The organism is Rhodothermus profundi (assembly GCF_900142415.1).
GTDB lineage: Bacteria > Bacteroidota > Rhodothermia > Rhodothermales > Rhodothermaceae > Rhodothermus > Rhodothermus profundi.
In genome coordinates, this window is record NZ_FRAU01000002.1 from 114,251 (window position 1) to 171,100 (window position 56,850).

The 56,850-nt window shown below is 60.2% G+C and carries 51 protein-coding genes and 1 riboswitch (2 of these 52 only partly in view); of the genes, 38 read left to right on the top strand and 13 right to left on the bottom strand.

Annotation, left to right across the window (positions count from 1 at the left end):
• Positions 1–170, top strand: partial view of a CBS domain-containing protein gene (locus BUA15_RS03985; RefSeq protein WP_072714683.1) — the 3' end only. The gene continues 493 nt to the left of window position 1, outside the view; 170 of the gene's 663 nt are visible here — the last part of the coding sequence; the start codon falls outside the window, past its left edge; its stop codon occupies positions 168–170.
• Positions 171–247: 77 nt separating this feature from the next.
• Here the strand turns inward: BUA15_RS03985 and BUA15_RS03990 are convergent, their stop codons facing one another.
• Positions 248–1,570: a metal-dependent hydrolase family protein gene (locus tag BUA15_RS03990; protein WP_178139378.1), complete on the bottom strand. Its 1,323-nt coding sequence runs from the start codon at positions 1,568–1,570 to the stop codon at positions 248–250.
• Between the two features lie 119 nt (positions 1,571–1,689).
• On the opposite strand from BUA15_RS03990, the gene BUA15_RS03995 reads away from it, so the two are divergent.
• The 6 genes from BUA15_RS03995 to BUA15_RS04020 all read left to right on the top strand — a co-directional run bounded on the left by BUA15_RS03995 (position 1,690) and on the right by BUA15_RS04020 (position 9,070).
• Entirely contained in the window at positions 1,690–2,163 is a 474-nt protein-coding gene (locus BUA15_RS03995; RefSeq protein ID WP_072714684.1) for a hypothetical protein, read from the top strand.
• 88 nt (positions 2,164–2,251) lie between these two features.
• Entirely contained in the window at positions 2,252–4,201 is a 1,950-nt protein-coding gene (gene gyrB / locus BUA15_RS04000; protein ID WP_072714685.1) for a DNA topoisomerase (ATP-hydrolyzing) subunit B, read from the top strand.
• A 17-nt stretch (positions 4,202–4,218) separates the two neighbouring features.
• On the top strand, positions 4,219–5,178 hold the full coding sequence (locus BUA15_RS04005; RefSeq protein WP_072714686.1) for a glycosyltransferase family 2 protein: 960 nt from the start codon (positions 4,219–4,221) through the stop codon (positions 5,176–5,178).
• Positions 5,179–5,183: 5 nt separating this feature from the next.
• Complete coding sequence (locus BUA15_RS04010; protein WP_072714687.1) at positions 5,184–6,341, top strand: glycosyltransferase; 1,158 nt, start codon at positions 5,184–5,186, stop codon at positions 6,339–6,341.
• Positions 6,311–7,135, top strand: a complete 825-nt coding sequence (locus tag BUA15_RS04015) for a class I SAM-dependent methyltransferase (RefSeq protein WP_072714688.1) — start codon at positions 6,311–6,313, stop codon at positions 7,133–7,135. The genes BUA15_RS04010 and BUA15_RS04015 overlap by 31 nt, the downstream gene beginning before the upstream one ends.
• Before the next feature lie 243 nt (positions 7,136–7,378).
• A complete protein-coding gene (locus BUA15_RS04020; RefSeq protein ID WP_072714689.1) occupies positions 7,379–9,070 on the top strand; it encodes a CTP synthase in 1,692 nt (563 codons plus the stop codon).
• On the opposite strand, the gene BUA15_RS04025 is transcribed toward BUA15_RS04020, so the two are convergent.
• Both BUA15_RS04025 and BUA15_RS04030 read right to left on the bottom strand, forming a co-directional pair.
• Positions 9,071–10,372, bottom strand: coding sequence for an NCS2 family permease (locus BUA15_RS04025; RefSeq protein ID WP_072714690.1), 1,302 nt, complete (start codon positions 10,370–10,372; stop codon positions 9,071–9,073).
• Positions 10,373–10,446: 74 nt separating this feature from the next.
• A complete protein-coding gene (locus BUA15_RS04030) occupies positions 10,447–11,094 on the bottom strand; it encodes a LexA family protein (protein ID WP_072714691.1) in 648 nt (215 codons plus the stop codon).
• A 281-nt stretch (positions 11,095–11,375) separates the two neighbouring features.
• Here BUA15_RS04030 and mraZ point away from each other — a divergent pair, with 281 nt between their 5' ends.
• From mraZ to ftsZ, 13 genes are all read left to right on the top strand, one after another.
• Positions 11,376–11,819: a division/cell wall cluster transcriptional repressor MraZ gene (gene mraZ, locus BUA15_RS04035; RefSeq protein WP_072714692.1), complete on the top strand. Its 444-nt coding sequence runs from the start codon at positions 11,376–11,378 to the stop codon at positions 11,817–11,819.
• Entirely contained in the window at positions 11,816–12,805 is a 990-nt protein-coding gene (gene rsmH / locus BUA15_RS04040; RefSeq protein WP_072714693.1) for a 16S rRNA (cytosine(1402)-N(4))-methyltransferase RsmH, read from the top strand. Before mraZ ends, rsmH begins: the two co-directional genes overlap by 4 nt.
• Positions 12,802–13,224 (top strand): hypothetical protein, encoded by a 423-nt coding sequence (locus tag BUA15_RS04045; protein WP_072714694.1) that lies wholly within the window; start codon positions 12,802–12,804, stop codon positions 13,222–13,224. The genes rsmH and BUA15_RS04045 overlap by 4 nt, the downstream gene beginning before the upstream one ends.
• A 17-nt stretch (positions 13,225–13,241) precedes the next feature.
• Positions 13,242–15,329: a peptidoglycan D,D-transpeptidase FtsI family protein gene (locus BUA15_RS04050; protein WP_245771913.1), complete on the top strand. Its 2,088-nt coding sequence runs from the start codon at positions 13,242–13,244 to the stop codon at positions 15,327–15,329.
• Positions 15,320–16,855, top strand: coding sequence for a UDP-N-acetylmuramoyl-L-alanyl-D-glutamate--2,6-diaminopimelate ligase (locus BUA15_RS04055; RefSeq protein ID WP_072714696.1), 1,536 nt, complete (start codon positions 15,320–15,322; stop codon positions 16,853–16,855). The genes BUA15_RS04050 and BUA15_RS04055 overlap by 10 nt, the downstream gene beginning before the upstream one ends.
• 2 nt (positions 16,856–16,857) lie before the next feature.
• The gene (mraY, locus tag BUA15_RS04060; RefSeq protein ID WP_072714697.1) at positions 16,858–18,003 is read left to right on the top strand and encodes a phospho-N-acetylmuramoyl-pentapeptide-transferase; all 1,146 of its coding nucleotides are present in this window, start codon (positions 16,858–16,860) and stop codon (positions 18,001–18,003) included.
• Between the two features lie 6 nt (positions 18,004–18,009).
• The gene (gene murD / locus BUA15_RS04065) at positions 18,010–19,374 is read left to right on the top strand and encodes a UDP-N-acetylmuramoyl-L-alanine--D-glutamate ligase (protein WP_072714698.1); all 1,365 of its coding nucleotides are present in this window, start codon (positions 18,010–18,012) and stop codon (positions 19,372–19,374) included.
• Between the two features lie 5 nt (positions 19,375–19,379).
• Positions 19,380–20,558 carry an FtsW/RodA/SpoVE family cell cycle protein gene (locus BUA15_RS04070; RefSeq protein ID WP_072714699.1) on the top strand — a complete coding sequence of 393 codons (1,179 nt, stop codon included), beginning with the start codon at positions 19,380–19,382 and terminating at the stop codon, positions 20,556–20,558.
• A 5-nt stretch (positions 20,559–20,563) separates the two neighbouring features.
• Entirely contained in the window at positions 20,564–21,763 is a 1,200-nt protein-coding gene (gene murG / locus BUA15_RS04075; protein WP_072714700.1) for an undecaprenyldiphospho-muramoylpentapeptide beta-N-acetylglucosaminyltransferase, read from the top strand.
• Positions 21,764–21,788: 25 nt separating this feature from the next.
• Complete coding sequence (gene murC, locus BUA15_RS04080; protein WP_072714902.1) at positions 21,789–23,195, top strand: UDP-N-acetylmuramate--L-alanine ligase; 1,407 nt, start codon at positions 21,789–21,791, stop codon at positions 23,193–23,195.
• Positions 23,182–24,003, top strand: coding sequence for a cell division protein FtsQ/DivIB (locus tag BUA15_RS04085; RefSeq protein WP_072714701.1), 822 nt, complete (start codon positions 23,182–23,184; stop codon positions 24,001–24,003). Before murC ends, BUA15_RS04085 begins: the two co-directional genes overlap by 14 nt.
• Positions 23,996–25,264: a cell division protein FtsA gene (gene ftsA / locus BUA15_RS04090; RefSeq protein WP_072714702.1), complete on the top strand. Its 1,269-nt coding sequence runs from the start codon at positions 23,996–23,998 to the stop codon at positions 25,262–25,264. The genes BUA15_RS04085 and ftsA overlap by 8 nt, the downstream gene beginning before the upstream one ends.
• An 80-nt stretch (positions 25,265–25,344) precedes the next feature.
• Positions 25,345–26,586 (top strand): cell division protein FtsZ, encoded by a 1,242-nt coding sequence (gene ftsZ, locus BUA15_RS04095; protein ID WP_072714703.1) that lies wholly within the window; start codon positions 25,345–25,347, stop codon positions 26,584–26,586.
• Positions 26,587–26,873: 287 nt separating this feature from the next.
• Here ftsZ and BUA15_RS04100 read toward each other — a convergent pair whose 3' ends face one another.
• A complete protein-coding gene (locus BUA15_RS04100) occupies positions 26,874–27,371 on the bottom strand; it encodes an outer membrane beta-barrel protein (protein WP_072714704.1) in 498 nt (165 codons plus the stop codon).
• A gap of 208 nt (positions 27,372–27,579) precedes the next feature.
• On the opposite strand from BUA15_RS04100, the gene BUA15_RS04105 reads away from it, so the two are divergent.
• Positions 27,580–29,187, top strand: a complete 1,608-nt coding sequence (locus BUA15_RS04105) for a hypothetical protein (RefSeq protein ID WP_143149561.1) — start codon at positions 27,580–27,582, stop codon at positions 29,185–29,187.
• Here the strand turns inward: BUA15_RS04105 and BUA15_RS04110 are convergent.
• The 3 genes from BUA15_RS04110 to BUA15_RS04120 form a co-directional block, all read right to left on the bottom strand.
• Entirely contained in the window at positions 29,101–30,153 is a 1,053-nt protein-coding gene (locus tag BUA15_RS04110; RefSeq protein ID WP_072714706.1) for a glycosyltransferase family protein, read from the bottom strand. The two genes, BUA15_RS04105 and BUA15_RS04110, sit on opposite strands and share 87 nt — an antisense overlap.
• An 82-nt stretch (positions 30,154–30,235) precedes the next feature.
• Positions 30,236–30,862, bottom strand: a complete 627-nt coding sequence (locus tag BUA15_RS04115; protein ID WP_072714707.1) for an MlaC/ttg2D family ABC transporter substrate-binding protein — start codon at positions 30,860–30,862, stop codon at positions 30,236–30,238.
• A 30-nt stretch (positions 30,863–30,892) separates the two neighbouring features.
• The gene (locus BUA15_RS04120) at positions 30,893–32,293 is read right to left on the bottom strand and encodes a TolC family protein (RefSeq protein ID WP_084660522.1); all 1,401 of its coding nucleotides are present in this window, start codon (positions 32,291–32,293) and stop codon (positions 30,893–30,895) included.
• Positions 32,294–32,402: 109 nt separating this feature from the next.
• Here BUA15_RS04120 and BUA15_RS04125 point away from each other — a divergent pair, with 109 nt between their 5' ends.
• A complete protein-coding gene (locus BUA15_RS04125) occupies positions 32,403–32,690 on the top strand; it encodes a DciA family protein (RefSeq protein WP_072714903.1) in 288 nt (95 codons plus the stop codon).
• A 4-nt stretch (positions 32,691–32,694) separates the two neighbouring features.
• Here the strand turns inward: BUA15_RS04125 and fabF are convergent, their stop codons facing one another.
• Complete coding sequence (fabF, locus tag BUA15_RS04130; protein ID WP_072714709.1) at positions 32,695–33,951, bottom strand: beta-ketoacyl-ACP synthase II; 1,257 nt, start codon at positions 33,949–33,951, stop codon at positions 32,695–32,697.
• A gap of 83 nt (positions 33,952–34,034) precedes the next feature.
• Positions 34,035–34,277, bottom strand: a complete 243-nt coding sequence (locus BUA15_RS04135) for an acyl carrier protein (protein WP_072714710.1) — start codon at positions 34,275–34,277, stop codon at positions 34,035–34,037.
• A 274-nt stretch (positions 34,278–34,551) separates the two neighbouring features.
• Here BUA15_RS04135 and metK point away from each other — a divergent pair, with 274 nt between their 5' ends.
• The 3 genes from metK (at position 34,552) to BUA15_RS04150 (ending at position 39,959) form a co-directional block, all read left to right on the top strand.
• A complete protein-coding gene (gene metK / locus BUA15_RS04140) occupies positions 34,552–35,718 on the top strand; it encodes a methionine adenosyltransferase (RefSeq protein WP_072714711.1) in 1,167 nt (388 codons plus the stop codon).
• An 86-nt stretch (positions 35,719–35,804) separates the two neighbouring features.
• Complete coding sequence (locus BUA15_RS04145) at positions 35,805–38,600, top strand: T9SS type A sorting domain-containing protein (RefSeq protein ID WP_072714712.1); 2,796 nt, start codon at positions 35,805–35,807, stop codon at positions 38,598–38,600.
• 81 nt (positions 38,601–38,681) lie between these two features.
• Entirely contained in the window at positions 38,682–39,959 is a 1,278-nt protein-coding gene (locus tag BUA15_RS04150) for an adenosylhomocysteinase (RefSeq protein ID WP_072714713.1), read from the top strand.
• Positions 39,960–40,025: 66 nt separating this feature from the next.
• On the opposite strand, the gene BUA15_RS04155 is transcribed toward BUA15_RS04150, so the two are convergent.
• Together BUA15_RS04155 and BUA15_RS04160 are read right to left on the bottom strand one after the other, a co-directional pair.
• The gene (locus BUA15_RS04155; protein ID WP_143149562.1) at positions 40,026–40,427 is read right to left on the bottom strand and encodes a hypothetical protein; all 402 of its coding nucleotides are present in this window, start codon (positions 40,425–40,427) and stop codon (positions 40,026–40,028) included.
• A 46-nt stretch (positions 40,428–40,473) separates the two neighbouring features.
• Positions 40,474–41,076: a pseudouridine synthase gene (locus BUA15_RS04160; protein ID WP_072714715.1), complete on the bottom strand. Its 603-nt coding sequence runs from the start codon at positions 41,074–41,076 to the stop codon at positions 40,474–40,476.
• Between the two features lie 128 nt (positions 41,077–41,204).
• Here BUA15_RS04160 and BUA15_RS04165 point away from each other — a divergent pair, with 128 nt between their 5' ends.
• From BUA15_RS04165 to BUA15_RS04180, 4 genes are read left to right on the top strand one after another with little or no spacing between them, the layout of a single operon-like run.
• A complete protein-coding gene (locus tag BUA15_RS04165) occupies positions 41,205–42,374 on the top strand; it encodes a S1C family serine protease (RefSeq protein ID WP_072714716.1) in 1,170 nt (389 codons plus the stop codon).
• The gene (locus BUA15_RS04170) at positions 42,374–43,411 is read left to right on the top strand and encodes an NHL repeat-containing protein (protein ID WP_072714717.1); all 1,038 of its coding nucleotides are present in this window, start codon (positions 42,374–42,376) and stop codon (positions 43,409–43,411) included. The genes BUA15_RS04165 and BUA15_RS04170 overlap by 1 nt, the downstream gene beginning before the upstream one ends.
• 43 nt (positions 43,412–43,454) lie before the next feature.
• A complete protein-coding gene (locus tag BUA15_RS04175) occupies positions 43,455–44,972 on the top strand; it encodes an AAA family ATPase (protein WP_072714718.1) in 1,518 nt (505 codons plus the stop codon).
• The gene (locus BUA15_RS04180) at positions 44,969–45,490 is read left to right on the top strand and encodes a GNAT family N-acetyltransferase (RefSeq protein ID WP_072714719.1); all 522 of its coding nucleotides are present in this window, start codon (positions 44,969–44,971) and stop codon (positions 45,488–45,490) included. Before BUA15_RS04175 ends, BUA15_RS04180 begins: the two co-directional genes overlap by 4 nt.
• Positions 45,491–45,492: 2 nt before the next feature.
• On the opposite strand, the gene BUA15_RS04185 is transcribed toward BUA15_RS04180, so the two are convergent.
• Positions 45,493–45,738, bottom strand: coding sequence for a hypothetical protein (locus BUA15_RS04185; RefSeq protein ID WP_072714720.1), 246 nt, complete (start codon positions 45,736–45,738; stop codon positions 45,493–45,495).
• 121 nt (positions 45,739–45,859) lie between these two features.
• Between BUA15_RS04185 and BUA15_RS04190 the strand changes: the two genes are divergently transcribed.
• Entirely contained in the window at positions 45,860–46,798 is a 939-nt protein-coding gene (locus BUA15_RS04190) for a branched-chain amino acid transaminase (RefSeq protein WP_072714721.1), read from the top strand.
• Between the two features lie 3 nt (positions 46,799–46,801).
• Positions 46,802–47,044: a DUF2905 domain-containing protein gene (locus tag BUA15_RS04195; protein ID WP_143149563.1), complete on the top strand. Its 243-nt coding sequence runs from the start codon at positions 46,802–46,804 to the stop codon at positions 47,042–47,044.
• Positions 47,045–47,560: 516 nt separating this feature from the next.
• Here the strand turns inward: BUA15_RS04195 and BUA15_RS04200 are convergent.
• On the bottom strand, positions 47,561–48,061 hold the full coding sequence (locus tag BUA15_RS04200) for a MarR family winged helix-turn-helix transcriptional regulator (RefSeq protein ID WP_072714722.1): 501 nt from the start codon (positions 48,059–48,061) through the stop codon (positions 47,561–47,563).
• A gap of 156 nt (positions 48,062–48,217) precedes the next feature.
• Positions 48,218–48,471, top strand: a riboswitch (cobalamin riboswitch).
• 27 nt (positions 48,472–48,498) lie between these two features.
• Here BUA15_RS04200 and BUA15_RS04205 point away from each other — a divergent pair.
• The 7 genes from BUA15_RS04205 to BUA15_RS04235 form a co-directional block, all read left to right on the top strand.
• Positions 48,499–50,502, top strand: coding sequence for a TonB-dependent receptor plug domain-containing protein (locus tag BUA15_RS04205; RefSeq protein WP_072714723.1), 2,004 nt, complete (start codon positions 48,499–48,501; stop codon positions 50,500–50,502).
• Positions 50,503–50,528: 26 nt separating this feature from the next.
• Positions 50,529–51,650 carry a hypothetical protein gene (locus BUA15_RS04210; RefSeq protein WP_072714724.1) on the top strand — a complete coding sequence of 374 codons (1,122 nt, stop codon included), beginning with the start codon at positions 50,529–50,531 and terminating at the stop codon, positions 51,648–51,650.
• Positions 51,650–51,859 carry a (2Fe-2S)-binding protein gene (locus tag BUA15_RS04215; RefSeq protein ID WP_072714725.1) on the top strand — a complete coding sequence of 70 codons (210 nt, stop codon included), beginning with the start codon at positions 51,650–51,652 and terminating at the stop codon, positions 51,857–51,859. Before BUA15_RS04210 ends, BUA15_RS04215 begins: the two co-directional genes overlap by 1 nt.
• A 59-nt stretch (positions 51,860–51,918) precedes the next feature.
• Entirely contained in the window at positions 51,919–52,659 is a 741-nt protein-coding gene (locus tag BUA15_RS04220; protein ID WP_072714726.1) for a PIG-L deacetylase family protein, read from the top strand.
• 72 nt (positions 52,660–52,731) lie between these two features.
• Positions 52,732–53,442 carry a response regulator gene (locus BUA15_RS04225; RefSeq protein ID WP_072714727.1) on the top strand — a complete coding sequence of 237 codons (711 nt, stop codon included), beginning with the start codon at positions 52,732–52,734 and terminating at the stop codon, positions 53,440–53,442.
• A 6-nt stretch (positions 53,443–53,448) separates the two neighbouring features.
• Positions 53,449–54,495, top strand: a complete 1,047-nt coding sequence (locus BUA15_RS04230; RefSeq protein ID WP_072714728.1) for a sensor histidine kinase — start codon at positions 53,449–53,451, stop codon at positions 54,493–54,495.
• 250 nt (positions 54,496–54,745) lie between these two features.
• Positions 54,746–56,850, top strand: partial view of a cation:proton antiporter domain-containing protein gene (locus tag BUA15_RS04235; RefSeq protein WP_072714729.1) — the 5' portion only. 199 nt of this gene lie beyond the right edge of the window; only the first 2,105 of its 2,304 coding nucleotides appear in the window; it begins with the start codon at positions 54,746–54,748; the stop codon falls past the right edge of the window.

Consider the following 56,850-nt stretch of genomic DNA (forward strand, 5'->3'; position numbering starts at 1 on the left):
CTGCGGAGCATCGCTTTCGCGTGACGCTGAAGCTGAACGTGCAGGATACCGCTCGCATCCGTCATGTGCTGGAGCATCGCGGATTCCATGTGACCGCTGCGTACAACGAAGAGGACGACGAAGAACTTCGCCAGCGCATCGAGGCCTTTATGCGCTACCTGGAAGTTTAAGCAGTCAGGTGAAGCTGCTTAATAAAGAAAAAGGGGCAGCCAGGCCCCTTTTTCCAATGCGAGATGGATGTTTCGTGCTACTGCACAGGCTGAGGGACGGGCTGTCCGTTCTGCTTATAGATGACGCCCGCTTTCATGACGAAGCTCACTTCTTGCAGCGCTGAAATGTCTTCCAGGGGATTGCGTTCGACGGCGATCAGGTCGGCCCACTTGCCTGGTTCGAGCGTTCCCAGGTTGTCAAGCTGGCCTAGCAGGTCTGCTGCATTGTAGGTAGCCGCCTTGATAGCCTCTATAGGCGGCATCCCGGCCTCTACCATGTAGACAAACTCCAGCGCATTGCGGCCGTGGCGAAAGACACCCGCATCGGTACCAAAGGCAATGGGAACGCCGGCCCGATAGGCGCGGGCAAACGTTTCCTGAATAACCGGGCCAATCCGTTTGGCTTTTTCGGCTACCACCGGCACATAATAGCCCGGGATTTTAGCCGAGTCTGCCACGCTTCGGCCGGCTGTGATGGTGGGGACCATGTAGACGCCATACTTTTTCATCATCTCCATGGTCTGATCGCTCATAAATGTGCCGTGCTCAATAGAGGCCACGCCTGCTCGAATGGCTCGCTGCATGCCTTCGTCGCCGTGCGCGTGCGCGGCCACCTTCAGCCCAAAATCACGCGCTACTTCAACAATGGCGCGGATCTCATCTTCAAAAAATTGCGGCGAAGAACCGTCGCGCGCGATAGAAAGCACGCCGCCCGTAGCCGTGATTTTGATGACGTCGGCCCCACGTTTGATGGCTAACCGGACGCCTCGGCGCGCGCTGGCCACGCCGTTGACGACCCCTTCGGCTTCGGTGGGAATGCCGAGAATGTCTTCGCGGAAGCCGTTGGTGGGATCGGCATGTCCGCCCATGATGGCCAGGCTCTTGCCCGCCACAAACATGCGTGGCCCAACGATCCAGCCCTGGTTGATCGCATCCCGAAGGGCCAGGTCGATTCCCTCATTGCCCCCTACGTCTCGGACCGTCGTAAAGCCCGCCATGAGTGTGCGTCGGGCATAGATGGTGGCCCGAAGGGCCTGTAAGGCGGGGGACATCCGAAACCGGTCTAAATAGCCGCCTTTTCGACTTTCCATCGACAGGTGCGTGTGCATGTCGATGAGGCCAGGCAGGCAGTACGCTTCGCGAAGATCAACCACCTGATCACCTGCCTGAGGGGACGCGAAGCCAGCCTGTACTGCTTCGATGCGATCGCCCCGCACAATAATGGTGCGCGTGCGCATTGGCTCCATAGAGACACCCGGGTCGATAACCGTACCACAGTGAATGAGCAAACGGCCGGTCGGACGCTGCGCCTGCGTGCTAACGGCCATTCCAAATACCAGCAGAAAGATGCTCCACCGCATGGCTGCATGCAGGTTGGTTAGGTAATGATTCCTCTCAGCATACAACATTTCAGTCATAGAAGGAACCCCTGGCCGCACTGCGCATTGGCTGCGCTGCATCCAGAGACGCGAGAGAAAGCATGGAGCAGGCGTCGGCAGGACGTCCAGGCCTGTTGGAGACGTTCTGGTTACTCACTGCGTTGCGTGCGGCTGTCAGAACGGCCGAATCCGTACGAGCCCGGCGGCAGGTGCTACCGCTTCGACAGCGCCTGAAGCGGGAGGTAGATCGGCTGCGGCAGTTGCTGGACCGCCTGCACCTGGCATTGCTCTATACCGACGTGGTGGGTGACCAGACGTTTGATGCCGCGTTGCTGCGCCGCCTTGACCTGCTGCTCACCGCCCGAGAAGTAGCAGAGGGGTGGCGCACCCTGCATCAGGAGTTGCTCAGTTGGTATCCTAACGTGTCTCCTGCGCTGGTAGAAGCTGTTCGGCGCGCCTGTCGGCGGTTTGATCGGCTGGATGCTGAGACGCCCGTGGTTCGCTGGCAGGCTACGCTGCAATTCGGAAATCGCGTGCTTCGGGCTGTTCGGCGCGCCCTGCGCCAGGCTTCTTGAGAACTTCGACAGGGACCGGGCGTACCACATCTGCTTGGTATTTGTCGAAAAAAACCGGTTTTTGCCGTTGTAAGGAGTGGCAACTTCTATGCGTACGCATCCGGCTGAAACTTCAGATTACGTCGCGTCCAATATTCAGATTCTGGAAGGGCTCGAAGCGGTTCGCAAGCGGCCCGCCATGTACATTGGTGATGTAGGCATTCGCGGCCTGCATCACCTGGTCTATGAGGTCGTGGACAATGCGATCGACGAGGCCATGGCGGGCTACTGTGATCGCATTGCGGTTACCATCAACGAGGATGGTTCGATTACGGTTGAAGATAATGGTCGGGGCATTCCCGTTGACGAGCACCCGACCGAGAAGCGGTCGGCGCTTGAGGTGGTAATGACTACGCTGCATGCCGGCGGCAAGTTTGACAAAAGCACTTACAAGGTATCGGGTGGCCTGCATGGCGTAGGCGTTTCCTGTGTGAATGCCCTGTCTCGCAAGCTGATCGCGACGGTGCGCCGCGACGGGTATGTCTGGCGCCAGACCTATGCCTGTGGTAAGCCTACTTCACCCGTCGAACGGGTGCGTCCGATGCAGGAGGGGGAGGAGACGGGCACCATCGTGCAGTTCTGGCCGGATCCGACCATTTTCAAAACTGTCGAGTTCCGGTTCGATACGCTGGCCGAGCGGTTGCGGGAACTGGCGTACCTGAACCGTGGCGTGCGCATTTCAATTGAGGACCGGCGCGAAGAGGACGAGTCGCTTCGGTATGAAGCGTACTATTTCGAAGGCGGATTGGTAGAATTTGTGCGCTACCTGGATGAGACGCGCACGCCAATCCATGAGGAGGTCATCTATATTGCTGGCGAAACGGATGAGGTCATCGTCGAGGTCGCCCTGCGCTACAATGACGGATATGCCGAGAACGTCCTCTCCTTTGTAAACAACATCAACACGCACGAAGGGGGCACCCACGTAGCCGGCTTTCGCACGGCCCTTACCCGTACGCTCAAGGCGTACGCCGAGAAGAATAACCTGCTGAAGCACTTCAAGGGAGAGCTGTCGGGCGAGGACTTTCGCGAGGGGCTGACCGCTGTTATCTCGGTCAAGGTACCGGAGCCGCAGTTTGAGGGCCAGACCAAGACGAAGCTGGGCAACTCAGAAGTTCAGGGCATCGTGGCGGGGATTGTGTCCGAGCATCTGAGTCGCTGGCTGGAAGATCATCCCCGCGAAGCCCGGCGCATTCTGGACAAGGTCATTCTGGCGGCGCAGGCCCGAATGGCCGCGCGCAAAGCGCGGGAGCTGGTGCAGCGTAAAAATGCTCTCAACGGGTCCAGTCTGCCAGGCAAGCTGGCCGACTGCGCCTCGCGCGATCCCTCAAAATGTGAACTGTTTCTGGTAGAAGGCGATTCGGCCGGTGGAAGTGCCAAGCAGGGACGCAACCGAGAATTTCAGGCTATTTTGCCGCTGCGTGGGAAAATTCTAAACGTTGAAAAGGCACGGCTCGACAAAATCCTGGAAAACGAGGAGATTCGGAATATTGTTACAGCGCTGGGGACCGGCCTGGCGACGACCGAAGAAGACTTCGATCTGAGCAAGCTCCGCTACCATCGCATCATTATTATGACGGATGCAGACGTGGACGGAGCGCATATTCGGACGCTGCTGCTGACGTTTTTCTACCGCCAGCTTCGTCCCCTGGTGGAAGGCGGCTACATCTATATCGCCCTGCCTCCTCTCTATCGCGTGAAGGTGGGCAAAACTGAACGTTACGCCTGGAGCGACGAGGAACTGCACCGGCTGGTGCAGGAATTGACCGATGGCCAGCCGCAACGCGCGGTTATCCAGCGCTACAAAGGACTTGGTGAAATGAATCCAGACCAGCTCTGGGAAACGACCATGAACCCGGAAACGCGCATCCTGCAGCAGGTAACCGTCGAGGATGCAGCGGCTGCTGACCGGATCTTTTCCATTCTGATGGGCGATGCGGTGGAGCCGCGCCGAAAGTTTATCGAACGAAATGCCCGTTACGCAACGCTCGATGTTTGAAGCGCCGGGCTGCTTCCATGAGGCCCGATCTCAGCATTGTGGTGCCGGTCTATGACGAGGCGGCTTCTCTTCCGGAGCTGGCCGAGGAAATTCGTGCGGTCTGCGAAGCGCACGGTTACCGTTTTGAGGTATGGTTCGTGGACGACGGTTCTCGAGACAATTCCTGGGAGGTGATCGAACGGATTCATGCCGAAGATCCGCGATTTGCAGGGGTGCGCCTGCGCCGCAACTATGGTAAAAGCGCAGCCCTGGCTGTAGGATTTGAGCGGGCGCAAGGGCGCTATGTGGTTACGCTTGACGCGGATCTGCAGGACGACCCTGCTGAGATTCCCGGGCTAATCGACTTGCTGGAATCGGGCTACGATCTGGTCAGCGGTTGGAAAAAAAAGCGGCAGGATCCTCCCGGTAAAACGATTCCAAGCCGCTTCTTTAATTTTGTCACGCGCAAACTTTCAGGCATCCCGCTCCACGACTTCAACTGTGGCTTGAAGGCTTATCGGCAGGAGGTGGTGAAAGCAGTGCGGCTCTATGGCGAACTCCATCGGTATATTCCGCTGCTGGCCTACTGGGAAGGATTCACGCGCATCACTGAAAAGCCCGTACGTCATCGGCCGCGCAAGTATGGACGCACAAAATTTGGACTGGAGCGCTTTATTCGAGGCTTCCTGGATCTGATTACGGTTCTGTTTCTGACGCGCTTCATGTCGCGTCCCATGCACTTTTTTGGCACGTTCGGCGTGCTGGCTTTTCTGGCCGGTTTTGTGATCAGTCTATGGCTTTCGCTGGAGAAACTTGTCTGGAACCAGCCGCTTACCAACCGGCCACTGCTGCTCCTGGGAGTGCTGATGATTCTGGTCGGCGTGCAGATGTTTACCACAGGATTGCTCGGCGAGCTGATCATCCGCGAGCGTATGGAGCGCCTGCCTGCCTACCAGGTGGTTGCGGAGTATCCGCCGGAAAGCGTGCGAACCGTCTGAGGATTATGGCCCGTCTGACGCTGGTTGGTCCGGTGGCTCCTTATCGAGGAGGGATCGCTCACTTTACGGAAGCGCTGGCGCAGGCGCTGCAGGCGCGGGGACATCAGGTCAGGGCGTTGAGCTTTCGTCGCCAGTATCCCCGGTGGCTTTTTCCGGGGCGCCAACAGACCGAGCCAGAACCCACCACCGCTTCCATGCCAGCCGCTTATGTGCTGGATCCGCTGCACCCATGGACCTGGCGGCAGGCTGTCCGTACGCTCCAGCAGCAGCAACCGGACCTGGTGGTGTTCCAGTACTGGCTGCCGTTTTTTGCGCCGGCCTATGGGGTGATAGCCAGATGGCTGCGCCGCAAAGGCATTCGCGCAGTCGCCCTGGTGCACAATGCGCTGCCCCATGAGCGGCACGTGCTGGATGCTGCGCTTAGCCGCTGGTTTCTGCGTCAATGCCGCGCGCGCATTGTGCTGTCGACAGCCGTCGCCCAACAACTGGCCGCCTTAGGCGTGCCGGCCGAGGTGCGGCTTGTGCATCCGATTGATCCCCGCTACGGTCCGGGGCGTCCCCGCAAGGAGGCGCGGCAACGACTCGGCTTGCCCGTTGAGGCTCCTGTGCTTCTGTTTTTTGGGTTTGTGCGTCGCTATAAAGGGCTGGACGTGCTCCTGGAGGCGATGCCGAGCATTCGGGCAGCGTTGCCCGATGTACAACTGATAGTAGCGGGTGAGTTTTATGAGCGTCCTGAGTACTACCAGGAGCGCATCCGCGCGCTGGGACTCACCTCGTGCGTGCACGTGCACGATCACTACATTCCGGAGTCATCCGTGGTCTGGTACTTTTCAGCAGCGGATCTGGTGGTGCAGCCCTATCTTGCCGCTACCCAGAGCGGCGTCGTACCCCTGGCGTTTCACTTTGAGCGACCGGTGGTGGTGACAGCAGTAGGAGGACTGCCCGAAGTAGTTCCCCATGAGATAGCCGGCTTTGTGGTGCCCCCGGACGACGTCAACGCCCTGGCCGAGGCAGTTGTGCGCTTTTTCCAGGAGGGATGGGCGGAACGATTGACGCAGGGCGTTCGACGCCTGCGGACGCGTTTTGGCTGGGATCCGCTGTGTGAGACGCTAGAACAGATGCTACCTGAAGGATGCGCTACGATCCGGTCAAAGATCGACTAGGACGATTCTTTGGGCGCCATCCGCTACTGCAGCGGCTGTTTTTCGCCCTGTTGCACCTGATTTTCCTGCGCAGTTGGTATGTGCGGCGGGCGCTGCGTCGAATTTTTGCGCGCTGGCCTACCGACCGACGCGTGCGGGTGCTCGATGCTGGGACTGGCTTTGGGCAGTACGCGTATTACGTGGCTCGTCGGTATCCGCAAGCCGAGGTGGTGGGGGTCGATCTTAAAACCGATTATCTGGAGCAGGCTCGGCGTTTTGTGGCCCGGACGCCTGTGGCTGACCGCGTGCGCTTCCTGCAAGACGACTTGACCCGGCTGCAGACCGAAGGCCCCTTTGACTTGATTCTGGCTGTAGATGTCTTGGAGCATATCGAAGATGATCTGGCTGTGCTGCGCAACTTTGCGCGCGTGCTACGACCCGGTGGTTACGTGATCATCAATACGCCTTCTGATCAGGGAGGCTCCGACGTGCACGCCCCTGGCCAGCAGAGCTTCATCGATGAGCATGTGCGTGAAGGATACAGCCGAGAACTGCTGGAAGCTCGGCTTGGTGAGGCAGGATTGGAGCCTGTCGAAAGTCACTACAGCTACGGTGCTGCAGGAGCACTGGCCTGGCGTCTGCTTATCAAATACCCGATGCTGGGGCTGCAACGAAGTACGCTGGTTTACCTGGTTCTCCCGGTATACTACCTGGTCGTGTTGCCTGTAGGACTGATGCTGAATGCACTGGACGTGGTAAAGCAGAATCGATCGGGCACCGGGCTGCTCGTGGTGGCCCGCAAGCCAGGCAGCTAACTCTTGTGCAAACCCTTCGGGCGCACGTTTTCAGGGCAAGCTCCCTTCCCCCGATCGCGGAGGCGTCCGGGCACTCGTTTGTTCTGGGTCAATACGCCAAAACGAAGAGCGTTTATCCTCGTCTTTGGTCGAGAATCCACAGCGGCGGTTGATCCCTTTGGCGCTTCAGGCGTATCTTGGAAGGGCCTGTCTGGAAGTGGTCGGGACCCCGCCGCAAACCATAAAGCAGCCCGCCGCAGACCGATGCCGAGCAAGTACATTTTTGTCACAGGAGGTGTTACGTCGTCGCTGGGAAAAGGAATTGTCTGTGCTTCCCTGGGGCGTCTGCTTGAAGCGCGCGGATTGCGCGTGACGATTCAGAAGCTGGACCCCTACATTAATGTCGATCCCGGCACGATGAACCCCTATGAACATGGGGAGGTGTACGTGACCGAGGACGGCGCCGAAACCGATCTGGACCTGGGCCACTACGAGCGCTTCCTGGGGCGGCCTACCAGTCAGGCCAATAATGTGACAACTGGCCGTATTTATCTGGAAGTCATAACGAAGGAGCGGGCCGGGGCTTATCTGGGGAAAACGGTGCAAGTCGTGCCCCACATTATCGACGAAATCAAGCGCTGGATGCTCAAGCTGGGCGAGACTGGCCAGTACGACGTGGTGATTACGGAGATCGGGGGGACGGTGGGCGATATCGAAAGCCAGCCCTATCTGGAAGCGATTCGTCAGCTTCGCTATGAACTCGGCCAGCCGAATACGCTCATCATTCACCTGACGCTGGTGCCCTATCTGGAGGCGGCCGGTGAGCTGAAGACCAAGCCGACGCAGCATTCGGTCAAGACGCTGCTCTCGCACGGGCTGCAGCCTGACGTGCTTGTCTGCCGTTCCGAGTATCCGCTGGATACGGATCTGCGGCGAAAGATTGCCCTGTTCTGTAACGTAGAACCTCGGGCCGTCATAGCGGCGCTAGATGCCGAGTCCATTTACGAAGTGCCCTTGCTGCTTCGGGAGGAAGGATTGGATGCAATCGTGATTGAGCGGCTCTTTGGAGCACAGGAGCGGGCGGCGTTGCACGAGCCGGATCTGGACGACTGGATAGACTTTCTGCGTCGGTTGAAAAGTCCAAAAGCGACCGTGCGGGTAGCGCTGGTAGGCAAATACGTGACGCATCAGGACGCCTACAAGTCGATCATGGAAAGTTTTGTGCTGGCCGGGGCTGAGCATGGCGTGCAGGTAGAGGTCAAGCAGGTACTCTCTGACGAGATCACGTCTGACAACGTGGCCGAACTGCTGGGCGACGTGTCGGGCATTCTGGTGGCGCCTGGCTTTGGCGAGCGGGGTATTGAAGGAAAAATTGAGGCGGTCCGCTATGCCCGTGAGCAGAACGTTCCGTTTTTTGGCATTTGCCTGGGCATGCAGTGCGCGGTGATCGAATTTGCCCGCAATGTATGTGGCTGGCGTGATGCGCACTCGACGGAGTTTGACCCGGACACGCCTCATCCGGTTATCGATTTGATGGCGGAGCAGAAAAAAATTACCGACAAGGGAGGTACCATGCGGCTGGGGGCCTACGACTGTCACCTGGTGGAAGGTTCTCGGGTGCGGGCTATCTACGGTACCTCGGATGTGCGCGAGCGGCATCGCCACCGCTACGAAGTCAACAACGTGCTGCGCTACAAGCTATTGGAGCACGGCATGCAGTTTACTGGATTGAACTTAGAGCGCGATCTGGTAGAAATCATTGAGTTGCCCGATCATCGATGGTTCATCGGTGTGCAGTTCCATCCTGAATACAAATCGACGGTGGGACGACCGCATCCGCTTTTTTCTGCGTTTGTGGCTGCCTGCGTTGAGTATGCCCGTGAGCGGGGGCAATTGCAGACGCCTCGGCCCCGGCGGCGCCAGAAAACGCTGCGGCTGGCTTCTGCTCGCATGTGATCAGGCGCCCAGCTCCAGGGCGTAGTAAAGACTCAACAAAATCGTCAGTACGTACAGAATCGGGTGCACGGCGCGCGGGCGACCGCGCAGCACTTGCAGCAGGACATACGCGATCAGGCCGAAGGCAATTCCGTTGGCAATAGAGTAGGTAAAGGGCATAAGGGTAATGGTTAGAAAGGCGGGAATTGCCTCCTCGTATTTGCGCCAGTTTAACGTGGTTAGCCCCTGCATCATCAGCACACCCACCAGAATCAGGGCCGGTGCAGTAGCCGCTGCCGGTATGGCGGTAAAGAGGGGCGCCAGGAAAAGCGAGAGCAGGAAAAGCACGGCGACCACCACGGCAGTCAGGCCGGTGCGGCCTCCTTCTTCAATGCCAGTGGCCGATTCGATGTAGGTGGTAACGGTGCTGGTGCCCAGCAGGGCGCCCAGCGTAGTGCCGACAGCGTCAGCCGTAAAGGCTTCGCGGGCCCGTGCCAGTTCACCGCGAGCATTGAGAAAGCCGCCCAGTCGCCCGATGCCCATCAGCGTGCCGGCCGTATCGAAGAAATCCACAAACAGAAAGGCCAGCACGACGCTCAGCAGTTTGGCATGGAGCAGCGTGCGGAAGTCAAACGCGGCGAGCGTTTCCCGGGGCAGAGCTGGAAACTGCACCCAGCGTTCTGGTAGCGGAGCCAGTCCTGTCAGCCAGGCCCCCAGCGTACCTGCCAGAATGCCCAGCAGCAGGGCCCCGGGGATACGGCGTACCAGCAGGAGGCTCATAAGAACCAGTGTGCCCAGCGCCAGCAGCGTAGCAGGGCGCGTCAGGGGGCCCAGCGTAACGAGCGTGGCAGGGCTATCGACAACCAGACCGGCGTTTTGAAAGCCAATAATGGCCAGAAATAAGCCAATTCCTCCGGAGGTGGCCACCTTCAGGGGATCCGGGATGGCCCGGAGAACGGCGCTGCGCACTCCGCTGATCGCCAGGACGAGGAACAGCACACCTTCGACGAAGACCGCCGCCAGGGCTACCGGATAGCTCACGCCCATTCCCTGCACGACACCGTAGGTGAAGTAGGCGTTTAGCCCCATGCCGGGTGCCAGGGCAAACGGATAGTTGGCCCAGAGTCCCATGACCAGCGTAGCGATTGCCGAGGCCAGCGCAGTCGCGCGCGCGACGTCGTCGGGAGGCATGCCGGCATCTGCCAGGATCTTGGGGTTGACCAGCAGGATGTAGGCCATGGTCAGAAAGGTGACGACGCCTGCGCGCACCTCGGTCAGCACCGAAGTGCCTCGTTCTGACAGGCGGAAGTACCGGTTCAGCACGGCAAAGCAAGCGCAGCGCGTCAGCGGCTGCTGGAATATGCGAACGGTTGTGGGGGACGGGCAAGTTGATGTGTTTAGAAAAGCCGTCGAAAAACGGCCCGAATGCGGCCGATGATGTAGCATCCTGGATCGTCAGGAGGAAAGACGGCTTCCAGGTATGTACGGTTGGCGGGTAGCAGGTGAATCCGGTTGTTGGCGAAGACGAAGCGACGCGCCAGCAGGAGTTCGCCCACGAGGCAGGCCACCAGCTCTCGATTGGACAGGGCGTCCCGGGGGACTTCTTCGATCAGGAGCAGGTCGCCTTTGAAGATGCCGTCGCCGCTCATGCCATCATCACCTGCTCGGCCGATCAAGCAGGCGTCGGGATCAAGGCCGCGGGGGAGGAAAAAGGGATCGACAGAAAGAAAGCCGGCCGGTCGGGCTCGGAGTCGTTCCGGTTCATGGCTGGCGGTGCGACTGATAACCGGGAGGGTTGGGGCTTCGTCGGTGAGGGCAAAGGGATCTTCGGTATCGAGCAGGTGGAGGCCGCGGGCGGCGCCTGGGTCGCGGCGCAGGTAACCTTTCTTCTCCAGCGCCTGGAGTAGCTTGAAGACGCCGTTTGTAGAGCGGATGCCCAGAGCTTCGCCGATCTCCTGAAGCGTTGGGGGTTTATGATGGCGGCGCTGGTAGGCGCGGATAAATTCGTACGCTTCGTTTTGTCGAGCGGTCAGCCGTCCTTTCATGGGAGCGTGCAGGGTAAACAGGCTCCTCTAAGATAATAAGGTGAAAATATTTTTACCATATTGTTATCATGGGTGAAAATATTTTCACCTCCATGGCTAAAACCGGCTTTTTGGGCTCCTGGACAGAGGTAAACAGGCTATCTCGTCCAGAAAAAATGCTTTTCTTTTGGCCGAATCTCTTGACTTTTTGAAAAAATACTGTACCTTGTGAAGGCGGTGGGGAAAAGTGGGGAATTTTCCCATGCCCCGTAGTAATTTGGGGAGCGCTCCGCACGAACTATATGGCGAGCTTCAAGGGACAGGCCGCATACTCCGTAGACGAGAAGGGGCGGGTAGCCATCCCGGCCAAAATGCGGGCTGTCCTGAAGCCAGAGGCGAAGGGGACCTTCACGGCCACGCGCGGCTTCGAGCGTTGCATTTTTCTCTACCCGCTTGACCGCTGGGAGGAGATCGAAATGCAGATGATGAAGCTCAATCTGTACCAGCGGGAAGCGCGCAACTTCGTGCGGCAGATTCTGCGCTGGGCCGAGGAGGTTACGTTAGACAAGCAAGGGCGTGTGGTGCTGCCCAAAGTTCTGATGGAGTTTGCAGGCATTACGGATCGGGCGCTCATCATCGGTGCGCTCGATCACATAGAGATCTGGAATCCGGCTACGTTCGAGCAGTTTGTGAACGAGCAACCCTTGGATTACGAGACGCTGGCTGAGAAAGTGATGGGGGTGTGAGTGCGCAGCAGAAACATCGGGGGGCAGAGGCGGCGAGACCCTACGGCTCGCCGTATCATGTGCCTGTTCTTTGTCAGGCTGTTGTCGAGGGGTTGGTGACAGACCCGGCGGGGTGCTACGTGGATGCTACGATAGGAGGGGGTGGGCACGCAGCCGCCTTGCTTAATGCGCTGGCACCCCAGGGCCGAGTTATCGGCATCGATCGAGACCCGGAGGCGCTGGAGGCTGTGCGTCATCGGCTGGGCGATGCGATTGCGGCAGGAAGGCTCCTGCTGGTGCAGGGCAACTTTGCAGACTTGGAGACCATCCTGAATCGGCTTGGAGTGGAGCAGATTGATGGGGTGCTGCTGGACCTGGGCGTCTCGTCGCACCAGCTCGACGAAGCCCTGCGGGGGTTCAGCTTCCAGGCTGCCGGGCCGCTGGACATGCGCATGGATCCGACAAGTCCCGGTCCGACGGCTGCGCAGCTTCTGGAGCGATGGAGTGCGCACGAGCTGGCGGAGGTGTTGCGCCGCTATGGCGAAGAGCGACGGGCCCACAAGCTGGCTCGGGCTATTTGCCAGGCGCGGCCAATCACGACGACTACGGAACTAGCCGAAGTGGTGCGGCGCGTGGTGCCCGCCCGGGAAGCGACCAAGACACTGGCGCGCGTCTTTCAGGCGCTGCGCATTGCCGTCAATGACGAGCTGCAGGCATTGGAGCGGGTGTTGGTGGCGGCTACGCGGCGCGTTCGGCCGGGCGGACGGCTGGTTGTGCTCAGTTACCATTCGCTGGAGGACCGGCGCGTAAAGCGCTTTTTGCGCTATGGCAACCTGGCCGGGGAGCCGGTGCGTGACTTCTACGGCCGCCTGCTGCGCCCCTGGCGGCCGCTGACCCGCCGGGCAATCCGACCCTCCGATGACGAAGTGGAAGCCAACCCGCGTGCCCGAAGCGCTCGCCTGCGCATTGCTGAACGCATCGCAGAGGCCGTCTCTGAAACGTCATGATTACGTCCCGTTTACGGAAAAACAACCGCAGCCGGCAGCCTGGGCCGAGACGCCGTCGGACGGCGCGCTCAGCCGTTCGCCTGCCTTCGTGGCGTGAGCTGGCGCGTCGCGAGGCTCTGGCTGCGGCAACCCACCGGTCCGAGAAGCCGCGCCTGTCGGTGCGGCGGTTGATGGTGTACGTGCTGGCAGCAGCCGCCCTGTTTACGGGCTACGTGTGGCACGTATATGCGACGCGCGAGGCGCTGCAAGAAGTTCAGCGGTTGCGGCGAGAGCATCTGCAACTCGTACTGGAATACAATCGGTTGCGGGGAGAGCTGGATCGGGCAACGAGTCCTGCGGTCGTTTACGAGCGTGCCCGGGCGCTGGGGCTGGAAGAGGGCTTTACCTACGGTCCGGTTGTAATTCGCGTGAAACCTTGAGCTAATGCGCACGCGCTGTGGAGCCCCGCGATCAAATGCTGACGCGCATGTACGTGGTGCTGGTGCTGGTGGCGCTCTGGCCGCTGGCAATTACGGGACGCATGTTCTGGATTTATCTGGGAGAAGGGACGGTCTTGCGGGCCGAAGGGCAACGGCAGGTGCGGGCGGTTGTAACGATTCCCGCCATGCGGGGCGAAATCCTGGATCGAGCGGGACGGGCGTTGGCTGTCAATACCGTGCGCTACGACCTGGCGCTCGATCCAGAAGTCGAAGGGTTTGCAGCCCGGGCTTCTGCGTTCTTTGAAAGACTGGCTCGTTTGACCGGCAAATCGGCTGCGTATTTCCGACGGCGGGTGGCCCGGCGTCAGAGTCCGCGCTACGTTGTGCTCTGGCGAGGCCTGACTGAAGCGCAAAAGACAACGATAGAACGCTGGAAGGTCCCCGGCGTCATCCTGGAGCCGCACTTCACGCGCTGGTATCCCTACGGGTCGTTGGCCGCGCATGTGCTGGGTTTTGTAGGGGCCGATGGGCATGGGCTGGCCGGGCTAGAACTGCAATACGATCGATACTTACAGGGACGGCCCGGGCGGCGTGTGGTGCAGCGCGACCGGCGTGGCGTGCTTAAGCCGATGGTAGGAGGCGAAGTCGTTGAGCCGGTGCATGGACAGACGCTGGTGCTGACGCTTGATCTGATCCGACAGACCATTCTGGAAGAGGAGTTGGCCCGTGGCGTAGCAGAAGCCGGTGCTCGCTGGGGTACTGCCATTGCTATGGATCCGCGGACGGGCGCCGTGCTGGCTATGGCCAACGTTCCCACTTATGATCCCAATCAGCCTACTGCCGCGCCGGAGGAAGCGCGCCGCAACCGGGCTATCACCGACCGCCTGGAGCCCGGGTCTACCTTCAAGCTTGTTGCGGCCATCGCGGCGCTGGAGCAGGGCGTTGTAGCGCTGGACGACACCATTGATACCGGAGATGGATGGGCGGTCTTCGCCGGGCGCACCATACGGGACGTGCACGCCTACGGACGTATCTCCTTCGCCGAAGTGCTGGTGCATTCCAGCAACGTAGGTATTGCCAGGGTGGCCACGCAGCTTACTCCCGGCATTCTCTATCAGTATGCTCGGAATCTAGGCTTCGGCCAGCCTACGTTGATTGATCTGCCCGGCGAGGTGAGCGGTACGCTCAAGCGGCCAGATCAGTGGAGCGGCACCACGCTTACCTCTATGAGTATGGGCTATGAAGTCGATGCCACCCCGCTTCAGATTCTGGCCGCCTACTGCGCATTGGCCAATGGAGGACTGCTGGTTCGACCCTACGTCGTGGCCGAACGCCGCGCAGTCACCGGCGAAGTGATCTGGCGGGCGCGGCCCGACTCTATCCGGCGTGCATTCCGACGCGAGACGGCCCGGCGGTTGCTTCCCGTCTTTGAACGGGTGGTCAATGAAGGGACGGGACAAGCGGCCCGAATTGAAGGGCTACCGGTAGCGGGCAAGACGGGCACCGCCTCGAAAGTAGTGAAGGGACGGTACCAGCCCGGGGCTTATCGGGCATCCTTTGTCGGTCTGTTCCCGGCGGATGATCCGCGCGTAGCATTGATCGTGGTGCTCGACGAGCCCCGGCGCAGTATCTATGGTGGACAGGTGGCAGCGCCTGTCTTTCGGAGGATTGCAGAACGCTGGATCGGCACCTTCCCCAAAATTGCAGAGCGCATAGCACCCCGCGAAGCGTTGCCCGAGCACGTCATGCGACCGTTGCCGTCGGTCAGCGGACAGCCGCTGGCGGTGGCGGCTGCGCGGCTCTGGGCGGAGGGACTGGAAGTGAGAACCATTGGGCCGGAAGCCGAGCAGGTGTTTGTGGCCACCCAGCGGCCAGCACCGAATGCTCTGGTAGGGCCGGGAACGACCGTGCGTTTGCAGACTGTGCGTTCGGATACGCTACCGCGCCGCATGCCCGACCTACGGGGATTGAGTGCCCGGCAGGCCCTCTACTGGTTGGCCACCTATCGCGTAGCGGTGCGCGTGAAAGGCCACGGGCAGGTAGTAGCGCAGTGGCCCAGACCAGGGACACCCTTACCCAAGGAGGTATATCTGCAATGCCAGTAGCCATCCCACGTGAACCGATACCGCTGACGCAGGTGCTTCAGCGCCTGGAACGGGCAGAACTGCTGCGGACGGTCGTCGGCTCAGCGGCCGAGCGGCAGCTTACGCATTTGACAGATAACAGTCAGGAGGCGCGAGCGGGCGGGTTGTTTGTGGCCGTTCGGGGAGAGCGCGTCGACAGCCATCAGTTCATTGATCAGGCTATAGCTCAGGGAGCTGTTGCCGTGGTCGGCGAAGCCATACCAGAAGCGTTTGCCGAGCGATTCCCCGACGCCGTCTTTATTCAGGTGTCAAACAGTCGGCGCGCGCTGGGCCTGCTGGCCACCATCTTCCACATGAATCCCGCCCGTCGCCTGCGGCTGATCGGTATTACTGGTACCAATGGCAAAACGACTACAGCGTTTCTGGTCTATCACATGCTGAATGAAATTGACGAAGAGACCGGACTGATCGGTACGATCAGCTATCGGTTTGGCCGGCACGAACTCCCTGCGCTGAATACCACGCCGGGCCCCATCGAGCTGAACCATCTGCTGCGGCGCATGACCGGCGTGCCCTGTAAGAACTGTGTCATGGAGGTCTCTTCCCATGCCCTGGCACAGGAGCGGGTGGCCGGACTGCCGTTCTCCATTGCTGTTTTTACCAACCTGACGCGCGATCACCTGGACTATCACGGCTCGTTCGAAGCTTACCTGAAAGCCAAAAAGAAGCTCTTTGATGGCCTGACGTTTCGCGCTACGGCGCTCTATAACATCGACGATCCTAGCGGACCGGCTGTTGTGGCCGACACGCAGGCATGCCGGATCAGCTATGGGCAGCGCGAGGAAGCCCAGTTGCGCATGCGCATCGTCGGCCACACTCTGGAGGGGCTCATGCTCAACATTGATGGTCGTTTCCAGCGCTTTCCACTGGTAGGGCGGTTCAACGCGTACAATCTCCTCGCTGCGTACGGGGTCGGGCGGGCGATGGGGCTGGATCCTGACCTGTTGCTGGAGGCGCTGGCGCACGTGCCCCAGATACCCGGCCGGTTTGAACGCTTCACCTTTGAGGATAACACCACCGTCATTGTGGACTATGCGCATACGCCTGATGCGCTGGAGAATGTGCTGCGCGCAATCCGGGAGGTCATGCCAGAAGGCGCGCGACTGTGGTGCATTTTCGGATGTGGGGGCGAGCGCGACCGGGGCAAGCGACCAATGATGGGGGCTGTTGCGGAACGACTGGCCGACTGCGTGATCGTGACGAGCGACAATCCTCGGGCAGAAGACCCCGAGCAGATTTTTGAAGATATTCGCCAGGGCATGCGGCATCCAGAAGCCGTGCTATGGGAGGTGGATCGGGCCCAGGCTATTGAGCAGGCGGCTAAGCTGTGTCGCCCGGGCGACGTGGTGCTGGTGGCCGGAAAAGGGCATGAAGCCTACCAGATCATCGGCACCGAGAAGATACCGTTTGATGATCGTCAACTAGTGCAGGAGTTCTTTGAGCATTACCACACGCCAGCGCGTCCGCCCTCGTTCAGGTTTCTGTAGCGATGCTTTACTACTTGCTCCAGTATCTCGAAGCCACCTACCAGCCGCCCGGTTTTCAGGTTTTTCAGTTTATCACGGTTCGGGCGGTGCTGGCTGCGCTGACCGCGCTAGCCCTTTCCCTTTTTGTAGGGCGTCGCATCATCCGATGGCTGCAGCGCAAGCAGCTAGGCGAGCATGTGCGGAACGACATGCCGGTCAGCCATGCGCACAAAGCCGGCACACCAACCATGGGCGGCCTGATCATTTTGCTGTCGCTGCTGACTTCTGTGCTGCTATGGGGAGCAATTGCTGAAGTGTACGTCTGGCTGGCCCTGCTGGCTACTGCCTGGATGGGTATGTTCGGGCTAGTTGACGACTACATCAAAACCATTCTACGGGACAAGCGAGGCCTGGCCCCTCGCATTAAGCTGATCGGTCAGGTCAGCCTTGGATTGATTGTGGGCGGCGTGCTTTATTTCCACCCCCAATTTTCAGAGATCCATACCATTACATATGTGCCCTTTCTTAAAGATCGCGTTTTCGACTACTACTTCTTTGGCAATAGATTGTCGGTGGACATCGGATGGGTCGTGTATCTGCCGGTGGCGGTTTTTGTGGTGACTGCTGTGTCCAACGCCGTCAATATTACTGACGGGCTGGATGGGCTGGCAGCAGGAACAACGGCGTTTGTAGCGGGAGGGTTGATGGTGTTTGCCTACATCTCGGGTAATGCGATCCTGGCCGACTTTCTCAATGATCTGTACCTGCCCGGTGCGGGCGAGCTGGCCGTATTTGCAGCCGCCATGGCGGCGGCCTGTCTGGGTTTTCTCTGGTTTAACGGCTATCCTGCCCAGGTTTTCATGGGTGACACAGGAGCGCTGGCACTGGGCGCGGCTGTAGGAACGCTGGCTTTGATGGTTAAAAAGGAGCTGCTCCTGCCATTGCTGGGCGCTGTCTATTTCATTGAGGCGCTCTCTGTGATTATCCAGACGACCTATTTCAAATACACGCGCTGGCGCACGGGCACCGGACGCCGCGTGTTTCGCGTGGCGCCGCTGCATCATCACTTTGAAGCAAGGGGGCTCCATGAATCGAAAATTGTCATTCGATTCTGGATCGTGACAGCCCTGACCGTATTGGCTACGCTGCTGACGTTGCGGATTCGGTGAGGTGCGATGCGTCCGGAGGAGTTGCGCAAAAAGCGAGTAACGGTGGTGGGCGGAGGCCGGAGCGGCCTGGCCGTCGCCCGGCTCCTGCGAAAGGCCGGAGCGCGGGTATTTCTGACCGAGCAAAAGCCTGCTGCCCCCGAATTAGCAACGACGCTCAAAGCACTGGGCGTGCGCTACGAATTTGGAGGACATACCGCTCGGGCGCTAGAGGCCGATTTGATGGTGGTCAGCCCGGGCGTCCCCTCGACAATTCCGCTGGTGCAGCAGGCGCTGCGGATAGGAATGCCGGTATACTCAGAGATTGAAGTAGCTGCGTGGTTCTGCCGGGCACCTATTGTGGCCGTCACAGGCACCAACGGCAAAACAACCACCACGAGCCTGATCGGCTACATCTTTCGACAGGCCGGCCGGCGAACTATTGTGGCCGGCAACATTGGCTACCCATTCTCGGACTACGTGCAGGACACAACGCCCGAGGATGTGGTGGTGCTGGAAGTCTCCAGCTTCCAGCTTGACCACGTAGCTACCTTCCGCCCGCGCGTCAGCGTGCTGCTCAATATTACGCCGGATCACCTGGACCGGTACAACTACAGCTTCAATGACTATGCGCAAAGCAAATTCCGCATCTTTGCCAACCAGCGAGATGCGGATGTGCTGGTATACAATCATGACGACGAGCTCATCCGCATGGCGGCCGAGCGAGCGCACCGCAAGCGGGGGCTTCGGGTGCTCGGCTTCAGCCAACGGAGAGCGTTGCCGGCGGGCGCCTTTGTGCGCGACGGCTATCTGATCCTTCGGATCGAACAGCAGGAGGAAGTCCTTATGCACGCGAATGAGCTGGCTCTACGCGGGCGACACAACCTGTACAACTCGCTGGCAGCGGCTGTAGCAGCCCGCGTGATGGAAGTGCGCAACGACGTGGTGCGCGAAAGCCTGGCAAGCTTTGAGGGCGTGCCGCACCGGCTGGAGTTCGTGCGCGAGTTGGACGGGGTGCGGTATGTCAACGACTCAAAGGCCACCAACGTGAACGCCGTCTGGTACGCCCTGGAGAGTTTCTCCTGCCCGATTGTACTGATCGCCGGCGGGCGGGATAAGGGGAACGACTACTCGGTGCTCAAGCCCCTGGTGGCCGAAAAAGTGCGCGCGTTGGTGGCCATCGGCGAAAGCGCTGACAAGTTGCTCCGCGAGCTAGGCGCGCTGGTGCCGATTGCGGTCAAAGCGCAGAGCATGGAAGAGGCGATTCAGCATGCGCGCGTGTTTGCTGAGCCGGGCGATGTAGTGCTGCTCAGTCCGGCCTGTGCGTCGTTCGACATGTTCGAGAACTACGAAGAACGCGGCGACACTTTCCGCCGCCTGGTGATGAGTCTGTGAACAACATGACGACGGCTCGAGCGACAACGCGGGGACATCGGCTGTCGCGTCGCTCTGTGACTGGCGGCGCCGATCGCTACGTGCAGCTTGTAGTGGTAGCGCTGATGGCCTTCGGCGTGGTGGCAGTTTACAGCGCTGTATCGTTTTTGGCCGAGACAAAGGCCGGAGGGGATCCGGAGCGGTTGCTGCTGCGCCATCTGGTGCGAGTGCTGCTGGCAGCGGGGGCTATTGCTGTGGTGTCGCGAATGGACTACCGGCAACTGGCACGTTGGAGCCTGCCGTTGCTGGTAGGAGCGCTGGGATTGTTGTTGCTGGTCCAGGTAGCTGGCGTGGCCTTTGGCGGGGCAACGCGCTGGCTGCGCATCGGTCCCCTGGCTTTCCAGCCGTCGGAGCTGGCCAGTGTCGCCTTGTTGCTGCATCTGTCGGTATTGCTGACGCGCAAGCAGTCATACATCGGCTCATTTGAGCGAGGCTTCCTGCCGCTGCTGTTCTGGATTCTGGTAACAGCCGTGTTGATTGGGATTGAAAATCTCTCGACCGCCGCGTTGCTGACCGGTAGCATGTTGCTGCTGTGCTTTGTAGGGCGGGTGCGGCTGGTGCATCTAACGGCTTCGGGTTTACTTGGATTGTTGCTGGCCACGTTGATGCTCCTGGTGTCGCCGCAACGGGCAGCCCGCGTAGAAGCATTCCTGGGAGCGAAGATCTTTCCGCACACTGAGGCGGAAGCTGTCTTTGATCCGCAGCAGGAAGGCTACCAGGCCCGGCAGGCGCGCATCGCTTTTGCCATGGGGGGACTGACCGGCGTTGGACCGGGCAAAAGCACGCAACGCGACTTTCTGCCGGCGCCCTACAATGACTTCATCTTTGCGATTGTAGCGGAAGAGTACGGTATCATCGGGGCCATGCTGTTACTGGCAGCACTGCTGGTGCTGCTGTTTCGGGGATATATGCGTATTGCCCGACACGCGCCCGATCCATTAGGCTTCTTCCTGGCCTTCGGGGCGACGACCCTGCTGGTAATGCAGGGCTTTGTGCATGCAGCGGTTACCTGTGGACTGTTGCCGGTGACGGGACTGCCGTTTCCATTTGTGTCGTACGGCGGCACGTCGCTGCTGACCAGCGGCATCCTTGTAGGACTGCTGCTGAGCGTTTCCCGACAGGCTCAGTTTTCCAAGAAAGAGTGATCCGGATGACTGAAGTGCTTTGGCGAGAACCAGAAGTGCCACGGGCTGTGCTGGCGGCCGCTGGGAAAGCGCCGCGCGTGCTGCTAACGGGTGGCGGCACCGGTGGCCACGTGTATCCGGCGATTGCTATTGCAGAAGCCATCCAGGCACAATGTCCAGAGGCGGTGATCGCGTTTGCAGGTACTCGGGAGCGGCTTGAGTGGCGCGCTGTGCCGGCAGCCGGTTTCTCAATCTATCCGATTACCGCTGCGGCCCTGCCGCGTCGGTGGTCGCTCCGCATGGCCCAGGTACCCTGGAAGCTGATGCGGGGCTTTGCAGAAAGCCTGCAGTTGGTTCGGTCTTTTGATCCGAACGTTGTTATAGGCACCGGTGGGTACGTTTCCGCCCCGGTGTTGCTGGCTGCCCGGTTGCTGGGGCGTCCTTTTGTGCTGCAGGAGCAAAACGCCTTCCCCGGGCTAACCAACCGATTGCTGGGGCGGTGGGCGGCTCGCGTCTACATTGCCTTTCCAGAGGCGCAGGACTATTTCCCGGAGGATCGATGCGTGCTCAGTGGTAACCCCGTACGAGCAGCACTTCGGCAAATAGCGCGTCCGGAAGCGCGTCACCGGTTCGGGCTGCCGGTAGCGTCTCAAGTGCTGTTCGTGTTCGGGGGCTCGCTGGGGAGCATGGTGCTCAATGAAGCACTGCTCCAGGTGCTCCCCACCCTACTGGATGAACCCCAACTGCATTTGCTCTGGCAAACCGGCCGAAAACATTACGAACACGTACGGCAGCGTCTGGAGACGTTAGCAAAGCCATTGCGGCATCGGATACGGCTGTTGCCCTATGTCGAGGATATGGCAGCAGCTTATGCGGCCGCCGACCTGGTGCTCTGCCGGGCCGGTGCGTTGACCTGCAGCGAACTCATGGTAACGGGAACGCCGGCGATTCTTGTGCCGGCCAGGCAAGTAGCAGCCGACCATCAGACGCATAATGCCGAAAGTATGGAGCGAGCGGGTGCAGCCCGGCACGTACCAGAGGCAGAGCTGCCGCAGCGCCTGGTGCGTGAGGTGTGGACGCTACTGGCCGATGCGGAGCGCCGGGCAGCAATGGCTCAGGCGGCGCGACGCATGGCGCGCCCGCAGGCCGCTGCGCAGATTGCGTCGGAGGTGCTGGAGCTGACCACCCACGGACGGGTGCAATCTGAAAAGAAGTGCTATGGTTAGTCGCGGAAGCTGGCGCCGTCCTCCTCTGTTCGGGCGAGTCCGCCATGTGCACATGGTAGGCATTGGCGGCATTGGAATGAGCTCCATAGCCGAGGTGCTCTTGCTGCGCGGTTTCCGCGTGACGGGATCTGACCTGAAACGCAGTGAGATTACGGAGCGGCTGGAACGGCTGGGCGCCGTCGTTTACGAGGGGCACTGCCCGGAGCATGTGGGCACTGCCGATGTGGTGGTTTATTCGTCGGCTGTGCGCCCCCAGGAAAACCCCGAAACGCTGGAAGCACTGCGTCGCCGCATTCCACTTATCCCGCGTGCCGAGATGCTGGGCGAACTGATGCGCATGAAGTTCGGCATCGGGGTGGCGGGGACGCACGGCAAGACGACCACGACGTCGATGGTGGGGCTGGTGGTCTCTGAAGGAGGATTTGATCCTACCATTATTGTAGGGGGCAAGGTGGCGGCGTTCGAGTCAAATGCAGTAGCCGGAGAGGGGGACATCATTGTCATTGAAGCGGACGAATATGACCGCACGTTTCTGCGCCTGACCCCAACGCTGGCTGTAGTAACCAGCATTGAACCAGAGCACCTGGATATTTACCAGGACCTGGACGACCTGAAGGCGGCTTTTCGCCAGTTTGCCAGCAGCATTCCTTTCTTCGGAGCAGCCATCCTGTGTCTGGACGATCCCAATGTGCAGGCGTTGGTCGGAGAACTGGATCGCCGGGTACGCACCTACGGACTGGCCCGACAGGCCGAGATTCGTGCCGAAAACGTTCAGTTTGAAGGGTTCGGGGCCCAGTTCGAGGTGCTGCTGCAAGGCAAACCGCTGGGTGTCGTTCAGCTTCAGGTGCCCGGAATGCACAACGTGCGCAATGCCCTGGCTGCTGTAGCGGTGGGGCTGGAGCTGGAGATCCCCTTTGAAAGCATCCAGAGGGGGCTGGCCCGTTTTACAGGCGTTCGCCGACGCTTTGAGCGACTGGGCGAAGTGCACGGCATCCTGGTCATTGATGACTACGCGCACCACCCAACAGAAATTCGCGTGACGCTGGAGGCGGCCACCATTGCCATGCCCGAACGACGGCTGGTTGCCGTCTTCCAGCCACACCTGTACAGCCGCACGCGGGACTTTCAGGAAGACTTTGCGCGATCGTTTGTAGACGCTGATGTGCTGGTGGTGACCGAAGTATATGGTGCCCGTGAGGAGCCTATTCCGGGGATTACGGGGGAACACATTGCGCGTCTGGCGCAGCGGTTTGGCCATCGCAACGTGCACTACGTCCCTGATCGTCGCAAAATTCCAGGCTATCTGCTGGAGCATGTGCTGCAACCGGGAGATGCCGTGCTGTTTATGGGCGCAGGAGACATCTGGCGGGCCGCCCGTGAGCTGCTGGACTATCTACAGTTAACCGAGGTGCTGCCGCATGCCTCGTCGTAGCACATACATTCCGCGTCGTAGGCAACGGCGGGTGCTGGTAGGACGCCGCCTGCTGGGTCGGCTGCTGGTTATAGGGCTGCCGACGGTGGCCCTGTGCAGCGCAGCCTGGCTTTGGCTGGAAAACGTGCGCCTGACGCGCATTGAGGTTGTGGGGGCTCGCCAGGCCGATCCGGAAAGCTTGCGACGCTTAGCGGCTGTTGATTCTGGAGCGGTGCTGTTTGATCTGGATCCCGCGTTGATTGCGGACCGGGTTGCCCGGCATCCCTGGGTGCGGACAGCGTCTGTGACGCGCTGGCCCACGGGCACCCTGCGCATTGCGGTAGAGGAGCGCATGCCGGTGGTGTTGCAGATGAGCAAAGACGGACGGCCGGTCGGGTATCTGGATGCGGAGGGGTATGGCCTGCCATTAGGTCAGGGGCCGGCCGCTGACGTGCCGCTGCTCTACGGCGTGCGCGTTCCAGCGCATCCAATGCGTCCGCTGGAGGACGAACCCGTGCGGATGCTGCTGTTTGCCCTGGCCTCCCTAAAGGAGCCAGAACGCGCTCTGATTTCGGAAATCGTGCGCCTGCCGAACGGCGAATTCTGGCTGTACACGACGCCCGCCGCCGGGCAGCGTAGCATTCCAGTGCGGCTGGGCACCGAAGATTTTCTGCAGCGGCTGCATCGGCTGGTGGCCTTCTGGCATCAGGCCGTGCTGACGCAACCGAACAAAACGTTTGCTCTGATTGATCTCCGTTTCGCGAATCAGATCGTGGTGCGTGAGCAGACGCACCCGTCAACCCAAAAATCTGCGTTGGGCCATGAATGAGCGCATTGTTGTGGGCGTAGACATCGGCACCACGAAGGTGTGTGCCGTCGTTGCTTCGGCCGACGAGATGAACCGGGTGAACATCCTGGGCGTCGGCGTGGCTGAATCGGATGGTCTAAACCGGGGGGTCGTCGTAAACATCGACAAAACGGTGGCCTCGCTGCAGGCAGCCCTTGAAGAAGCTGAGCGAGCAGCAGGCGTCCAGGTACGCCAGGTGATCGTAGGCATTGCGGGTGATCATATTCAGAGTTTTCAAAGTCGCGGAGTCATTACCATTTCGAATCGAGACGGAGAGATCACGCGGCGCGACGTTGAGCGGCTGCTGGAAGACACCACCCACGTGGCCCTGCCAGCCGATCGGGAGATCCTGCACGTCATTCCGCAGGAGTTCATCGTGGACGGGCAGGATGGCGTGGCCGATCCGGTGGGGATGAGCGGCGTGCGCCTGGAGGCCAATGTGCACATTATCACCGGACTGGTTTCAGCCGCTAAGAACGTGTACCGGTGCGTTGAAAAAGCAGGGTATGAAGTGGCCGATCTGGTGCTGGAACCGCTGGCCTCGTCATTTGCCGTCCTGCATCCAGACGAAAAGGAAATCGGGGTAGCGCTGATTGACATTGGAGGCGGAACGACAGACATCGCGGTTTTTGAGGACAATACGATTCGGCATACCGGGGTCATTGCTGTAGCCGGCAACAAGGTAACTGACGACCTCCGTAAGGGGCTAGGGATCATGCGCGACCAGGCCGAGCGGCTCAAGTGCCGCTTCGGGGTGGCCATGGTCGACCTGATCGAGGAGGATGAAGAGATCACCATTCCTGGGATTGGAGGCCGGCCCGAGAAGCGCATCAGCCGGAGCACGCTAGCGCAAATCATTCAGCCACGAATGGAAGAAATTCTGGAAATTGCGGCGATTGAGATCAAGCGAAGCGGATATGCGCGACATCTGGCTGCAGGGGTAGTGCTCACAGGGGGAGGGGCGCTCATCCCGGGCACGGCTGAGCTGGCGGCTGATGTGCTGGGCATGGAAGCCCGCATCGGGTCGCCCATGGGACTTTCCGGTGGGATGGTGGCCGAGGTAAGTGATCCCAAGTTTGCCACGGCCGTCGGGCTGGTGCTCTACGGACTCCGGCCTGAACTGATTGGCACGCCCGGGCTGAGCCAAGAAGTGCACGCTCGCAGCGCTGGCGAGTCGATTCCGGGCCAGATGCTGTTTCGCAAGATTGCCAGCCGTATGAAGGCCTGGTTCAATGAACTGTAGGCATAAAGCTGCGGTCGGGTAGGCTCGACCCGGCCCTCCAACCATAAACAGGCTGAACCACAACCAAAACGAGGGGAGTCATGGAACAGTCCATTAGTTCGCGTTTCGCCTTCGACGACTCCGCGCATCCGGAAGCAAAGATCTGTGTCGTCGGCATTGGCGGAGGTGGTGGCAATGCCATCAATAACATGCTGGAGCGAGGCATCCAGGGCGTCGATTTTATCGCCATCAACACGGATGCGCAGGCGCTGGCTGCCAACCGGGCCCCGGTTAAAATTCAGGTCGGGCGTAACCTGACCAAGGGATTAGGGGCCGGCGCGCGGCCTGCCATCGGAGCCCAGGCCGTCGAAGAGAGCCGGGAGGAAATTGAGCAGGCGCTGAAAGGCTATGATATGGTCTTTATTACGGCCGGGATGGGCGGAGGCACGGGGACCGGTGGAGCCCCTGTGGTAGCGGCTATCGCGCGGAAGCTGGGCATTCTGACAGTTGCTATCGTTACCAAACCGTTTGAGTGTGAAGGGCCCAAGCGCATGAAGGCCGCTCTTGATGGCATTGCCCTGCTCAAAGAGAATGTGGACACCCTCATTGTGATTCCAAACGAGCGCCTGCTTGACATCGCGGATGAAAACACCACGTTGCTTGAGGCTTTTGCCAAGGCGGATGAGGTGCTCTATAATGCCACGCGCGGCATCAGCGATCTGATTACGGTGCACGGCCTGATCAACCTGGACTTCGCCGATGTGAAGACAACCATGCAAAATGGCGGAACGGCCATTATGGGGTCGGCCGTGGCCTCGGGCGAAAACCGGGCGGAGAAGGCCGCCATTGCAGCAATTTCCAGTCCGCTTCTGGATGGTCTCTCCATTGCAGGGGCTCGGAACGTGCTGGTTAACATCACAGCGGGCCGGTCCCTGGGTATTCGGGAAGCCACCACAGCCGTCCGTATTATTCAGCAGGAAGCCGGGGAGGATGTTGAGGTCATCTTTGGTACGGTGATCGACGACAATATGGGAGATGATCTGCGCGTTACCGTCATCGCAACGGGATTTGATCGGGAGCAGCGGCCGGAAATACTGGGCCGTCGCCGGACGGTCCCGCTTGAGCCCGAAGAGCCGTACCTGAACTACAAAGGAGAGGAGAACCTGAAACGGCTGGATACACCGGCTTTCGAGCGGCGCACGCTTCCGGGCATGACGCCCGTAGAAGGAGAACGCCTGGGAAACATCCGCCGCCTGCACGCGGAGGATCTGCGGGAGCGGGGCGAGCGCATTCGCAAGGACAACCCGGATACGCCGGCTTTTTTACGGAAAATGCTGGACTGACACGGCCGCGCGACCGGGCGCCACGCTCACGACACCCGTGACATACAGATGACACCAGGCGTTAGCAAATTAGATGGTACAGGCCCCTTCTGGGGTGCATCCGGAGGGCTATGCTGCAGGGGAGGAGTGATGCCCTGCCCTGCAGGTGGGCCGACGAGCACGGTCCAGACGCTGCAGGTTACCCCGGCCTGCAGAGGTTGTGGTTCAGCGGGCGGCCAGTGCGGCTGCTAACAGCAAGGGCCGCGCCCGGTCGGGCGCGGCCCTTGCTGCTGAATCTGGTCAGGTTCTTATGGCCCAAATTTGAACAGCAAGCCGCCCGCAAGGGTCACAAGGTCTGCATCGCCTCCTACCGTTATCTGAGCCTGCACGAACGGACGAACCGGTCCAATTCCGAAACGAGCGCCGCCAATCAGATTCACAGCAGTGTCGGTGTCGCTCACGTTGAGCTCGCCTATGCTGACCGAGGTGCGCGCAATGCCCAGGCCACCACCCACATAGGGAGTGAACGCAACGCCTGGACCAAAGCTAAGCAACGCATGCAGGCCTAGCTGCCAGAATGTCATATTTTCTTCCGTAAAATAGTAATCAAAAGTTGCCTGGAAGTCGATAGGCAGCATCATGATTGCCAGGCGGGCATCTACGCCCAGAAAGGCTTCTTGAATATCATCTCCCACGTCATAACCAACGCGTGGACCAATTTCTAAAGTGACGGGAGAAGGCACCTGCGCCTGGGCAGAAGAATACCAGAACATCAGGAAGACAACAAGGATACCTGCGCGTTTCATGACCGTCTGAGTTTGGTTGGTGGATAGGTAACTTGAACCTACAAAAATCGTGTCGTTTATATCTTTTCTCGTAGGAAAAAGGTGAAAAGGCGATGAGAAACGCTGATCAATTATAAGATAAATCACTAAGTCCCAAAAAATAAAGCTAAAAACTTTTAGAAACGTGCTATTAACAAAAAGAAAACAAAGAAGATTATGGAGTTTGCTGGTGACCGGGTTGTTGCTGGGAGGCAGCTCTTCAGTGGCAGCCCAACAATGGGGGCTGGTGTGGCGTCCACCGGAAGATAGCTTGCAGGTCTTGCAGGCGTGGCAGCGCCTGCAGCAAACCGGGGTGCAGGCACTGCGGCTGGAATCCACGGACGTACCGACCTTTCTGCTGGAAGCAGCCGATACGTCAGGACTTGCGCTTTTCGTGGAGCTTCCAATGGTGGAGGTGCCCGCCCGTCAGCTTCGGCGTCGACTCCCAGAGATGCAGGCTGTGCTCCGCACATTGCTGCAGCAGGTAGCTGCTCATCCATCCGTGCGGGCCATCGGACTGGCCCGCCTGGTAGATACAGCCGATCCGAGCGCCTGCGTCTACTTTGAGGTGCTGCGGGCCGACGTGCAGCGGGTGCGGCCGGAGTTGCAGGTATATTATGAGACCCGCTTTATCGAAGCTGATCGGTGTGGGCAGACCGTGGACTTTGTGCTGGTGGATGCGCGCGATGTGAGCGATCCGCTTCGTCTGTTACAACGCTGGCAACAGGCACATCCAACGGTTCCGGTTGGAATAGGCCGGCTGGGCACCTGGGTTCGCAGCGATACGTTACGGGGACGGCGCGTGCCGCACGCGCCGGAATGGCAGGCCCGCTATCTTGAGCAGCACCTGAGACGGTTGCAGGGCACCTTTACCGGACCCGTGTTTGTATATCGCTGGCGTGACGTCAGGCGCACTTCTCCAGCGCTCCATCTGGACCGCCCCTTTGTAGAATCCTATGGGCTACACGACCTGCAGGGGCAAGCACGACCGGCCTTTGAGGTGGTGCGCGGGTTTTTTACCGGGACGCAGACGATTTTTGCCTTTCCGGCTGGAATACCGCCAGCCAGGCCCTGGCCGTGGGCGGTGCTGATGGGATGGGGGCCTATCGTGCTGCTCGTGCTGAGCTATCGCTTTTCGCCCCTGTTCCGTTTGCTAGGAATGCGATACTTTCGGGCGCACGGGTTCTACACGGAAGCTGTGCAGCATGGACGCGATCTTCCGGTAGGCGCGTTATGGGGGCTGGGGGTAGCCGGGGGGGGAGCACTGGGAGTAACGCTGGCCGTTGTGGTCCAAATGCTGCGAGAAAGTGCGGCTGTCGCCTGGGGAGTCCAGCTCCTTTCGCCGGAAGTTGGTAAGCTGATTGTTGTGGCTGTCCGAACCCCGGTCGGGCTGTCGCTATTTGTGCTGCTGGGAAGTATCGGTCTGCTGGGCCTCTGGGCACTGGGGCTTGCGCTGCTTAGCCGCTGGGGGTATCGCATAGGATTCATGCAGGCCTGGACGCTGGCACACATGCCCCGGTGGCCCTTGTTCGCGCTTATGATCGCTGCCCTGAGTCTGCGGCCAGCCGCCGAAGTAGGGCATAGCCTGCTGGCGCTATGGTTGTTTGTGGAAGGATGGGGAATGGTGCGGACGCTTCGGGATGTAGCACAGGTAGTAAAGGGGGCGGGTTGGATGTCTTTGTTGATAACCCTCCTGCATCCCGGCTGGTGGCTATTGCTGGTTGTGCTGGGTAGCCTGGGATGGGGACTCTACACGGGCCACACCATCTTTTTCTGGCACTTGCTTACCATCCCATAACGAAGCAGCGTCAGGCTCCTGAGTTAGAGCTCTCCAGATTCTCTCGGCGAACGCATGGAAAGGTTGTTTCTGATGAAGCCAGCCGAAATGTAACGCGAAGGGCGTTACGTCCATATAGTCGCCACGTCCGGGCAGTTGGGTGAAAATGCGCAGGAGGAGCCGACGCAGGAAAGGAGAGGGGATCCCGCGCAGCGAATATACAAAGCGGTCGGTGTAGTACCGGCAGATGACCTGCTTGAAATCGGGATCATGAACGGTTAAGTCGTCGATGTAGTCCAGTTGGGGGCTATTCTGGCCAGCAAACCAGGGGAAGACGGGCAGATTGAGCTGGCTCATAGCCATCGCCAGGCTCCATTCGCAGGATTCTTCGCTTCGGCCTTCATGGAGGCGGCTTCGAAAGTGCGTTTCGGAGCGCCGGGCCAGGAATTCCGAGGCCAGTTCGCAGACCGTACGGGTCAGTGCGGCGTCACGGGCGTAGATCATGCCGGCCTGCACGCGGGGCAGGTAAGTTAAGCCGAAGCGGCGCAGCGTGCGGCGGCGGCGGTCCAGCAGCACGTCGAGCACAACGCCAATACCTTTGGGACCGCCAAAAAAGAAGTCGGCGCGCTCCAGACCAGTTGCGGTGAACGGAAAGGCCGCCAACTGCTGCCAGAGTGGATCAGGATTGCGGCACCAGATCATATCGACGTCGACAAACAGGCACCGCTCGAAGGGCATAAACCGGTGCAGATGGTGTTTGAACCCGACAATGGACCGGTGGGCTTCAGGAAGGGGTGCAATTACCTGAAAGAGCCGGTCCAGCCCGTACCGTTCCAGCAGGGCCTGGTGCTCCGGAGGACAGAATAGGGCTACGGGTCGTGAGGTGTCGTGCCGTCGAAGGGTTACGACCGAAGCTACGGCATGGCGAACGTACCGTTCGGCGCCGTAGGTATGGAGCACGTATCCTTCGGGGTGGGAGCTGGCCATTACCGTATGGTTAAGACCTCGGGGTCTCAACCCAACGATACGAAAGGCTGCGGGTTTTCGGCAAAGTTTTGAAATTTTTGTGTCATGAAGTGCCGGAGCGGGCTAGCTTGGCCTGCTTTTTACGCAGGCTATTCATGAGCGCCTCAAAGCCACGCTTTCGGATGACGCTCTGAAAGGAGCGGGCGTATCCTTTGACCGTGCTTACTTCATCAATGATGATGTCATAGGCTTTCCACTGGCCGTCGCGTCGCGTGAACAGATAGACGACCTGGGTGGGCGTTTCTTTGTAGGTAACGGTGGTAGTTACCCGGGCGCTGTCGCCCTGCACTTCAACGTGGTCATAGCGGACGCGCGCGCGGTAAATATCCAGGTCTGAGAGCGATTGCTCGCGCACGATGTCGCTAAAGACCTCGACAAATTCCCGGCGCTGTTCAGGGGTCAGGGTGCTCCAGAAGGGTCCGAGTGCCAGCCGCCCCATTGTTTCAAAATCGACGACTCCATTGATCAGGTCTTTGAGTTGTTCGCGGCGTTCGGGAGTCAGGGGACCGGCATTGAGCAGCGCTTTAATCTGGCGGTCCCGTGCTTCCAGCAGTTGTTGCAGCGTCTGGGCTTCAGCGTTGGACTGCGCCTGCACGGGCAGGCTGCTCCCAAGCAGGAGCCCTGTCAGTAGGAAGAGGCAGGCGAGCAGATGGCGTTTCCGGAAGTTCATCGGTGCAGCAGAGGTTAGCTTAATCCGTTTTCACTCAACAAGCGTGCCGCGCCGCACGTTCAGATCGAGCACGCCGACGGCGCGTTGCAGCCGCAGCACGGCGCGATTATAGTTGTAGACGGCTTCGTAATACCGCGCCTGGAGTTCCAGGTTTTCGCGGACAGCTCGTACCAGGTTTTCGGTGTCCCCAAGATCAAGGTCAAAGTTGATCTGTTCGGTGCGAAGCCATTCTTTACTGATGGTTAGCGCGCGGTCGCGGGCTTCAAGTGCCGCCTGAGCGATTCGGACGTTGCGGTACGCTTCCTCCACTTCGAAGCGGACAAGCTGGCGAGCGGCCTCCAACTGGTGCGCTACTTCGTTGCGTTGGGCTCGGGCCTGGGCGACGCGGGCGCGCGTCTGGCCGAAGTTCAGGTTCAGGCGCAAGCCCAGGCCGGCGCGGAGGCTTTCGCCAAAATAGGGGTCACTGATGTAGGGATTGGGCTGGCGATAGCGACCGGCCGTATAGGTCCATCGGCCGAAGATGCCCAGAAACAATTTGGGATAATAGTCGGAGCGCGCCACCTCAACCAGCGCCTCGCGGGCAGCCAGACCGGCCCGGGCCTGCTGAATTTCGGGGCGGTAGGTCTCGGCTCGCTCCAGGTACGTTTCGAGGGCGTCCAGGGTAAAGGCAAGAGGAGCAAGTCCGCCTTCTGCTGGCTCAATTACGGTTCCTTCCGGGAGTAGAAGCTGGCGGGCCAGGGCTGAGCGAGCAATCTGATGCTGCTCTTCAGCTTCGACCACGCGCTGCAGGTACTCCTGTTCTGTGATGCGGAGTTGAAACAGATCGGCGTCGTCTACCGTGGGGTCGCCTTCCTGTAGCAAACGGTTTACTTCTGCCTTGGCGCGCTCCAGAATTTCGCCGGTTTCGCGAGCCAGGCGGAGCAGGGCTTCGGTGAGCTGAAGGCTAAAGTATAGCTCTCCAGTGCGCGCGGCAACTTCCAGCGCTTTCTGGCGAGTGCTGGCAGTAGCCACCTCAACGCCATAGCGGGCGGCTCGGACCTGGCCGCTGAGTTCGCCCCAGGTCCACAGGGGTTGGATAAGCTGCACTTCAAGCTGGTTCAGCGGGCGCACGTTGCGCCAGTCGTTGCGCACGTTCGGGTTCAGGTACAGGGCATCAGAAGGAAACGCATTATTTTCCGGAATTTTAAGCCCGGGACCAATAGCATGGGCCGTTTGCAGTTGAAACTGCGTGAGCAGGCGGCTGGCGCGGGCCTGCTCGTAACGAGCCTGGGCGAAGTGCTGGCGGGCTTCAATGGCCTGCAGGTCAGGACTGACCTCCAGCGCTCGTTGCAGGGTTTGAATCAGCGTCAAATGTAACGTGTCGGTTGGCTGCGCGTAGCCTCTACTGCCTCCGAAGAGACCTACGCCCAGAATCAGCAGCCAGGCACGCATGGACGCAAAAGACAACATAAGGCGACATCTCGCTTTTTTTGCCGGGTACGACTGGACAGAAAACCCGAGTGCTTCTACTTTACTACAAAAATTTTTCCCGCCCATGGCTATGGGATCCGAACCGCAGCCACTAGGCCAAATTTTAAAAGAGATCATCAGACGATGGGGGCTTCAGCCACGTGTCGATGCGATGCGTATTGTCGAAACATGGGCAGCACTGGCTGGCCCCCAGATTAACCGGGTGACAGACTCAGCATGGGTGCGTGATCGCAAGCTCTACGTGCGGCTGACCTCGGCGGCCTGGCGGCATACGTTGCATTTGCAACGGGCCCAGTGGTGTGCTCGCCTGAACGAAGCGCTGGGCGCCTCCTTGATTGACGACATTGTGTTCAAGTAGCTGGTTATGCTTCGTAGCGCCCAAAAGCTACGGCCGTGTTATGGCCGCCAAAGCCGAAGGCGTTGCTGATCGCTACGCGCACCGGACGCTGCTGAGGCTGGTTGAACGTGTAGTTCAAGTCGCACGCCGGATCTGGATGTTCAAAATTAATGGTCGGTGGAATCGTCTGGTGCACAATAGCCAGGATCGTCGCGATGGCTTCGACCGCACCGGCAGCGCCCAGTAAGTGGCCCGTCATACTCTTGGTTGAGGACAGGTTCATGCGGTAGGCATGCGGGCCGAAGACCCGCTTGATAGCTTTGGTTTCGGCTACATCGCCCAGTGGGGTGGACGTGCCGTGCATATTGATGTAGTCAACGTCTTCGGGGCGGAGGTTGGCATCGCGAAGCACGGCCTGCATGGCCAGGGCGGCACCTTCCCCTTCCGGATCGGGGGCCGTGATGTGGTGCGCGTCGGCTGACATGCCGATGCCCAGCACTTCGGCATAGATGCGTGCGCCGCGGGCTTGCGCGTGCTCCAGCGCTTCGAGCACCAGTGCGCCGGCTCCTTCGCCCATGACGAATCCGTCTCGGGTTGCATCAAATGGACGGCTGGCTCGAGCGGGATCCTCGTTGCGTGTGGAGAGCGCCTTCATGGCATTGAATCCACCCAGGGCCATCTCCGTGATGGGCGCCTCGCTGCCGCCGCAGAGCACGACGTCGGCCAGGCCGCGCTGAATGAGCAGAAAGGCATCGCCCAGGTTATGGTTAGCCGTGGCGCAGGCGGACACGACCGCATAGTTGGGGCCACGGAAGCCGTAGCGGATGGCCAGATGTCCGGCGGAGATGTCCGGAATAAGCATGGGAATAAACAGCGGTGAGATAAAACGCGCGCCTCGTTGCAGGTATTGCGTGGTTTGCTGTTGGAAGACCTGCATGCCACCGATTCCGCTGCCAAAGACCACGCCAATGCGGTCTTTTTCGGCGGAAGACAGCGTCTCCGGGCGCAGTCCTGCGTCTCGAAGCGCCTCGTCAGCAGCCGCCAGCGCATACTGCGCAAAGGGGTCCAGCCGGCGCGCTGTCTTGCGGTCCATGTAGTCCAGCGGATCGAACCCCTTCAGCTCGCAGGCAAAGTGCGTATCGAAAGGCGTGGGGTCAAAGCGCGTGATAGGAGCGGCCCCACTTTTTCCCTGAAGTAAGGCTTCCCAGAAGGCTGGGACGCCCAGTCCGATAGGCGTGAGTGCACCCAGACCCGTTACGACGACACGCCGTCGCTGTGCCATAGCCCTCTCTGGTTCGGATGGACACAGAAAAGCCCGGCGCAATCAGATAGGGAAGTGCAGCCGGGCTTGCGGCAAACCTTTCGTCAGGCGCCGATTTTTTCTTTCAGATACTTGATCGCGTCGCCCACCGTCACAATCTTTTCCGCCTCTTCATCCGGAATGGTAATGTCGAATTCTTTCTCAAACTCCATAATGAGTTCGACCGTGTCGAGCGAGTCGGCCCCGAGATCATTTGTAAAGGAAGCTTCCGGGGTGATGTCAGCTTCGTCGACGCCGAGTTTTTCCACAATGATGGCTTTGACCTTGGCTTCGATGTCGTTGGCCATAGTGCTACGCCTCCTTGGTTGATCCGCGGTTTCGTTTATGTGGACGAGCCGGTGCCCGTCGCTTGCCCGTTCGCGTTTAAATCACTCCAAAATACAACACCCCGCATTTTGGAGCAATGCAGGATTGCAATCGAAGCGCGCCAACGTGTAACCTTGGCAGGGGGTTCCTGGGAATTGTTCTTCACATAACGCGTTGAATCCCAGAAACTGGCCGTGCGTTAACGAGGCGTTTACACAGAAACCAACCGCTTCCCACGCAACCGCAGGAGCTTCGATGGCCTACCTGTTTACCTCCGAGTCGGTCTCCGAAGGGCATCCAGACAAGATTGCCGATCAGATTTCGGATGCCATCCTGGATGCCATGCTGGCGCAGGATCCACACAGCCGGGTGGCTGTGGAGACACTGGTCACAACGGGCCTGGTGGTGCTCTCGGGAGAAGTCTATACGCGGGCGCATGTTGACGTGCAGCAGCTTGCGCGCGACGTCATTCGGGAGATCGGCTACACGGATCCGCGGCTTCGGTTTGACGCCGACAGTTGTGGCGTGCTCTCCAGCATTCACGAGCAGAGTCCGGATATTCGTCAGGGCGTAGATGGCGTCCCTACAGGCGAGCAGGGGGCGGGCGACCAGGGAATGATGTTCGGATACGCCTGTCGCGAGACGCCGGAATTGATGCCGCTGCCCATTATGCTGGCGCACCGACTCGTGCGTGAGCTGGCGCGTATTCGCAAAGAAGAATCTCATCTGATGCCCTACCTGCGCCCGGATGCTAAAAGCCAGGTTACCGTGGAATATGAAGATGATCGGCGCACGCCCCGGCGCATTCATACGGTCGTTGTTTCGACGCAGCACACCGAAGACGTTTCGCAAGAACGCATTCGTGAGGATATTCGAGAAATCTTGCTGCCCCGCGTGCTTCCGTCTGAACTGGTAGATGACCGGCTCATTCTGCATGTGAATCCCACCGGCCGCTTTGTCATCGGCGGACCGCATGGGGACACGGGGCTGACCGGCCGCAAGATCATTGTGGACACCTACGGGGGCAAAGGGGCCCATGGGGGAGGCGCGTTCAGTGGCAAGGATCCCTCCAAGGTGGATCGTTCGGGCGCCTACGCCGCTCGCTATGTTGCCAAAAACATTGTGGGGGCCGGCCTTGCTGAAGAAGCGGAAGTGCAGATTGCCTACGCCATTGGGCTGGCCGAGCCTGTTTCCATTGACGTGAACACGTTCGGAACAGGGGTGGTCCCGGATGCGGTGCTGGTGGAAGCAGTACGCGCCGTTTTTGATCTGCGGCCTGCTTCAATTATTCGGGATCTGGACCTGTTGAAGCCGCGCTATCGCGCCACGGCTGCATATGGCCATTTCGGCCGACCGGAGTTTCCCTGGGAAGCGCTAAATCGCGTCGAAGATCTCAAACAGGCCGTGGCGCGTTACGCCTGAAGCTACAGACCCCGTGCACGGAGGGCTGCTGCAGGGCAGCCCTTTTTTTGTTACTTTCGCCCTGAACGAAGTGTATAAGCTTGCCCATGAATGGCCGGTATCGAACGGTTGGGCTGCTGGGATTCGTGGTGGTCGTCGGGGTTGCGGGTCTGCATGCGCAGCCTCGGCAAAATGTGCAGCAGGCACCGGCCACGCAGGCTACCCCGGAAGGGCGCAGAGATCCGGTTTCAGGACGCTGGCAGGCGCGCTATCATGTGCGCGTGCCTGTCGCCTGGCAGGGAAGTGCAGAGGCTACTGCGCGGGCCTATCTCCGCATGGAAGCGGTTCGCTTTGGCTGGCAACAACCTGACCGCACGCTGGCCCCAGACCAGGTGCGCATCACCCCGTTCGCAATGCACGTGCGCTTTCAGCAGACGCTGGCCGGCGTGCCGGTCTACGGACGCTATGTGCAGGTAAACCTGAATCGCCAGGGCCAGCCTACGATGGTGCTCAGCGGCTATGCGCCGCACCTGGAAGCCTATGCCGACCGCTTCGATCCGACGCCTCGCCTTACGGCGGCCGCAGCGCAGGCCGAGGCGCGCCGTCAGTTGGCCCAGCCTCGCGCGCCGACGAGCACCCCGGAGCTGGTCGTGTGGCCCTCCGACCCCCCGCGACTGGCCTGGCACCTGGTGCTCTGGCCCCAGGACCGACCCGACGAATGGGCGGTTGTGGTGGATGCGCAAAACGGCGCGTTGCTCCACGTGCAAAGCCAGGCAGTGCACGCCCACACTGTAAAACCTGCCTCCTCCGGGCAACCCGCGTGGTGGGAAATGGCAGCACCGCTGCCAGTGGGCCTGGTCCCAGGAGAGGGAATGGTTTTTGATCCCGACCCGCTGGCTACCGCGGGGGCCTCCTATGGAGGGGCTTACGCCGACAACAATGACGCCGACACGCCCGAGCTGAACGCCGAGCGCCGGATGGTTCCGCTCCCCGACATCACGCAGGACGCAGAGGGCCGCTACCGGCTCGAAGGACCCTACGTACGCATCACGGGGGATATCCCGGCTGTTGCGGATAGTCCTTACGATCCTCCGGCCGAAACGACACCCGACGCCTTCCAGTATCCCCGCTCCCATGATCACTTCGAGGCCGTTATGGCCTACTATCACATCGACCGCAGCCAGCGCTACGTGCAGCAGCTTGAGCTGGGAACAGCGCTGCGGGCGACTCCGATCTGGGTAAACCCCCATGGCTTTGGGAATCAGGACAACTCCCAGTACTATCCGTCCCAGAATGCCATCGTCTTTGGGGATGGCGGCGTGGACGATGCCGAGGATGCTACGGTAATCTGGCACGAGTACATGCATGCGCTGCTGGAAGATGCGGCTTCAGGTCTGCTGAGAACCAACGAAGGACGCGCCTTGCACGAAGGGTGGGCCGACTACTGGGCGGCTTCCTACGTGCGGGGGCTGGCCGAGGCTGGGCTGCTGCTCCGAACGGACTGGGACTTTGTCTTTCGCTGGGACAGCGGCGACGGCACGATCTGGCCAGGACGGCGCATCGCGTTTGCCGGACGTTATCCGGAAGACACCCACTGTGATGGTGAAGACACACCCCGTCAACCCTGCGATATTTACGAAGACGGGCTGCTCTGGGCCACTGTGCTCATGGAGATTCAGGACGTGCTGGGAAAAGCGGTTACAGACCGGCTGGCGTTGGCGGCAGCGTTGTACCTGATCCCGCCAGCTACATTTCGGGATGCCGCCCAGGCGCTGATCCAGGCGGATATGGACTATTATGACGGGGCGCACGTAGGGGTGCTACTTGACCGGTTGGGCGCGCGGGGGCTGGTTGATCCCGGTTCGATCCGGCTGGTCGTACGCCATGATCCGGCACAGGATGTGCGCGTCGAAACCGACCACCTGACGCTTCAGGTAGTGGCCATTGCACAGGGCGATACGGTGGTGCGGGTGCAGGCATTTTACGAGCAGGCCGGACAGTTCGTCCCTTCGGCTCTGTTCCAGGCCGTTGATGACACGCTCTTTGAAGGGCAAATTCCCTGGGATGGCGTGCCCGGGCGCATTCGATATTACCTGGAAGCAGAAACAGCCGGAGGCTGGGTGCTGCGCCAGCCGCTGCAGGCGCCTGCTCAAACCTATGAGGTCAAGGTAGGCCGGGTGCTGACCGCCGATGTGCTCCAGGTAGCGCGGGCCGGAGCTGGATGGCGGTGGGGAAATGCCGCCTGGGTTGTAGACGGCGGAAAGGCTGGCTTCACAAGCCTGGTGCTGCTGCCTGTGTCGCTGGCTGCAAACGCCGACCGGTTGCGGCTGCATCTCACGCACCGGTTTAACTTTGGCCTGACCTGCGAGGGGTATCTGGAAAGCTCGGCCGATGGAGGACGCACCTGGCAGGTGCTGTTGCCCGAAAGCGGGGGAACTCCAAAACGGCCCTTTGGTGCGGCCAGTCCACCGGAAGGAATGCGGCACACGTTCGATCTGTCAAAGGAGGCGGGTCGTCAGCTATGGCTGCGGTTTTCTTTTGGTTGTGCTGCAGCCGATCCAGATGCGTTCTGGACTATTCGACAACTGGAATTAGAGCAGGCTACGCGCGATGCCGAGCTGCATGCATCGTATGCCACGCAACTGCTGCCGCCTTTTCCCAATCCATTCCGCGAATTGCTCACGATTCCCTATACGCTGGACGCCACCCGCCGCGTGCGGCTAAGCGTCTATGATTTGCTGGGACGTGAGGTCGCGCGTCTGGTAGAAGCAACGCTTCCGGAAGGCAGCCACGTGGCGACTTTTCAACCAGACGGACTGGCCGCCGGGGTGTATCTGGTTCGTCTGGAAGTAGAAGACCGAGTGCAAACCCGCAAGGTACTTTTCCTGCCAGATCGTCCGTGAAGTTCCAGTAAATTGCGACCGAAACCTCTGATAAAACGTAAGAGGCGACCCTAAAACAAACCACGTGTCAGCATCGGAACAATGGATTACAAGGAAGGAGCCTATAAGGTACGGGATCTGAGCCTGGCGGAAGCCGGCCGCAAGCGCATTGCATGGGCCGAAAGCCGCATGCCCGTGCTCATGCATCTGCGCGCGCGCTACAGCAAGACGCAGCCGTTTAAGGGCTATAAGATTGCCGGCTGCCTGCACGTAACCAAAGAGACGGCAGTTCTGATCGAAACCTTCAAGGCCTGTGGTGCGGAGGTGGCCTGGAGCGGTTGCAATCCGCTTTCGACGCAGGACGATATTGCTGCGGCGTTGGCCGCTGCCGGCGTTGAAATTTACGCCTGGCATGGGCAGAGCGTTGAGGAATTCTACTGGAGCATTGAGCGTACGCTGGACAGGCCGCCGCATCTGACCCTTGACGACGGCGCAGACCTGATCTTTACGGTCCACCACAAACGCCCGGAGCTGGCCCAGCATATCATCGGCGGTTCGGAGGAGACAACCACCGGTGTCAAGCGGCTGCGGGCCATGGCAGCCGATGGGAAGCTGCTGTATCCGGTTTTTGCCGTTAACGATGCTGAGACGAAGTGGGACTTTGACAATATTTACGGCACCGGACAGTCCACCATCGATGGGATCCTGCGCGCCACCAGCGTCTTGCTGGCAGGCAAAAACTTTGTCGTGGCCGGCTACGGGCACTGCGGGCGGGGCGTCGCCATGCGGGCGCGTGGCATGGGCGCCAACGTCATTGTTACCGAAGTGAAGCCAACGGCTGCTCTGAAGGCTGTGCTGGATGGTTTTCGGGTAATGCCTATGGACGAAGCGGCTGAAATTGGCGACATCTTCGTGACTGCCACCGGTATGAAGGACGTGATCCGGGGGCGCCATTTTCGAAAAATGAAGGATGGAGCCATCGTATGTAACACCGGCCACTACGATGTGGAGCTAAACCTGAAGGAGCTGGCTGAGCTGGCGGTGCAGGTGCGCGAAGTGCGGCCCAACAACAAGGAATACCTGCTCGAAAATGGTCGGCGTATCTACGTGCTGGCCGACGGCCGCCTGGTTAACCTGGCCGCCGCAGAGGGCCATCCCTCGGAAGTAATGGACATGAGCTTTGCCAACCAGTTCATGGCGCACCTCATGCTTGTCGAAAAGCATAAAGCTGGTGAGAAACTCCCGCCGCAGGTGATTGATCTGCCCGAGGAGCTGGATCAGGAGATCGCCCGCATCAAGCTGGAAACGATGGGTATTCAAATTGACACCCTCACCGAAGAGCAGCAGGCTTACGCTACCGATTATACCGCCGGCACCTAGCTCAGAAAGGCTATCAGAAAGGCAATAAGTTATTCCGGGGCCATCCGGCAGGATGGCCCTTTTTTATCACGGCATGCGATGGAATCGATGGGAGAAGCAGTCTGCACACCGGTCGTTCAGCAGCAACGTGTCGGATGCAATAAACGTGATGCGCTGCTCGGGCATAAAGCGTCCGTCGGAGGGACGGTAGCGGATATACCATGCTTTGTTGCGCTGAAAGAGCTGGTAATAGCCCGTAAGGGGAGGCTGATCACTTCGATGCCAGATAAAGGTACGGTTTGCATGGAAAGTGAGTTGAACGGTATATCCGGCGTCTTCCGGGGTTAAACGTATCCCGGCTATTCCTCCGACGGACACTTCCCATTCCCAGGAGCCGATCAGGGCGGGCAGGGGCGTATCGGTGGGGCCTACCAGGTTGCAGCCGGCTACCAGTAAGACGCCCGCGAGTAACATGCCAGCGCGCCACATAGGAGGGAGGCGTTCGATGCTCAGGCTCATCAAGGAAAATGTTGTATCACCGGCCAGGTTTCCTCAAACGACAGAGACGGTAGAGGGCTGCTTCTTCGTCCGGCGTCAGTGGACGCCACTGGCCGGGCGCCAGTCCATCAAGGCGTAAAGGCCCCAGGGCGACGCGAACTAGCCGGAGCGTAGGGTGGCCTACGGCCGCCGTCATGCGGCGCACCTGCCGATTTTTTCCTTCCCGGATAGAAATTTCAAGCCAGCAGGTAGGAACGGTTTTTCGGTAGCGGATCGGGACGGGGCGCGGCGGCAGCGTCGGCGGCTCAATCCGGCGCACTCGGGCGGGACGGGTTCGATAGCCGCCCGCAATCACGACGCCTTCGGCCAGGCGTCGCAGGGCTTCGTCGTCAGGAATGCGCTCAACCTGAACCCAGTACGTACGCCAGTGTCCATAGCGTGGGTGTAGCAGCCGATATTTGAGTCGTCCGTCGCTGGTGAGCAGCAACAGACCCTCGCTGTCCATGTCCAGCCGTCCTACTGGATAGACATCGGGCACGTCAATGTAACGCTTCAGGGTTGGACGTCCAGCCGGGTCCGTAAACTGACTCAGCACCCCGTAGGGCTTCCAGAACAGAAGGTGTCGAATAGGCTTGCGCATGGCATTGTCGGGCCCGCTAAATTCTCCGGCACTTTAACGGCAGGATATGTTCCAGGTTGAACTCAGGGCAGGCTGACTCGTATCAGCCGCCTGGGTCCGACCAGATCCAACGTTCAGCTAAGCTTGCCATGCGACGCGTCCTGCCGCTTCTGGGGTTGTTGTTGCTGCCACTGGTGGGAGGGGGGTGCTCTCAAAACGCCCGCTCTGAAGAGCCTGCTCCGGACACGCCGGGGGTGATGGCGGACACCGTAGATCTGCAAACCCAACTCTACCGCTCCCGGGAAACAGCGATCACGCGGGCGGTGCGTGAAGTCTCGCCTGCCGTGGTGAGCATCAACGTGTTGGAAGTGCAGCGCATCCGCTACCGGGATCCATTCGCCGACTTTTTCAACGATCCAATCTGGGAGTTTTTCTTTGGCGGACCCCGCTCCCGTATCATTGAGCGCCAGATTCATGCCATTGGCTCGGGATTTATCATTTCGCCGGATGGCTACATTGTTACAAATGACCATGTGGTAGGAAACGCTACCAGAATTACCGTTTCTTTCCCTGACGGTCGGGCCATGGATGCCGAACTGGTGGGGACAGATCCGGTTACGGACATTGCGCTGTTAAAGGTAAACCCGGATCGGCCGCTGCCTTACCTGCGCTTCAGTCGAAGCAAGCCCATTGTGGGCGAATGGGTGATCGCGCTGGGCAATCCATACGGTCTGTTTGAGGCGGCGCCGCCTACGGTGACGGTCGGCGTGGTGAGCGCCGTTGGACGTAACCTGCCGCCTCAGAATGGCCGACTCTACCGCGATATGATCCAGACCGATGCAGCCATCAATCAGGGCAATTCGGGCGGACCGCTGGTGAATGCGCTGGGTGAAGTGATTGGAATGAATGCGGCTATCTACTCGGAGACGGGTGGCTCGGTAGGGATTGGCTTTGCCATTCCGGCGGATAAAATCCAGCGCATCGTTGCGGAGCTAAAGGCGAAGGGTTATGTGGACCGGTCCTACTACACGGGGCTGTACGTGCGGGATCTGACGCCTCGGATTGCGCAGGCGCTGGGCGTAGCAGATACCCGCGGTGTGTTCGTGACCGATGTGGACCCTGGCTCGCCCGCTGATGAAGCTGGCCTCCGACCGTATGATGTGATCGTGTCGTTTGGCGGCACCCCGGTCGCGAACAGTGACGAGCTGCGGGCCCGGTTGTTTGACTTTCGGCCGGGCGACCGCGTGCAGGTCGGCGTGCTGCGTGAAGGACGACGGCTTACGCTGGAAATGCGCATCGGACGGCAGGAGTCACGGTAATGAAGCCCACCCTTCTTCTGACTGGACTGGCGCTGTTGCTGGCGGGGTGTTTCCCGGGATCGTGCCGGCGCGAGGAGCCCCGCGCGCTGTTGCCTTCCGACTCGCTTTCGCGCCAGATAGCGGCTACGGTTCCCTTCGATACACTCCAACCGTACTGGACTGTCTCCGCCTCGGAAGCTCTTCCGCTCAAACGACCCCGCACGGTTCAGTTTGGTCCCGACGGTCTGCTGTACCTGAGCGATGCCGAGCGCCACTTGCTGGCCGTGCTTGACGCAGCCGGTACGTTGCGCGATACGCTGCAACCCTCTGGCGTGCGCTATCCCTATCTCGCGGGGTTTCGACACGATACGCTGGTGGTGCTGGCTCCCGAGGCCCGGCAGCTTGTGCTTGTGGCCCGACGGCAGGTGGTGCAGCGACTTCCTTTGCCCTCGTTGCTGCCCGACCGTGCATTGCTCTACGCAGCAGCCACGCCCCAGGGCTACTTTGTCAAGGCCGTGCGTGAAGGACAGGGCGGCATTCTGGTGCAGCTCGACCGCCAGGGACGCGTGCTGCGCCAGCAGCCCCTCCCTGAACCGTACTGGCGCTACGCCGGGTTTGTGCGCCCCTGGGGCGACACGTTGCTGAGCCTGGCTGGCTTTCGGCCGGTGATCGATCGCTGGTGGCCTGATGGACGACTCGATACGCTGGCGCTCGTAGGATTTGATTCGCCCATGCTGGCGCGAAGCCGCGCCTTCCTGGTTGGAGAGGTGCATGAAGCGCCGCTGCTCACCTCTTCGGCTGTGCCCGTTGACTCGCTGCTCTTTGTGCTGAACCTGCGGCCTGGCTGGGTGCAGATTGACGTATACGGCCTGCGCGACGGCCACCTGCGCCACCGGCTCGTCCCCCCAGCGCAGCCCCTGAATCGCCGGTTTTATCCACATGATCTGGCGGTGCGGTGCCAGCCCTCTTCATGTTTGCTGGTCGTAGTGCTAAACGATCCGGAACCCCGCATCGTGGCCTATCGCTGGCCCCCTCCGGGGAACAGCGCTCCATCGTGACCGTGCTACCTAACCTGACTGCTCGAACCGATCTTCTGAGGCCATGGGACGTGTGTTGACCGAGTTGAAGACGCTGGGTGACCTGAAGGAGGCAGGCTATCAGCCGCTTTCGGTCAAAGATGAACTGCGTAAAAACCTGATCGCCAAGTTGCGGCGTGGCGAAGAAATCTTTCCTGGCATTATTGGCTACGAACGCACGGTCATTCCGCAAATCCAGCATGCCATTTTAGGCCGGCACGACATGATTCTGCTCGGGCTGCGCGGACAGGCCAAAACGCGTCTCATCCGAATGCTTCCTGCGCTGCTCGACGAATACATCCCCATCATCAGGGGCAGCGAAGTCAACGACAACCCGTTTGCTCCCATTTCAAAATACGGCCGGGAAATCGTCGCCGACATGGGCGACGACACCCCCATCGAATGGTTGCATCGAAGCCAGCGGTATGCGGAAAAACTGGCCACGCCCGATACGACCATTGCCGACCTGATCGGCGACATCGACCCTATCAAGGCCGCTAACCGAAGGCTGACCTATGCCGACGAGGAAGTCATCCATTTTGGGCTTATCCCGCGCACAAACCGGGGCATTTTTGCCATCAACGAACTGCCCGACCTGCAGCCTCGCATCCAGGTAGGATTGCTCAACATCTTGGAAGAACAGGATATCCAGATTCGCGGCTTTAACATTCGTTTTCCCCTCGACATTCTTCTGGTCTTTACCGCCAATCCGGAAGACTATACGAACCGAGGCAACATCATTACGCCCTTGAAGGATCGCATCGATAGCCAGATCATTACGCACTATCCGAAAACAATTGAAATTGGCATTGCAATCACGCAGCAGGAGGCCTGGCAGAAGCGCGACGGACAGGTACGTGTCCATCTACCCTACTTTTTCCGGGAAATCATTGAGCAAATTGCTTTTGAGGCGCGCCAGAGCGAATACGTTGACCAGCGGTCGGGCGTTTCAGTACGTATGACGCGGGCTGCGCTTGAGTGCCTGATCTCGGCCGCCGAACGCCGGGCTCTGCTGAATGGTGAGGCAGAAACCACGGTGCGGATCAGTGATCTGCTTTTTGTGGAGCCGGCCATTACCGGAAAAATTGAGCTGGTATACGAAGGGGAGCAGGAAGGCGTGCAGAACGTCGCCCGCCTGCTGATTGGCCGTGCGGTCAAGGCTATTTTCCCACGGTATTTTCCGGACCCTGCGAATCGAAAGGAGGGACGAGCGGTCTATCAGCCGATCCTGGACTGGTTTGCTCGGGGCGGGCGGGTGGAGCTGACGCCGGAGCTGCCGTTTGACGAATATGTCCGTCGGTTGGACGCCGTGGAAGGGCTCTGCGGGCTGGTGCAGCGCTACACGCGGCCAGCCACTCCGGCTGAAACAGCGTCCATGATGGAGTTCGTACTGGAGGCGCTTCACCAGCATTCCCTGGTGGGCAAGGAGCTGATTGACCAGGAAACCCGCTACAGCGACATCATGGGAGCGATGCTCTCGTCGCTGGGCCGGGATGACGACGAAGAAGACGAAGATGATGAACTGCTCCGCGGCTACCGATGAGCACGCATGCCACAGAAACCACTTTTCGGATCCGGATGGCCGAGCCGGATGATGCGGAGACGCTTGTGCAGCTCATTTTAGAGCTGGCCGACTATGAGCGGCTTCGTCAGGAAGCGCGACCGAACCCGGAAGCGTTGCGTGCCCATTTGCACCCTGAGGCTTCGCCGCGCTGCGAAGCGCTGTTGGCCGAAGATTCAGCTACCGGCGAAGTGGTGGGCTTTGCGCTCTTCTTTGCGAACTATTCAACCTTTCTGACGCGCTGGGGCATTCATCTGGAGGATATTTACGTGCGTCCTGCCTATCGGGGGCGGGGCATTGGATTTGCGTTGCTCAAGCGCGTGGCCGAAATTGCCGTCGCCCGCGGCGCTCAACGGCTGGAATGGCAGGTGCTCGACTGGAATGAGCCGGCGCTCCGGTTCTACCACAGACTGGGCGCTCGCCCTATGCGACAATGGATCACCATGCGTTTGAGCGGTGAAGCGTTGGAACGGTTGGGGCGTAGGGAAGAAGCGCCATGAGCCTACGGGCAATCTTCGATCGGGACCAACCGACCATCGGGTGCGATGCGCTCGCACCGCTCCGGCGGTCGGGTGGGGAAACGCTCAATAGGGACGTCAGGGTCTCGGTCGCGGGGGACGTAGTGGGTATGATTACCGTGCGGGACTTCATAGTAAGGACGCCGGCCGAACAGGTCGAGCGCGTCAGCCACGGCCAACAACACGAATGCCAGCATAACCAGCCCGAGTATCAGGCGACCCCAGCGCATTGGTGCGTGTGGTGGATGATGCGTGTTTGAGGCTCCTATGGCGCAAAAGGCTGCAGGTTTCCAGATACTGCCATAAGTTTTCGCCAGAAGTATTCGAAGAACCAAGACCCGAACGATCACAATGGACAGACACCCGATCTGGTTTAATGGCAAGCTGGTGCCGTTTGAGGAGGCCAAGATTCATGTGCTCTCGCACGTGGTGCATTATGGATCGTCGGTCTTTGAAGGGATTCGCTGTTACCATACCGCTCGTGGACCGGCGGTTTTTCGGTTGCGGGAGCACCTGCGGCGGCTGATTGATTCGGCCCGGATTTACCGCATGGAGATTCCCTATACGCTGGAAGAACTGGAGGCCGCCGCGCTTGAGACCGTGCGCGCCAGTGGGTTGAAAGCCTGCTACATTCGTCCGGTGGCCTTCCGCGGCATGGGATCGCTGGGGGTCAATCCGTTGAAGGCACCGGTCGAAGTGTTTATTGCCGTCTGGGAATGGGGAGCCTACCTGGGAGATGAGGCACTGGAGCAGGGGGTCGATGTGCAGGTGAGCACCTGGAATCGCATGGCGCCTAACACGCTGCCGGCAATGGCCAAGGCAGGCGCCAACTATGCCAATGCAGGGCTGGTGAAGATGGAAGCCGTGCTCAACGGCTATAGCGAGGGCATTATGCTGTCGGTAGATGGCTATGTGGCGGAAGGAAGCGGAGAAAACCTGTTTCTGGTGCGAGACGGTGTCATCTATACGGCACCGCTGACGTTATCCATTCTGCCAGGCATTACGCGGGATGCCGTGATTACGCTGGCCCGGGATCTGGGGTATACGGTCATTGAGCAGCCGATTCCGCGCGAGGCGCTCTACATTGCCGATGAGCTTTTCTTCACGGGAACGGCTGCCGAGATCACGCCCATCCGGTCCGTTGACCGCTATACCATTGGACAGGGACGGCGGGGGCCGGTAACCGAAGCGCTGCAACGGGCGTTTTTTGAGATTGTCCGCGAGGGTAAAGACCCGTACGGCTGGTTAACGTTTGTCGAAGTGCCTCGGGAGGCAAGCGTGTCGTCCTGAGCGATGGCGCAGAGTCCGCTGACCGAACTGGGCCGCTGGTTGCTCCTGATCGGCGTGGTGCTGGTGGTGGTGGGAGGCGTATTGCTTTTACTTGGACGATTGCCGCAGCTCCCCCTGGGCCGCCTTCCAGGCGATTTTAGCTGGGAAAAGGGGAACGTGCGCATTTACTTCCCCCTGGGGACCATGCTGCTTCTTAGCCTTGTGCTCACGATCCTGCTGAACCTGCTGCTTCGGCTCTTTCGCTGAGTGCGACAGGGCTTTGCAGCCGACCGCCTGGGCGATGCGTCTGAAACGTGCAGATACGCTCAGAGCAGAAAGGGATCGTATTGAGCGGGCGTGAAGGGCGGCCCAGACAAGGCGTAGCGTTCTCCCTCGTGTCAAAACAAGGCGCCTTACCTGCCACTGACGCAACGGTTGTACGCTGGCTGAACAAAAGAGCAGCCTGCCATCGGGTGGAACGCTCTTCAGGTGCGTCTGGCCAGACAACCCCCTTGCCGGGTCTGCCCGGCCTTCCTCGATACCCGTAAGCCTATTCTGAACAGACGACGCAGATGGCTTCAACGGAGCGGCTGGTGACCCTGTTCGGTTTTGCTCTGGGCAAAGCAGAACGTGGCTCGGTGGAGATTACAGAGATCGAACGCCCGCACTCTCTTTCTGGCAACAGGAACCCCCAGGCAGTGCAGGGACACGTAATCTACCCACCTTCCTGTAGCCACAGCCTCCAATTCCTCTGACCTGTAAGCAGTGCAGCCCCAGCGCGACTTATGAGCCTGTTGCGCTTCTTGCTGTTTCTGCCTCTTTTTCTTCCTCGTCAACCCGCAGGCGGTCCAGCAATTCACTGAGCAGGCGTAATTCTTCCGCGGAAAGACGACTCATCAGGCGTTCCTGGGCTTCGTCTACTACGGGCTGCATGCGCGCCAGTAGCTCCAGGCCTTTTTCCGTAATGCCCACTTCGACGACGCGTTTGTCGTGCGTTGAGCGGCTGCGGGAGACCAGGCCAGCCCGTTCCAGCCGGTTAAGCAGCCGGGTGACATCGGGCATACGGTCGAGCATACGCCGTCCAATTTCTGTGCACGTCAATTTTCCCGGGTGGCTTCCCCGAAGGATGCGCAGCACGTTATACTGCGTGGGCGTGACCCCGAAAGGCGCCATGAGTGCGGTCAGCTCGTTTAGCACCCAGGAGCTGGTCACCAGAATGTTGAGCAGCGCTTCCTGTGCTGGCGAAACGAAGTGGCTCTGTTTGATGCGCTCGGCAAGCTTCATGGGAAAATGCGTAGTTTTGCGTAATGCTGCGTGTTGCTTAACCTACAAATTGCAGGGCCTGTGGGCAAGTCTTTGCTGCGTCCCAAAATGCTTCAACAGGGAGTTTCATTGAAAAGTTTGCGTGGCAGTTTGCCCGTGCATAAATTCGGACCGTGTTCTTCGACATGCGCCGCTGGTTCCGCCTCAGGCGGATGAAAAGGGAATCCAGTGGCCCGGTCGGCTGGCCGGGGAATCTGGAGCTGTACCCGCAACTGTGAGCCGTGGCAGCGGCCGGCAGGCGAAGAAGCTGGCGGTCACTGTCTGCTTCGGGCAGATGGGAAGGCCGTTGGTGGAGCCTGTGACGGGTCCGTTCCGTCGCGCTGACGGAACCCACGGTGAGCCAGGAGACCTGCCAGCGGCGTCAGGCCGAAGCCTCCGGGAACTGAGGTCCGCGCCTGATGCACCGCCTGTTCGACTTTTCCGACCGTGCGGTCGGCTTTTTCGTCGTTCTGGCTTGGCTGCGCTGGCCCGGACCTCGCATTGAGGTAACGGGCTTTTTTATGAACTTTCCTGCGGTTCTGCATGCGTTGCTGTTGCTGGGACTCGGGTGCGTGCTGGGTTCCCGGGCCCAGGATCGCGTAGATACTACCCTGACGCTTCCCTCCGTCCTCGTAGAGGAGCAACGCGTTGAGATTGCTGCAGCGACGGGGCAACGTCGGTGGCGGCTGGAAACGACCGATCTGGAGAGTGCAGAAGCCATTACGGTCGCGGAGCTCCTGGAGGCGCGAACCGGACTGTTTGTCAAACGCTACGGCAGCAGTGGACTGGCTACGTTTTCTCTGCGAGGTAGTAGCGCTACTCAGACCCTCCTGCTGATCGATGGGCACCGCGTGGCCGATCCCCAGTCTGGCCTGATTGATCTGACGCTGCTGCCCACGGCGTTGCTGGAGTCGGTGGAGGTAGTGCACGGGCCGGCAGCGGCGGCGTACGGCTCAGGGGCTATCGGGGGCGTGGTGCGATTGCACACCCTGCGACCGTCGGCGCAGCTGGGGGGGCGCGGAACGTTGCGTCTGGGCGCTTATGGCGAGCGCAGCATAGGCACTGTCGTTCACGGCGGAGCAGGAAAGGTCGCCCTGCTGGGAGCTGTGGAGCGCAGCCGCACAGGCGGCGCCTACCCGTATCCCAATCCGTTCCCCCCACCCCGCATGCGTCGTCGGGAAGGGGCCGACCGGCAGATGACCACGGTGTTTGGCAAAGTGCGCTTCGAGGGAAGCTGGCGGCTTGAAGGAACGCTGTGGCTGACAACGGCCCGGCGAAGCCTGCCTAGCCCGGGCAATGCGCCGCCGGTTGATGCGCGCCAGACCGACCGCCAGCAGCGCCTGTTGCTTCGGGCCGAACGACCTCTTTCCTCTGGACGGCTCTCGCTACGAGGCAGCTATCAGCGTACATGGCTGGCATACATCAACCGTTTTGCCCGTGAATCCGACACCACGCGCACGCGCGGGGTGGCCCTGGCGGTAGCGCTGGACCAGGTGCTGAACGCAAGCTGGGCGTTGCGCGTGCAGGCCGAGGCTCAGTGGGAACAGGCGGCACTGCGCGGCCGCGTTGATCAGCGCTTGGCGGCCCTGGCGGCGCATCTAACCGGGCGGCGGGGGCGGCTGGGGCTTGATCCGGCCCTGCGGCTGGATCTGTATGCGACAGCCGGACGCTCTTTCCTCGCGCTCAGCCCGCAGCTCGGACTGAACCTGACGCTTCGGGCCAATCAGCTCTATCTGAAAGGGTTCATTGGCCGCGCTTTCCGGGCGCCCACCCTGGGAGAACGGTTCTACCGCCCCGGAGGCAACCCCGATCTTCGCCCCGAGCAGGGATGGACGACGGAGTTTGGGCTGTACGCTCGCGTGCGTCTGATGGAGCTGGAGCTGACGGCCTTCCAGACCATGCTGACCAATCAAATCGTCTGGTATCCCGGCCTGGTGGCGCCGGGGTTGCAACTCTGGCGGCCGGTTAACGTGGGGCGCGTGCGCACGCGTGGTCTGGAAGCTTCGCTTCGGACTCGCCTGTCGCTTACGCCGCATGTTCATCTCCAGGGAGGACTTTTCTATACCCTCACCCGGGCAGAAGACCGTTCTCATCCCGGCACGCGGGCTTATGGACGTCAGCTCCGGTACGTTCCGCTGCATCAGCTTAAAGCCTTTCTGGACGGACAGCTTGGCCCGATCTGGCTGGGGATCCAGGTGCGCCGCACGGGCCAGCGCTATCTCACTACCGACGAAACGCAGGCGCTGACGCCTTTTACCGTGCTCGATGCGCGGCTGGGCGTTCAGCAGCGAGTGGCGTCCGTCCGGTTGGCCCTTAGCCTGACTGTTGAAAACCTGACCGACACGGCCTACGAGGTCGTGCGCTTCTATCCAATGCCGCCGCGTCACCTGCGCGTGCAGCTTCGTCTGGATCTACTTCCGTAAACCCTCAAACCTGAACAGAACGAACGATGCGACGCTGGCTCCTACTAACAATGCTTTCGCTGCTCGTATGGAGCGGCTGCGACCTGTTAGGGTCCGACGAAGAAGATGCCGACCGGCTGGTTACAGTCGGGGTCGTTGTAGGCAATGGAGGTAACTTCAGCGACCAGAACGGGTCGCTCACTTTCTACAATCCGGTTACGGGCCAGACTTCAACGCTGGCGCTGAACGCCTTTGTGCAGAGTCTGACGCTGCATAAAGGGCGGGTGTACGTTGCGCTGAACACGTTCAGCGTCGGGCAGGTTGCCGTGGTGGATGTGGCCGCTCAGCAGCTTGCCGGGCGCATTGAAGGGCTGCCTATCCCGCGTTATGTGGCTTTTGCCAGCGACCAGAAGGCCTACGTGACCAACATGGTGTTTGGTGGGAATGGTCTTGTGTTTGCAGTCGATCCGTCCAACCGGACCATCGTGGCAGATTCGATCGAAGTCGGGCCGTTTCCGGAGGGAATTGTCGTCCATGAGGGGCGTGTGTACGTGGCCAACTATGGCTCGCTGGGTGCTGGACGGACCATCTCGGTGCTTGACGCGGCAACTGACCGGGTGATCGGGACGCTTGAACCCGGGTGCGACGGCCCCAAAGCGGTGTTTGTGGACGACGAGGACGAGCTGGTGGTTGTCTGCCAGGGCAAGACCGTTTATAACGAAGATTATAGTGCCGTCATTGAGCGAACCAACGGCCAGGTGGTCTTTATGAATCCACAGACCGGGGCGGTCGTCGCCCGGCTGACGTTCGAGGTGCAGCTGGGTTCGGTAAACGGCACCCAGGTGGCCTACTATGCGCCGACGGCGGAGGAGCTGTACGTGATCAGTGGCAGCAATCGGCAGATCTTCCGCATCGACACCGACGCCAACGCCCTAGCGGCCACGTTTACGCTGCCGGAAGTGAGCGATCTGGCCGGCCTGTCGGCCATCGCCTACGACGCCGCGCAGCGGCGCATTTACGTGGCCCGACTGGCCGCCGGACCAAACGGCGCACCCGACTACACAGCCGCCGGAGCGGTGATCATTCTGGACCGCGACGGCCGGCAGCTGGGCCGCTTTACGGTCGGTCCGGCTCCCTCGCACATTGAACTGGTGCAGGAAACCCGCTGATGCGCATCGACCGCTGCTATTGCTTCCAGCGGACTTTTGCAGAGCTGCTATCCGTAGCGGCGCAGACAGGAGCCGGCAGCGTTGAGGACCTGCAGCGCCACGTGCGCTTTGGCCTCCGCTGCCGGCTCTGCCTGCCCTACGTACGCCGCATGCTTCAGACCGGCCAGACGGTTTTCTCCGAAATAATACGCGAAGACTCAGCTTCATAATCTGTTGCAACAAATTTTGTTAAAACTCAGTTAGGCATTCAAAGGCTTGTTGCTTTCTGGTGGCCACGCTGCTGTACATCTTTCCCCATCCGGACGACGAGTGTTTTGGGCCGGCGCCGGCGATTGCCCGGCAGCGGCGTGAGGGGCATGCCGTGCATCTGCTAACCTTGACGCGTGGCGAGGCTACCCGTCAGCGGCATCACCATGGCTATACCAAGGCCGAGATGGGTCAGGTCCGCTTTGAAGAGATGCAGTGTGTGGCGGAGGTGCTCGGGCTTTCCAGCCTGGAAGTGCTGGATTTTCCGGATGGTGGGTTGGCCGAGCTGGATCCCCGGATGCTAGAGGAGGTGGTGGCGCAGGCCATTGAGCGTCATCGGCCAGAGGTGGTGGTGACCTATCCAGTGCATGGCATCAGTGGGCATCCTGATCATCTGGTGACGCATGCAGCGGTCAAGCGCGTGTTCTGCGCGCTTCGTGAGCGTCTGCCCTTCCTGCGGCGGCTGGCTTTTTTCACGTTGCCGGAGGGACTGATAGAAAAGCCGCCCCATCTGCGCACTTCGCCGCGCGCGCAGATTGACGCCTGCGTTTCGTTTGCGCCAGAGGATCTGGAGAAGGCAGCGGCTGCACTGGCCTGTTACCGGACCTATCAACAAGTGATTGAACAGAACCGGCCGCTGGCATCTGTTACGGAGGGCGTGTGCTTCGAGCTGTTTCAGGAAGCCTTCGATCCGCCGCTGGAAGATCTGACGGCGCAGTTGCCCGTCCTTGAAAATACGGCACATAATGCTCCGATAATATAAACCGGGCAGGAAACGTGTATCTTGCAGCATATGCTGCAACCTGGATCCTGCCCAGCAACCCCTTCAGACGCCATGTCGCCTACCGCCTTTAACGAGCGGCCGCCGCGCGTTCTGATTGTTGACGATGAGGAGGATATTCTGACGCTGCTGGCGTACAATTTTCAGCGGGAAGGGTTTGAAGTCGTGCTGGCCCGGGATGGAGAGGAAGCATTAGCAAAAGCCGCTCAGGTGCAGCCGGACGTTATCATTCTGGACATTATGATGCCCAATCTGGACGGGATAGAAGTATGCCGCCGCATTCGGCGGGATGCCCGGTTGCGCACGACACCGGTTCTGATGCTTACGGCGCGGACGGAAGAAGAGGATCAGATCCAGGGGCTGGATGTTGGCGCCGACATGTATGTGGGAAAGCCCGTGTCCGTTCCGGTGCTGTTGAGCCAGACGCGAGCGCTTTTGCGGGGTGCTCGTCGCTACGAGCGGCCGCCGGATCTGCTGCGCATTCATGATTTAGAGATAGATCGAGACCGCTACCTGGTTTATCGTCTTACGCCGAACGGACGCGAAGCGCTTCGTTTGCCGCGCAAGGAATTTGAGCTGCTTTACTTTCTGGCCGCACATCCTGGCAAAGTATTCACGCGTCAGCAGTTGCTGGACGAGGTGTGGGGACGCGACGTCTATGTGGTGGATCGAACCGTAGACGTACACATCCGCAAAATTCGGGAAAAGCTGGGCAGCCACTATATTGAAACGGTTAAGGGCGTGGGCTACAAGTTTCGTGAATAGTGCATTATGCCCGGGCAACCGCTTCGTGGTTTTCGTCCGGGGCGGCTGGCATGGAAGCTGGCCGTCTACAGCGTGCTGCTAGCGCTGCTACCGACGGTAGGGATAGGGCTGCACGTCGATTCGCCCGGGGTGCGGCTGGGACTGTTGCTGCTGGTTTTCGGGGCAAGTGTGCTGGTGGTGGCTGCGCATCTGCTGACCCCTCGGTTGGCGCAAGCCCGCGCGCTACTCCGGCAGCTTCAGCAGCGTTCCTTTGAAGGGCTGGACCGGCCGCCTGCACCTCAGGGGGACGAGCTAAGCCGCCTTGTCTGGCAGATCTATCGCACGGGGCGCGTGCTCGAACAGGAGATCGAAGAACTTAGACGCATGGAAAGCTACCGCCGCGAGTTCCTGGGCAACGTCTCGCACGAGCTCAAGACGCCCATTTTTTCAATCCGCGGATTTGCTGAGACGCTGCTTGAAGCAGATCCTGGCGATGAGGCTACGCGCCGCGCCTTTCTGGAAAAAATCCTGCGCAATGCCGATCGGTTGGCTAATCTGGTGCGCGATCTCTCTGAGATTGCTCGATTGGAGACGGGTGCGTTGCAGATGGAGCCGGCCGCCTTCGATCTGCCGGTGCTGGTGCGTGACGTGCTTGAATCGATGGAGCCGCTGGCCGTTACCCGCCAGGTATCCCTGCGGTGTAGCATGCCCGCCGACGTGCCTCCTGTGCTGGGCGATCGGGAGCGGTTGCGGCAGGTGCTGGTCAACCTGGTGGACAATGCCATCAAGTACAACCGCCCGGGCGGTTTTGTGGAAGTGCGGCTGCAACCGCAGAATGATTGCGTGCGCATTGCCGTGGTGGACAATGGAATCGGCATTGCGCCGCAGCATATTCCCCGGCTGACCGAGCGTTTTTATCGCGTGGACCGTTCGCGTTCGCGAGAGCAGGGGGGGACCGGGCTGGGACTGGCTATTGTGAAGCACATCCTGAACGCCCATCGAACGCAGCTGGAAATCGAAAGCACACCCGGCCAGGGGGCTACGTTTGCCTTTTGTCTGCCGGTTGCGCGGTAAAGGCTTGCCTTTTATGGAGCGGCTTCGTATCGTCTAAAAAGGCCTTTGCAGCATGCTTTATCGGAAGGCATATCGTTTTCGTCCTCCCTCGGCACTGCCGGCGCGGCGCTGCCTGGTGCGGCGATGGCTTGGTCGCTGCAAGCCGCAAGAATGACCGCCTTTCGTTGAACGTCGGCAGGTAGTTGCTAGACTCCGTGCTTTGGAAAAGCCTTCCAGAACAGGGGTATTCCATCACGAATAAACGCTGCCTATGGAACTCTCGCTACTGAATTTGCTCCTGGTGCTGGTGGCCGCGTGGCTGGGGGGATTGCTGGCTACGCGGTTGGGGTACCCGTCGGTGCTGGGGGAATTGCTGGCGGGCATGCTGCTGGGGCCACCGCTGCTGGGCGTCCTGCATGGAAGCGAGGCGCTGGCTGTGGTGGGGGAGCTGGGCGTTCTGCTTATGCTCCTCTACATCGGGATGGAAATCGATCCCCAGGAGCTGGGGCGCGCTTCTAAAGGGGGGGTGTTGGCCGCGCTGGGCGGTTTTATTACACCCTTTGTTGCCTGTTATTTGCTGATTTACAGCGTAACGGGCAGCGCCTATGCGGCGATGTTTGTGGGGGTTGCTGCCGGGGTAACCTCGCTGGCCACCAAGTCGCGCATCCTGGTTGATCTGCAACTGCTGGACACGCGGATTGCGCATGTGATGATGGCCGGGGCGTTGATAACCGACACCCTGTCGCTGTTGATTTTTGCCGGCGTGATTGGTGTAGCGCAGTTTGGCAGCGTGTCGATGGTCCAGCTAAGCGTTGTAGGCCTGAAAGCGCTGGCGTTTTTCTCGGTGGCGGCGCTGGCGGGACTGAAGCTTATCCCTCGTTTTGGAGCCTGGCTGCAACGCTATGCGCCGGGGCGAACGGTTAGCTTCCTGCTGATTGTGGTGTTGGCCTTGCTTTACGCTGAGGGAGCTGAGCTAGCGGGACTGCATGGTATTCTGGGGGCTTTTCTGGCGGGTCTGTTTCTGCGCGAGCGCACGCTGGGCCGGACGCTCTCCAGGGATCTGATGGATCTTGTGCGGGACGTGTCGCTGGGGTTTCTGGCGCCGGTCTTTTTTGTGATGGCTGGCTTTGAGGTCACCTTTGAAGTGTTCTGGGAGCATCCCGTATTGCTGGCCAGTGTCATTGTGCTGGCCACGCTGGCTAAGATTATAGGGACGGCTCTCTTTTATTTGCCCACCGGGTATGGATGGCGTGAAGGGCTGGTGCTGGGGGCCGGCATGAACGGTCGGGGCGCGGTTGAGATAATCATTGCCCAGATTGGCCTTTCGCTGGGCATCATCGACACCACGATCTTTTCTATTCTGGTCTTTATGGCCATCTTTACAACGGCTACCGTTCCGGTTTTGCTCAAGCTGGGCGTGGACTGGCTCAAGCGTCGGGGTGAGCTGGTGCGCTCCGACCATGAGCGGCGGGGGGTGCTGATCATTGGGGCGGGAACGACGGCACGGGCGCTGGGACGGGTGCTGGCGCGCTCGCAACCGGTATGGGTCGTCGATCGCAATCCACAGCTCTGCGCGTTGGCAGAAAAGGATGGGCTGCAAGCGCGCTGTGGAGATGCGCTGGATGAGCAGGTGCTCAGTGAAGCCCAGGCCGCCCATGTCCGCACCTTCATTGCGATGACAGGGAATGCCGAGGTGAACGCGCTGGCGGCACAACTAGCGCGCACGGTTTTCTACGTGCCCGAAATCCATGTGCTTTTCAGCGGAGGGGATGAGGCCGAGCATCAGAGCTTGCTGACGCATCTGCACGCCACGACCCTGTTTGCCGGGTCTGTTTCGCTGGCTGCGTGGGACTATCGAATTGAGCAGGAGCGTATTGTGCGCAGCAAGGTGCGTGTGGAGCAGGCTGGGTCGGCTGCGCGATTTTTCCGAGCGTTGCAGGGGCCGCGCCCGACGCTTCCGCTGGCTGTGCTCCGAGAAGATCAGTATTGGGCTGTGCATAGTGGACTTACGCTGCAGCCTGGCGACGAGGTCATTGTGCTTCAGGCGGTCGATGTGGTGGCGGTTCCGCGTGACCGCTTCGATCGGCTGGTAGCGGAGGCGTCTGTGCTGGATCTGGCTCGTCAGCTTTCGCTTGAAGAGTTCTTCCGGAAGGCGTCGGAGGCGCTGGCGGCTCGCCTGGAGCTTGATGCGGAAACCCTGCAGCAGCGCTTTCTGGATCGGGAAGCGCTCAGCAGTACGGTTGTGTTTCCGGGCGTTGCCATTCCCCATGTGATTGTTGAAGGGCAGGGTCGCTTTGAACTGCTGGTGGCCCGTTGCCGGGAAGGCTTGCAGTTTCCCGGTCAGCCCGAGCGCGTTCATGCTGTGTTTGTGCTGGC

What these genes read in the sequence shown, in the direction of transcription:
- BUA15_RS04150 (WP_072714713.1), top strand. Translation starts at nt 38,682, where the DNA reads ATGGATTACAAGGAAGGAGCCTATAAGGTACGGGATCTGAGCCTGGCG.
- BUA15_RS04175 (WP_072714718.1), top strand. Translation starts at nt 43,455, where the DNA reads ATGGGACGTGTGTTGACCGAGTTGAAGACGCTGGGTGACCTGAAGGAG.
- mraZ (WP_072714692.1), top strand. Translation starts at nt 11,376, where the DNA reads ATGGCGAGCTTCAAGGGACAGGCCGCATACTCCGTAGACGAGAAGGGG.
- BUA15_RS04210 (WP_072714724.1), top strand. Translation starts at nt 50,529, where the DNA reads ATGCGACGCTGGCTCCTACTAACAATGCTTTCGCTGCTCGTATGGAGC.
- BUA15_RS04185 (WP_072714720.1), bottom strand. Translation starts at nt 45,738, where the DNA reads ATGCGCTGGGGTCGCCTGATACTCGGGCTGGTTATGCTGGCATTCGTG.
- BUA15_RS04190 (WP_072714721.1), top strand. Translation starts at nt 45,860, where the DNA reads ATGGACAGACACCCGATCTGGTTTAATGGCAAGCTGGTGCCGTTTGAG.
- ftsA (WP_072714702.1), top strand. Translation starts at nt 23,996, where the DNA reads ATGAATGAGCGCATTGTTGTGGGCGTAGACATCGGCACCACGAAGGTG.
- murG (WP_072714700.1), top strand. Translation starts at nt 20,564, where the DNA reads ATGACTGAAGTGCTTTGGCGAGAACCAGAAGTGCCACGGGCTGTGCTG.
- BUA15_RS04070 (WP_072714699.1), top strand. Translation starts at nt 19,380, where the DNA reads ATGACGACGGCTCGAGCGACAACGCGGGGACATCGGCTGTCGCGTCGC.
- BUA15_RS04085 (WP_072714701.1), top strand. Translation starts at nt 23,182, where the DNA reads ATGCCTCGTCGTAGCACATACATTCCGCGTCGTAGGCAACGGCGGGTG.
- BUA15_RS04100 (WP_072714704.1), bottom strand. Translation starts at nt 27,371, where the DNA reads ATGAAACGCGCAGGTATCCTTGTTGTCTTCCTGATGTTCTGGTATTCT.
- BUA15_RS04030 (WP_072714691.1), bottom strand. Translation starts at nt 11,094, where the DNA reads ATGAAAGGACGGCTGACCGCTCGACAAAACGAAGCGTACGAATTTATC.
- BUA15_RS03995 (WP_072714684.1), top strand. Translation starts at nt 1,690, where the DNA reads ATGGAGCAGGCGTCGGCAGGACGTCCAGGCCTGTTGGAGACGTTCTGG.
- BUA15_RS04020 (WP_072714689.1), top strand. Translation starts at nt 7,379, where the DNA reads ATGCCGAGCAAGTACATTTTTGTCACAGGAGGTGTTACGTCGTCGCTG.
- BUA15_RS04205 (WP_072714723.1), top strand. Translation starts at nt 48,499, where the DNA reads ATGCACCGCCTGTTCGACTTTTCCGACCGTGCGGTCGGCTTTTTCGTC.
- BUA15_RS04145 (WP_072714712.1), top strand. Translation starts at nt 35,805, where the DNA reads ATGAATGGCCGGTATCGAACGGTTGGGCTGCTGGGATTCGTGGTGGTC.
- BUA15_RS03990 (WP_178139378.1), bottom strand. Translation starts at nt 1,570, where the DNA reads ATGCGGTGGAGCATCTTTCTGCTGGTATTTGGAATGGCCGTTAGCACG.
- BUA15_RS04055 (WP_072714696.1), top strand. Translation starts at nt 15,320, where the DNA reads ATGCCAGTAGCCATCCCACGTGAACCGATACCGCTGACGCAGGTGCTT.
- BUA15_RS04200 (WP_072714722.1), bottom strand. Translation starts at nt 48,061, where the DNA reads ATGAAGCTTGCCGAGCGCATCAAACAGAGCCACTTCGTTTCGCCAGCA.
- BUA15_RS04135 (WP_072714710.1), bottom strand. Translation starts at nt 34,277, where the DNA reads ATGGCCAACGACATCGAAGCCAAGGTCAAAGCCATCATTGTGGAAAAA.
- BUA15_RS04180 (WP_072714719.1), top strand. Translation starts at nt 44,969, where the DNA reads ATGAGCACGCATGCCACAGAAACCACTTTTCGGATCCGGATGGCCGAG.
- gyrB (WP_072714685.1), top strand. Translation starts at nt 2,252, where the DNA reads ATGCGTACGCATCCGGCTGAAACTTCAGATTACGTCGCGTCCAATATT.
- BUA15_RS04010 (WP_072714687.1), top strand. Translation starts at nt 5,184, where the DNA reads ATGGCCCGTCTGACGCTGGTTGGTCCGGTGGCTCCTTATCGAGGAGGG.
- BUA15_RS04155 (WP_143149562.1), bottom strand. Translation starts at nt 40,427, where the DNA reads ATGTGGCGCGCTGGCATGTTACTCGCGGGCGTCTTACTGGTAGCCGGC.
- BUA15_RS04165 (WP_072714716.1), top strand. Translation starts at nt 41,205, where the DNA reads ATGCGACGCGTCCTGCCGCTTCTGGGGTTGTTGTTGCTGCCACTGGTG.
- BUA15_RS04045 (WP_072714694.1), top strand. Translation starts at nt 12,802, where the DNA reads ATGATTACGTCCCGTTTACGGAAAAACAACCGCAGCCGGCAGCCTGGG.
- metK (WP_072714711.1), top strand. Translation starts at nt 34,552, where the DNA reads ATGGCCTACCTGTTTACCTCCGAGTCGGTCTCCGAAGGGCATCCAGAC.
- BUA15_RS04195 (WP_143149563.1), top strand. Translation starts at nt 46,802, where the DNA reads ATGGCGCAGAGTCCGCTGACCGAACTGGGCCGCTGGTTGCTCCTGATC.
- BUA15_RS04015 (WP_072714688.1), top strand. Translation starts at nt 6,311, where the DNA reads ATGCGCTACGATCCGGTCAAAGATCGACTAGGACGATTCTTTGGGCGC.
- ftsZ (WP_072714703.1), top strand. Translation starts at nt 25,345, where the DNA reads ATGGAACAGTCCATTAGTTCGCGTTTCGCCTTCGACGACTCCGCGCAT.
- BUA15_RS04115 (WP_072714707.1), bottom strand. Translation starts at nt 30,862, where the DNA reads ATGAACTTCCGGAAACGCCATCTGCTCGCCTGCCTCTTCCTACTGACA.
- mraY (WP_072714697.1), top strand. Translation starts at nt 16,858, where the DNA reads ATGCTTTACTACTTGCTCCAGTATCTCGAAGCCACCTACCAGCCGCCC.
- BUA15_RS04110 (WP_072714706.1), bottom strand. Translation starts at nt 30,153, where the DNA reads ATGGCCAGCTCCCACCCCGAAGGATACGTGCTCCATACCTACGGCGCC.
- BUA15_RS04125 (WP_072714903.1), top strand. Translation starts at nt 32,403, where the DNA reads ATGGGATCCGAACCGCAGCCACTAGGCCAAATTTTAAAAGAGATCATC.
- BUA15_RS04230 (WP_072714728.1), top strand. Translation starts at nt 53,449, where the DNA reads ATGCCCGGGCAACCGCTTCGTGGTTTTCGTCCGGGGCGGCTGGCATGG.
- BUA15_RS04225 (WP_072714727.1), top strand. Translation starts at nt 52,732, where the DNA reads ATGTCGCCTACCGCCTTTAACGAGCGGCCGCCGCGCGTTCTGATTGTT.
- BUA15_RS04170 (WP_072714717.1), top strand. Translation starts at nt 42,374, where the DNA reads ATGAAGCCCACCCTTCTTCTGACTGGACTGGCGCTGTTGCTGGCGGGG.
- fabF (WP_072714709.1), bottom strand. Translation starts at nt 33,951, where the DNA reads ATGGCACAGCGACGGCGTGTCGTCGTAACGGGTCTGGGTGCACTCACG.
- BUA15_RS04120 (WP_084660522.1), bottom strand. Translation starts at nt 32,293, where the DNA reads ATGCGTGCCTGGCTGCTGATTCTGGGCGTAGGTCTCTTCGGAGGCAGT.
- BUA15_RS04160 (WP_072714715.1), bottom strand. Translation starts at nt 41,076, where the DNA reads ATGCGCAAGCCTATTCGACACCTTCTGTTCTGGAAGCCCTACGGGGTG.
- BUA15_RS04215 (WP_072714725.1), top strand. Translation starts at nt 51,650, where the DNA reads ATGCGCATCGACCGCTGCTATTGCTTCCAGCGGACTTTTGCAGAGCTG.
- BUA15_RS04005 (WP_072714686.1), top strand. Translation starts at nt 4,219, where the DNA reads ATGAGGCCCGATCTCAGCATTGTGGTGCCGGTCTATGACGAGGCGGCT.
- murD (WP_072714698.1), top strand. Translation starts at nt 18,010, where the DNA reads ATGCGTCCGGAGGAGTTGCGCAAAAAGCGAGTAACGGTGGTGGGCGGA.